This is a genomic window from Pseudomonas floridensis (genome assembly GCF_002087235.1).
Lineage (GTDB): Bacteria > Pseudomonadota > Gammaproteobacteria > Pseudomonadales > Pseudomonadaceae > Aquipseudomonas > Aquipseudomonas floridensis.
The window spans coordinates 1-56,834 of record NZ_MUIO01000079.1 but is presented as its reverse complement, the minus strand read 5'-3'; the positions used below and the strand labels follow the sequence as shown (position 1 = coordinate 56,834).

Here is a 56,834-nt window from a genome sequence, read left to right as displayed (position 1 = left end):
GGTGCAGGCCGGTCGGGTTGTTGGGATTGACTACCACCAGCACGTCGAGGCTGTCGAGAAAGTAATCCGCTTCATGCTCGCCGACTTCGCGCACCACAAAGCCACTCTTGCGCCAGGCGTGGGCGTGTTCGGCGTAGCACGGAGAGAGCACCCCGACCCGACCGGGGCTACGCACCCGTGGCAATGCCTGAATCGCCGCCTGCGAGCCGGGCACCGGCAACAGGTACGGGACGCCGTAGTAGGCGCAGGCCGCCGACTCCAGGCCGTCGTCGGTTTCGGGCAGACGTGCCCAGGCGCTTGCGGGAATGTCCGGGATGGGCCACGCCCACGGCGCGATGCCGGTGGACAGGTCCAGCCAGTGAGCGCGATCAATGCCGTAATGCTGCGCCGCGGCGCGCAACCGTCCGCCGTGCTCAAGCATAGAATTCAGTCCCGACGCACAGCACCAGCAGCCACAGCCAGACCCCGCGCTGCACCAACGCCCAGCCGCGATCGATAGAATCCGCATCGGCCGCTGCGCCCTCACCCAGTTGCGGACGCTGATGCAGTTCGCCGTGATAGATCGCCGGACCGCCCAGTTCGACGCCCAGCGCACCCGCACCCGCCGCCATCACCGGACCTGCGTTGGGGCTGTCCCAGGTGGGTCCCTGGGTGCGCCAGCAGCGCAATGCCAGCCGGGTTTTGCCCAGCAGCGCGTAAGTCAGTGCCACCAGACGCGCCGGAATGTAATTGAGCAGGTCGTCGATCTTCGCCGCCGCCCAGCCGAAACGCTCGAAGCGTTCGTTGCGATAGCCCCACATCGCGTCGAGCGTGTTGCTCAGGCGATAAAGCACGACGCCTGGAGCACCGGCCACCACGAACCAGAACAGCGCGGCAAACACCGCGTCGCTGCCGTTTTCCAGCACCGACTCGGTGGCCGCACGCGCAACCTCATTGGCATCCAGCTCGCTGGTCTGGCGACTGACCAGATAGCCGACCCGACGCCGCGCCTCGTCCAGGTCGTCGCTGCGCAAGGCCTGCGCCACCGGTTGCACGTGCTCGCCCAGGCTGCGCATGCCCAGCGCGCAGTACAGCGCCAGAATCTCCACCAGCCAGCCGATCAATGGCAGCCAGCTGAGCAGCGTGATCAGCAGCGTCAGCGGTATCACCGCGATGAACCAGGCCGTGACGCCGTGACTGCGCCAGCCGCGACCATCCCCGTTGAACCGCTGCTCGATGCGATTGGCAAAGCGCCCGAACGCCACCAGCGGATGGTAGCGTTTCGGCTCGCCGAGCAGCGCATCCAGCGCCACTCCGGCTACGCTCAACAGCGCCACACTCATTGACTCACTCCCCATTGATTCTCATACAGCAGTTCACTCAGCGGACGCGCCTGCGCCCAGCCTTCCAGCACCAGCATTGGCGCCGGGTAGAATTCTTTCACTGGCCCCAGGCAAAGGATCGCCAGTGGCTTGGCGCCATCGGGCATGCCGAGCAGTCCGGCCAGTGCATCCGGGTCGAACAGCGAGACCCAGCCCATGCCCAGCCCTTCGGCCCGCGACGCCAGCCACAGGTTCTGGATGGCGCAGGACAACGACGCCATGTCCATTTCCGGCAAGGTCCGGCGACCGAAAATATGCTGCTCGCGCCCTTCCATCAGCGCCGCTACCAGCACTTCGGCGCAATCGTTGATCCCTTCGACCTTCAGCTTCATGAACTCGTCGGTACGCTCGCCCAGCGCCACGGCCGTACGGATACGCTCCTCTTCCACCTGCGCCTGCATTTTGCTGCGCAGCTGCGGATCGCTGATACGAATGAAGCGCCAGGGCTGCATCAACCCCACACTGGGCGCCTGATGCGCAGCCTCAAGCAGACGGGCCAGCAGTTGCGGCGCAACACTGCCGCCGATGAAATGCCGCATGTCGCGGCGCTCGGCGATGGCGCGGTACACCGCCGCCCGCTCATCGTCGTTGAACGCGTGTTCGGTCATGGCTTGAACAGGGCCGCAATCGCCTGTGGGCAGGACGGAAAATAGAAATGGATGTAGGAGGCCGTCAACCGGCCCTTACGATAAACCGCCTCGGCACCGCGTCCGCCATTGGGGCTGACACCGCGGGCAATCGGCTCCAGCTCGGTGCTGGTCAGCGAATGGTGGTAGGTATGGCCGCGCAACTCGCCTTCAGGCATGTCGACCGCTTGCAGAGCGAGCGCCGCCAGACGCTTCTGCATGGCGGCTTCACCGGGCAGCAAGCCGACCAGTTCTGCGCGTACGCCCTCGACGTCGGTCAAGGCATCCAGCAGATACAACATGCCGCCGCACTCGGCCAACAAGGGTTTGCCAGCCGCATGGTGAGCGTTGATGTCCGCCAGCATGGTGGTATTGGCTGAAAGCTCGACGTGGTGCAGTTCCGGGTAGCCGCCTGGCAGATAGAGGCTGTCAGCCTCAGGCAGATGGCTGTCGCGGATCGGCGAGAAGAACGTCAGTTCGGCACCCATGTCGCGCAGCAAATCAAGACTGGCACCGTAGGTAAAGGCAAAGGCTTCGTCACGGGCCACGGCAATGCGCACGCCATCGAGCGACCGTTCGATCTGCACCGGGTCCGACGCTGTGAAGGTCACCGCAGGCGGCAACGCGACTTCGCAAGTGGTGGCCAGCGCTGCTGCCGCCATGTCCAGACGCAGATCCAGGTCGTTGAGTTCGTCGGCCTGCACCAGGCCAAGATGACGGCTGGGCAACTCGAAACCGGTTTCCCGCGACAGCGCCCCGTACCAGCGCAGGCCTTCGGTCAGGCTGTTTTCCAGCAACTGCGCATGCCGCACCGTGCCGACACGGTTGGCCAGCACACCGGCAAACGGCAGGTCCGGCTGATAGCGTGCCAGCCCCAGCGCCAGCGCGCCGAAGGTCTGGGCCATGGCTGTGCCGTCGATCACGCCGAGCACCGGCACACCGAAGTGCCGCGCCAGATCGGCGCTGGACGGTGTACCGTCGAACAGCCCCATCACGCCTTCGATCAGGATCAGGTCCGCCTCGCCAGCAGCTTCCCATAACAGACGACGGCTTTCGTCAGCGCCGATCATCCACAGGTCAAGCTGATACACCGGCGCCCCGCTCGCCCGCTCCAGAATCATCGGATCGAGAAAATCGGGGCCGCACTTGAAGACCCGGACCTTGCGACCCTGGTTACGGTGCAGGCGCGCCAGCGCAGCGGTGACGGTGGTCTTGCCCTGGCCTGACGCAGGCGCAGCGATCAATACTGCCGGACAATCCCTGGGGGTTCTCATGAAAGGTTACTCATAACTCGATACCTTTTTGTGCCCGAATTCCGGACTGGAATGCGTGTTTGACCACGCCGACATCCGAAACGGTGTCGGCCAGGTCGATCAATTCGGGTTTGGCACCACGGCCGGTCACCACCACATGCTGCATCGGCGGGCGGGCCTGCAGGTCGCTCAGGACCTGCTCAAGATCGAGATAACCGTGCTTGAGGGCAATGTTCAATTCGTCGAGCACCACCAGGCCGATGCCCGGATCGCGCAGCATTTCAAGACTCACGGCCCAAGCGGATTCGGCGGCAGCGATGTCGCGCTGGCGATCCTGGGTTTCCCAGGTAAACCCTTCGCCCATCACGTGATACCGCACCTGCTCGGGAAAACGCCGGAAAAACAATTCTTCGCCGGTGCTGTTGCGGCCTTTGATGAACTGCACAACTCCACACTGCATGCCATGCCCCATGGCGCGCGCAAGCATGCCGAACGCCGAGCTGCTCTTGCCCTTGCCGTTGCCGGTCAGCACCAGCAGCAGCCCGCATTCATTGGGGGAGCTGGCGATGCGCTCGTCCATCACGGCTTTCTTGCGCTGCATGCGCGCCAGATGGCGTTCGTCGCGTTCGGGGGATTCGTTCATCTCGGCTCTCCGCAATAGGGGACGCGAAAGGCAGACGGAAGGACAGCACTGAACAGCACGGCAACGCCCTGCACAGAACATCACCCTCCGTGATGCCATTGACTGATTCAGGCCGGTCTCCGGGCTCATGAGCGGGTCACCCCGACTGCGCGCCTTCCCGTGTTGAAACACAGTGGCGTCGTGCACAGCCTTGACTCATTTACCGTTGCGGGGGCAGCGCCGGGATCGGATCGCATGACCCACACCGGCTTCCCTGTTTCACCCTGCCAATCGGGAGGATTGCAGAGCACCTGAAACGAACCGCGAAGGGTAGAGGGTTGGGGATGGAGCGTCAATCGACACTGCAGCGCAACGGCGTACAGGCCATTCACTTGCACGGAGGTGCCCAATACCTGTGTGCGATTGAACCTCGGCCGCCGAGGCGTCTCTACCCCTTACTGGACCAAGCCTTTATCGATGGAGATGCACCATGTTCAAACTCAGACCTCATTACGCCGTATTGCTTCTGGTGGCTGGTGGCCTGGCGGCCTGCGGCGAGTCATCGACCCTGCAGGTCTCGGACGGAACGGGGCCATCTCCGAAGCTGCCGGAACCCAACAAAACACTGATCCCCACGGTCAACATCGCACCGGCCGTGGGCTGGGAAAAAGACGCCAGACCGGTGGCGGCAGCGGGCACCCAGGTCGGGGCCTTCGCCGAGCACCTGGATCACCCGCGCTGGTTGTACGTGCTGCCCAACGGCGACGTACTGGTCGCGGAAACCAATTCGCCGGCCAAACCGGATGACTCCAAGGGCATTCGCGGCTGGGTCATGGAGAAGGTCATGGGCCGCGCCGGTGCGGGCGTGCCGAGCGCCAACCGCATCACCCTGCTGCGCGACACCAACAATGACGGTGTCGCGGAAACCCGTACGGTGTTCCTGCAGAACCTCAATTCGCCGTTCGGCATGACGCTGGTCGGCAATAAGCTCTACGTCGCCGACACCGACCGCCTGATCAGTTTCCCGTACGAAAACGGCCAGACCTCGATCAGTGCGCAACCGACCAAGGTCGTCGATCTGCCGGGCGGCACGCTGAACCACCACTGGACCAAGAACGTCATCGCCAGCAAGGACGGCAGCAAGCTGTATGTGACCGTCGGCTCCAACAGCAACGTGGCCGAAAACGGCATGGACAAGGAAGAAGGCCGTGCCGCGATCTGGGAAGTGGACGCGGCCACCGGCAACCATCGCATCTTTGCTTCAGGCCTGCGCAATCCCAATGGCATGGACTGGGAGCCGACCACCGGCAAGTTGTGGACCGCCGTCAACGAGCGTGACGAGATCGGCAGCGATCTGGTGCCCGACTACGTGACATCGGTACAGGACGGCGGCTTCTACGGCTGGCCTTATAGCTACTATGGCCAACACGTGGACGAGCGCGTCAAGCCACAGAATCCGGCGCTGGTCGCCAAGGCTATCAAACCGGACTATGCCGTCGGGCCGCACACAGCTTCGCTGGGCCTGGTCTTCGCCGACGGCAAAACGCTGGCCGCACCGTTCAACGAAGGTCTGTTCATCGGCCAACACGGCTCCTGGAATCGCAAACCGCACAGTGGCTACAAGGTGGTGTTCGTGCCGTTCAGCAACGGCAAGCCGAACGGCGCCCCGGTCGATGTGTTGACCGGCTTCCTGAACAGTGACGAAAAAGCCATGGGTCGCCCGGTCGGCGTCGTCAATGACCATCGCGGGGGTTTACTGGTGGCGGATGACGTGGGCAACAAGATCTGGCGGGTGACGTCCGCGAAGGCGGCTCAGTAGCTCAAGATCAACATTTCGAAAGGCGCTCTCATGCAGATGGGAGCGCCCGGACTGGAACCGGCAAGTGATCAGGCATCACGATGGGTCACATGTGCGGGTATGTAGAGATTACGGACGATTCTGCGCCAGATTCGAAGGCTGGATCACGCGCTTGGCGTTGAGATAGGCTTTCTGCCAATACGGCTTGTCGAGGCTGTCCAGCTTGACCGTGCCGCCGGTGGCTGGAGCATGCACGAAGCGTCCCTCGCCGACGTAGATACCGGCATGCGACACCTGCGAGCCACCCGACGTGGCGAAGAACACCAGATCCCCCGATTGCAGCTGCTCACGACGCACATCGGGTGCGCCCATCACCACCATGTCGCGGGTCGAGCGTGGCAGCGAGATACCCGCCGCGTCACGATAGACGTAGCCAATCAGACCACTGCAATCAAAACCCGAGTCCGGCGTGTTACCGCCCCAGCGATAGGGCGTGCCGACCAGCCCCAATGCGCGAAACAGCACATCTTCGGCAGCCTGGGAAAGAATCTGGGGAGGCGCGGTGACCACCGGGCGATAGACGACCCGGGGCTGAGCGGGGGGCGGCGGTGCGCCGGCGCAGGCACCGAGCAACGCAGCAACAGAGATGACTATCAGGCGCAAAGCAATCGACATAACCACAACAACCTGATCCGGATGCGGCTTACGCTGCCGAGAAGCTCAAAAACGCAAACAGGCCATCGGCCTGTCTGCGTTTTTCATTTTTCATTTCTTGGGGCGTTTTGGTGCGATCTTGACTGTAGTCGAAGTCATTGCCGTTGTCTGTGTGGCAACCGCTGGCGTCTTCACAGCTACGGCACCGGGTGCCATGGCCAGCGGACGCTTGGCTTCGATGAAGGTCTTATTCCAGTAAGCATCATCAAGACTGTCAATGCGTACACCGCCACTGCGACGGCTGCTGGAATGGATGAACTGATCGTTACCGGCGTAGATCGCCGCATGACTGACGCGGCCACGACCGCGGGTGCTGAAGAACAGCACATCACCAGGCTTGAGGTTCTGACGCGAGACGACAGGTGCATCGACGTTGATCATTTCGCGAGTGGAGCGCGGCAGGTTCATGCCGGCCTCTTCACGAAACAGAAAACCGATGAAACCGCTGCAATCGAAACCCGACGTGGTGGAGGTGCCGCCAAACCGGTAACGCGTACCGATCAGAGACTTGCCACGTTCGAGGATGCTTTCGGCCAGAACCGGCAATTTGTAGGATGTGTTATCAGAAAACTGAGCCAGCTCGTCTTCAGTGGCCATTTCGTCCTGCAGGGCTACGGCGTCGGCGCGATGCGCTGCGGACTGTGCGGTAACCGTGTTCTGGTAACGAGGCTTTGGCTGAACCTGATCCTGCTGCGCAACCGGCAAATTGGCCGAGCAACCGAACAGAAATGTAACGAGTGCGAGGGGCACGAGGGGTGCGAAGCGAACAACTTGCATGGGCACGACCGTGGCTGAACTGTTAAGAAGGCGAGACTATGCCCGCTATCAAAACGATTTGCAAATTCAATCGAACTAAATGTGACTTATCAGTTTTTCCATGACATGTACGGCGCGGGACTTCAAAAACACGTCCATCTGCGCACTGTGATCCGTCGGTTGCGGATTGATTTCAGCCGTAAAACCCCCGGAAACACGGGTGCGAATCACCGGCTCATGGATATAGGGGAAGCTTGCGGTGGTGCCGATACTCAGCACTGCATCATAGCCTTTAGCCAGTTGTTCATACAGTGTTTCAAGGGCGAGCTCGGGGAGCATTTCCTGAAAAAGAACGACAGACGGTCGCAAAACGCCATTACAGATTGAACACAAAGGTGGCAAAGAACGTCCAAGGTGCTCGCTCAACCCTGTGTCTTCGGCGCCGCACGACTGACAGAACAGCGGCGTCAGTTGACCGTGGATCTCGATCAGCCGCTCGGGCGGACTGCCTGCCGCGCGGTGATAGCCATCGACGTTCTGAGTCAGCACCCAGCACTCGGGTTTGATGCGTTGCAACTGTGCGATGGCGTAGTGCGCCGAATTCGGCTGGCCGCCGAGGCATGCCTTGCCCAACTGGGCGATGTACTTCCAGCACAGCTCGGGATCACGACGCAGCATCGGGCCGGACAAAGCCACTTCTATAGGCAGGCCATCATCGGTCTTGCCATTGTAGAGTCCGCCAACGCCACGATAGGTCGGCAGACCCGAGTCAGCCGAGAGACCCGCGCCGGTGATCACCAGAATCCGCTGTGCATGGCGCAGGGCAGCCGCCGTCTGCATCAGCAGCGCCTCGTCTACCACCCGAGCGTCTCTTTAAGGAAAGGAATGGTCAGCTTGCGTTTCTCCTGCAGGGACGCCTGATCCAGACGCTCCAGCAGCTCGAACAGCGCGCTCATGCTGCGCGTGCCACGGGTGAGGATGAAATGGCCGACTTCGTCGGTCAGGTGCAAGCCACGTCGGGATGCACGCAGTTGCAGGGCACGCAATTTGTCTTCATCGGACAGGCCGCGCATCTGGAACACCAACGCCATGGTCAGGCGCGACTTGAGGTCCGGCAGTTTGACCGGCAGCTCACGGGGCGACTTGGACGCAGCGATCAGCAAACGCCGGCCACTGTCACGCAGACGGTTGAACAGATGAAACAGGGCTTCTTCCCACTCCGGCTTACCCACGACGGCCTGCAAGTCATCCAGGCAAACCAGCTCGTACTGTTCGAGATGGTCGAACAGCTCGACCCCTTCATCGATAACCTCGCCCAACGGCAGGTACACCGCAGGCTCGCCCATCTGCTCGAAACGCAGGCAGGCCGCCTGCAACAGATGCGTGCGCCCTACGCCGTCCTTGCCCCACAGATAAATGAGGCTTTCGGTCCATCCGGCGTCGGCTTCGCACAGCCGCTCGACATAGCCGAGTGCAGCGGCATTGGCGCCTGGATAGTAATTGACGAAAGTGGCGTCATCACGCAGACGCACACTCAGGGGCAGCTGAATCGGTTTCATGCTGACGAACGGTTCATGCGAACCGCCAAGGGCCTCTGTGTAAAGTGCGCAAAGTTTATACCCGTGACGCTGGTCGCACAATGCGACAGACCCCAAGCAAAATCAAAGGTTTGCGTCTGGCCGGGTAAAGCAGGGAAGCAGGCGGGACATTTGGCGGCACTTCACGGACCACGCCGATACCCGTGAAGTGCTGCCGCGCGACCAGACCGAAAAGCGCTTATAAATCAGGATCTTCAGCACCCGCGTAGATCTCCGAATCCTTGTAGACGTCATGAACGTGACGCACCAGCACCATGATGACCGCCGCCACCGGCAGCGCCAACAGGATGCCGGTAAAGCCGAACAGTTCGCCACCGGCCAGGATCGCGAAGATCACCGCCACCGGGTGCAAACCGATGCGGTCACCTACCAGCAAGGGGGTGAGCACCATGCCTTCCAGCGCCTGACCGATCATGAACACCGCAACGATGCCCAACATCGGATACAGGTCGCCACCGAACTGAAACAGGCCGGCAATCAGCGCCGCGCCAATGCCGATCACGAAACCCATGTAAGGCACGATGGCCGCCAGACCTGCGATCACGCCGATCAACAATCCCAATTCGAGCCCGACCAACATCAGGCCGGCCGCATAGATCACACCCAGACCGACCATGACCAGCAACTGGCCGCGAATGAAAGCACCCAGTACCTCGTGACACTCGCCTGCCAGCTTGACGATCAGCCCTTCACGCTGACGAGGCAACAGGCCGCGAATCTTGCCCATCATCACATCCCAGTCGCGCAGCAGGTAGAAACACACCACCGGGATCAGTACCAGATTGGTCAGCCAGCCGATCAGCGCCAGCCCTGACGCGGTGGCCTGGGAAAGGACGATGGAAACGATATCGCCCGCCTGCCCCATGTGCTCGGAGATTGCTGCTTTGATCTTGTCGAACTTCCAGAAACCATCAGACAGCCCGAACTTGGCCTGCACCCACGGCAGCGCAGAATGCTGCAGCCAGTCGAGCATCTGCGGCGCCAGCTCGTACAGACGATACAACTGCTTGGCCAGCATCGGCACCAGTACCAGCAACAACGCCATCAACACCAGCGTGAACAGGCCGAACACGGCCACCACGCTGAGCGTTCGGGACAGACCCGCACGTTCCAGACGATCCACCAGCGGATCGCCCATATACGCCAGCAACAGCGCCACCAGAAACGGGGTAAGGATCGTGTGCAGCAACACCACGAATGCAACCAGCAGGGCCAGCCCGCCGATCCAGAACCAACGTCGCGTATCAGTCATCAATGCCTCTCAACCCAGTGGAAAATGCGCTTGCCGAGTTACCAGCGGAAATACAGTTGCGGCGCGGACGCCGGAACGATCATGGGTGCAGAACCGGGCGCGGGCGTAGAGCCCGGCACCGGAACAGGTGCCGATGCATCGACCGGCGCGGTTGGCGCGGGCTGAGCAGCCGCAGCCGCTTCGCTGGCCGGGACTTCCTGAAGTTTAGCCAGCGCCATCTGCGAACGAAGCTGATCGGCGTTGCCGTTGACCTCGAACGTCACGCGATCGCCTTCGACCAGCGTCACACGCACGCCGAACGGATCGAGTAGTTGCAGTAACTGGGCATAACGCTCGAAGGTCATCCCCTGAACCTGCATCAGCAGACCGGTCGAAGCACCCGGCTTGGCGACGAAGCGCGGCGCCAGACGCTGACTCACCGCCAGCAACACCGCATCGGCCAGCGCCTCAGGACTGACACCGGTCGCGGTGCCCTGCTCGCGCTGCTCGCCCAGCCACAGGTTCCATTTGCCTTGCCACTGACCGGTGTCTTCCCTGGCGTGCACGGCCAGGATCGCGTCGGCGCCGTAGCGATCGGAAGCTTCCTTTAAAGGCGCGGCATCGGTGCCTTCGAGGGTCTTGGCCGTGCCGATGCCCTGCTCGCTCAAGTCAGCCAGCGGCAGACGCAACGGCAAGCCGCGATGCTGCGCGGCACGACGCAGAGGTTCGGCGGACGCCTGGCCGTCGCCGACCAGATTGGAGCCCTCGACCGAATCATTCAGCCACCAGCCCAGAATCGACGGACGATTGCTGCCCCAGATCGGCAGACCGGCCTGACGCAGTGCGCGGTCGGTGGTGGCCGGATCGAAATCGACCAGCAAGGACTCGGGCGGACCGGCCTCGTAACCGTACTGACTGATGACCTGCTGCGGGTCCTTGCGCAACGCTGCCAGCGCAGAACCTTGCGCAGCCTTGGCATCGCCGGTCAGACGCAGCACCAGTGTTTCGAGCGCCGCCTGGGTGGCGCGGGTGCGCTCATCGGGCGACTGGCCGTTGACCGGCTCACGCACCTGATAAAGATTGTTCACTGTTTCGGCAAGGGTCGGCAGGCTGAACAGGGACAGGCAGCCGACTAAAAGAATTCTGGAAAAACGCATGGACAGTTCCCGAACGGAAAAAAGTAAAAAACAGCAGTCTCGGAAGGCGGATTCAGGGGCAGCACGAACGGTGAGACACCAGTTGGCCACTCTTCATTCAACGCCCGCCTAAAGTACACCCTAAACACATGGAGTCGAACGTGCCCGGAGCAAGGCTGTGCGGTTTATTTAGTAGAACCTGCTCCTACCGTCGGCGCAAGGATGGCCCCCCGAGGGCAAGCCTGATAAAATCGCGCGCCTTCGCAGACCGGCAATCGCGATGGCCCACCCTAGCATTGCGCACCCCGCGTGTTGCTGAACGGGCCCCTGCGCAGCGGTCGATACCTCCGAATCCCCCCTAAAGGCCTGGATTTTTTATGAGCAAGCAACCCTCCCTGAGCTACAAAGACGCCGGTGTAGACATCGACGCCGGTGAAGCATTGGTCGAACGCATCAAGAGCGTGGCCAAGCGCACCAAGCGTCCGGAAGTCATGGGCGGCCTGGGAGGTTTCGGCGCCCTCTGCGAAATCCCTGCTGGTTACAAGCAACCGGTTCTGGTCTCCGGCACCGACGGCGTCGGCACCAAGCTGCGTCTGGCGCTGAACCTGAACAAGCACGACAGCATCGGCATCGACCTGGTTGCCATGTGCGTCAACGATCTGGTGGTCTGCGGTGCCGAGCCGCTGTTCTTCCTGGACTACTACGCCACTGGCAAACTGAACGTCGACACCGCCGCCCAGGTCGTGACCGGCATCGGCGCTGGCTGCGAACTGGCCGGTTGCTCGCTGGTCGGCGGCGAAACCGCTGAAATGCCCGGCATGTATGAAGGCGAAGACTACGACCTGGCCGGTTTCTGCGTCGGCGTGGTCGAGAAAGCCGACATCATCGACGGCTCCAAAGTTGCCGCCGGTGACGCCCTGTTGGCCCTGCCATCGTCGGGCCCGCACTCCAACGGTTACTCGCTGATCCGCAAGATCATCGAAGTCGCCGGTGCCGACATCGAAAACATCCAGCTCGACGGCAAGCCACTGACCGAACTGCTGATGGCGCCGACCCGCATCTACGTCAAGCCATTGCTCAAGCTCATCAAGGAAACCGGTGCCGTCAAGGCCATGGCCCACATCACCGGTGGTGGCCTGCTGGACAACATCCCGCGTGTTCTGCCACAAGGCGCCCAGGCGGTGGTCGACGTCGCCAGTTGGCAGCGTCCGGCCGTGTTCGACTGGCTGCAGCAGCAAGGCAACGTTGAAGAAAACGAAATGCACCGCGTGCTGAACTGCGGCGTGGGCATGGTCATCTGCGTGGCGCAGGAGCACGTCGAAACCGCACTGAACGTTCTGCGCGAAGCGGGCGAGCAGCCATGGGTGATCGGCCAGATCGCCACCGCAGCCGAAGGTGCAGCGCAAGTCGAGCTGAAAAACCTCAAGGCGCATTGATGTCAGCCACCTGCGATGTCGTGGTGCTGCTTTCCGGCACCGGTGGCAACCTGCAAGCGATGATCGACAGTTTCAAGGACGGGGCCAGCCCCGTCCGTATCCGCGCTGTCATCTCCAACCGTGACGATGCCTTCGGCCTGCAACGCGCCCGGGACGCGGGCATCGAAGCCTGCGTTCTGGATCACAAGGGCTACGAAGGTCGCGAAGCCTTCGATGCCGCGCTGATCGAATTGATCGATACCTTTCAGCCCAGGCTGGTGGTACTGGCCGGGTTCATGCGCATTCTCAGCGCTGGCTTCGTGCGTCACTACCAGGGCCGCCTGCTCAACATCCACCCTTCCCTGCTGCCGCGCTACAAAGGTTTGCACACGCATCAGCGTGCACTGGAAGCCGGTGATACCGAACATGGCTGCAGTGTGCACTTCGTCACCGAGGAACTCGATGGCGGACCACTGGTCGTACAGGCAGTGATTTCGGTACAGTTGAACGACACACCCGCCACGCTCGCGCAACGGGTGCACGTCCAGGAGCACCGTATCTACCCGCTGGCAATACGCTGGTTCGCCGAAGGCCGATTGAGCCTGGGCGAAGAAGGCGCATTACTGGATGGCCAGGCACTCCCGGCCACCGGCCATTTGATTCGACACTAGGAGATATTATGCGTCGCGCTCTGCTCTTCGCTTTCGCTCTGCTTGCCTTGCCTGCTGCACAGGCCGCAGACCTTCAACCCTTCTCCGCCAGCTACACCGCCGACTGGAAGCAACTGCCCATGAGCGGCACGGCCGAACGCAGTCTGGAAGCCGGTCCCAACGGCACCTGGACCCTGAACTTCAAGGCATCGATGATGATCGCCAGCCTGAGCGAAGTCAGTACGCTGAAAGTCGACAAGGAAACTCTGCTGCCACAGACCTACACCTTTGAACGCAGTGGTCTGGGCAAGTCGAAAAAGGTCGATCTGGCTTTCGACTGGAACACCAAGTTCGTGACCGGCACCGACCGTGGCGACGCGATCAAACTGCCGCTCAATCGTGGCATTCTCGACAAATCCACCTATCAGCTCGCGCTGCAGCACGATGTTGCCGCTGGCAAGAAGAGCATGAGCTATCAGGTGGTCGATGGCGACGAAGTCGACACTTATGACTTCCGTGTACTGGGTTCAGAGAAAGTCGATACCAAGGCCGGCCAGGTCGATGCCATCAAGGTCGAGCGCGTGCGCGACCCGACGCAAAGCAAGCGCATTACCGTGCTGTGGTTCGCCAAGGACTGGGATTACCTGCTGGTTCGCCTGCAACAGGTCGAAACCGACGGCAAGGAATACAACATCATGCTGCAGGACGGTACGGTGAACGGCAAGGCTGTCAAAGGCAGCTGATCGACCCGACTGCTGCAACAAGGAGCCCCGCTTGATGCGGGGCTTTTTCTTGGCTGGCCGTCAGGGCCGTGGCTGAGAAACGAAGCATTGAGGCTGCCTGCCCGCACCATCAGACAACGTCATTTATGGCAGTTGTACCACCCGCCAAGGCACATGAAAAATCCTTCATTTAACCGTCGATCAGCTGAAGACCCCATATTTAGAGGCCTTGCGACTGATGATCATTTTCTGAGCGGACGGGAACCTGAACAGGCTATTTACTTAGCCAGCTAACAGATTCTATAAAAGAGGCCTGCGACACATCGCCGCAGTATCCAGAGGCCTGACCCTTTCAGGCCATCAAGTCAGGAGCTGATTACTATGACTGTCAGAGTTACTGAACGCGACGACGCCCACCTCTCTCACGAAGCCGTTGCCGACGGCATCCAGATCTGGGACGTGCACCAACAGGACCAATTGGTCGGCATGTTTCACGTAGAATCCGACGCCTACCGTTATAAGGAAGAGCTCGAAGCGCTGGAAAGCCAGCAGAACCATTGATCGCACTTTCAGAATCGTAAAAACAAAACCCGCTCATCGCGGGTTTTGTCTTTCCAGCCGATGCTTACCACATCAGGTCGTCAGGCACCTGATACGCCGCGTACGGATCGTCCGCATCCGGCGCTTCGGTCGGGGTGTTGAGCAGCACGATACGGCGCGGATCGCGCTCCTGAATCTTCAGCGCCGCCTCACGCGGGATGATCTCGTAACCGCCGCCATGATGGACGATGGCCAACGAACCGCTGCTGAGCTTGTTACGCATCAGCGTGTTGACCGAGATGCGCTTGACCTTCTTGTCGTCGACGAAGTTGTAATAGTCCTCGGTGGTCAGCTTGGGCAGACGCGAAGCTTCGATCAACTGCTTGACCTGAGCGGTACGGGCTTTCTGCTCGATCTTTTCCTGCTGCTGACGGTTGAGTTCCTGATCACGCTTGACCTTCTCGGCCAGCGCTTCCTGAGCCGCACGCTTCTGCGAATCATCGACCTGAGCCTGGCCCTTATGCACCAGACGCTGCTCTTTCTGCTTTTCCTTGCTGACCTGCTTGGCCTGCTTCTGGTTGACCAGGCCTGCCTTGAGCAACTGGTCGCGAAGTGAAATACCCGCCATCTCTTTTCTCTCTCTTAAGCAACCACTCAGCCGCAGCGGGGTGCGCTTTTTTCCTGACGTTTGGCTTCGCCCCACAGAGCGTCCATTTCTTCGAGACTGCAGTCCTCGATGGGGCGCTCAGCGTGGCGCAAGGCCTGTTCAATGAATCGGAAGCGTCTGTCGAACTTGCTGTTGGCCGAGCGTAACGCAGTTTCCGGATCGACCTTGAGGTGTCGGGCCAGATTCACCACACCGAACAACAGATCGCCGATTTCCTCGGCAATGCCCTCGGCATCATTATCGACCATTGCCTCGAGCACTTCATCGAGTTCTTCGCGAACCTTGTCAACCACCGGCAACGCCGCAGGCCAGTCGAAGCCGACCTGCGATGCACGTTTTTGCAGCTTGGTGGCACGACTCAAGGCAGGCAAGGCTGCGGGAACGTCATCCAGCAAGGACAACTGTTCAGGCGCTGACGATTTTTCGGCACGCTCCTGAGCCTTGATTTCGTCCCAGCGGCGATTGACCTCCTCGTCGCTCAGACGCGGCGTTTCCAGCGGGGCATACAGCTCACCGGTCGGAAACACATGGGGATGGCGGCGCAGCAGCTTGCGCACGATGCCGTCCACCACGCCATCGAATTCGAAGCGCCCTTCTTCCCTGGCCAGATGTGCATAAAAGACCACCTGAAACAGCAGGTCCCCCAGTTCGCCCTTGAGCTGGTCGAAATCGCCCTGCTCGATGGCATCGGCGACTTCATAAGCCTCTTCCAGGGTATGCGGCACGATGGTGGCGTATGTCTGCTTCAGATCCCACGGGCAACCGTATTGCGGATCACGCAACCAGGCCATCAGGTGCAGCAAGTCTTCAAGTGTGTGCATTGGCAACTCTCTTTACCGCTCGGACTCCGCGCCCGGCCTGTTCAGGGCCGGGCTGCTGTGGTCAGCCGCCCTGAGGGCGGCGCGCGGTGGCGTCATGAACGAGTACCCTGACTCAGGGCGTCCGGTTACGCCGTGTTTCAATGATGTTCGGCAACTGGGAAATACGCCCCAGCAACCGCCCCAGCGCGTCCAGCCCCGGAATCTCGATGGTCAGCGACATCAGCGCGGTGTTGTCTTCCTTGTTGGAGCGGGTGTTGACCGCCAGCACGTTGATCCGTTCGTTGAGCAACACTTGCGTCACGTCACGCAACAGACCGGAGCGGTCGTAGGCGCGGATGATGATGTCCACCGGGTAGGTGAGCACCGGCACCGGCCCCCAACTGACCTGAATGATACGCTCCGGTTCGCGGCCGGCCAGTTGCAGCACCGAGGCGCAGTCCTGACGGTGAATGCTCACGCCGCGGCCTTGAGTGATGTAACCGACGATGGCATCGCCCGGCAACGGCTGGCAGCAGCCAGCCATTTGCGTCATCAGGTTGCCCACGCCCTGGATCTGAATATCGCCGCGCTTGCCCGGTTTGTAGCCTGTGGCCTTGCGCGGAATCAGCTCCAGCTGTTCGTTCATGCGGTCCGGTTCGACCTGCTGCTGAGCCAGGTTGACCAGTTGCGCCAGACGCAGATCACCGGCACCCAGCGCGGCGAACATGTCGTCGGCGGTCTTGTGATTGGCCTTGTCGGCCAGCTTGTCGAAATCGACCTGCGGCAATGCCAGACGCGCCAGCTCGCGTTCGAGCAGGGTTCGACCGGCGGCCACGTTCTGGTCGCGGGCCTGCAATTTGAACCAGTGGACGATCTTGGCCCGCGCACGCGAGGTGGTGATGTAACCCAGGTTCGAGTTCAGCCAGTCGCGGCTCGGCGTGCCGTGCTTGCTGGTGATGATCTCGACCTGCTCACCGGTCTGCAGGCTGTAGTTGAGCGGCACGATGCGGCCATTGATCTTCGCGCCACGGCAGTTATGGCCGATCTCGGTGTGAACGCGGTAGGCGAAGTCCAGCGGCGTCGCGCCTTTGGGCAGGTCGATTGCATGACCGTCCGGCGTGAACACATAGACACGGTCCGGCTCGATATCGACCCGCAATTGCTCGGCCAGCCCACCGATGTCGCCCAGTTCTTCGTGCCATTCCAGCACCTGACGCAACCAGGAGATCTTCTCTTCGTAGTGGTTGGAACCGGATTTGACGTCGGTGCCCTTATAGCGCCAGTGCGCGCAGACACCCAGCTCCGCCTCTTCGTGCATGGCGTGAGTGCGGATCTGCACTTCCAGCACCTTGCCTTCAGGACCGATGACCGCAGTGTGCAGCGAGCGATAACCGTTTTCCTTGGGGTTGGCGATGTAGTCGTCGAACTCCTTGGGGATATGCCGCCACAGGGTGTGCACGATCCCCAGCGCGGTGTAGCAATCGCGCATTTCCGGAACCAGCACACGCACCGCGCGTACGTCGTAGATCTGGCTGAACGCCAGGCCCTTGCGCTGCATTTTGCGCCAGATGGAATAGATGTGTTTGGCACGGCCACTGATGTCGGCGGTAACGCCGGTGGCCAGCAGTTCGTTCTCCAGCTGGGACATCACGTCGCTGATGAACCGCTCGCGGTCCAGCCGACGCTCGTGCAACAGCTTGGCGATCTGCTTGTATTGCTCAGGCTCCAGGTAACGGAAAGACAGGTCTTCCAGTTCCCACTTGATGTGCCCGATGCCGAGGCGATGGGCCAGCGGCGCGTAGATGTCGAAGACTTCCCGTGCGACACGGTTGCGCTTCTCGTCGGCGGCGTTCTTCACCGCACGAATGGCGCAAGTCCGCTCGGCCAGCTTGATCAGCGCGACACGCACGTCATCGACCATCGCCACCAGCATCTTGCGCAGGTTCTCGACCTGCGCCTGACTGCCCAGCACCAGCGACTGGCGCGGGCTGAGGCTGGCACTGATTGCAGCCATGCGCAGAACGCCGTCGATCAGTTTGGCGACCGTCGCGCCAAAGCGCTGCTCGACATCCGGCAACGGAATCACGCCTTCGCGCACGCCACGGTAAATGACCGCTGCTACCAGCGAGTCCTGATCCAGCTTGAGGTCAGCCAGAATCTCCGCGATTTCCAGACCGGTCTGGAAACTGGAGGTGCCGTCTGCCCAGTGATTCTTCAGCGCCTTGTCGTTCCGCTCGGCTTGCCGGGCGAACTCACAGGCCTGTTTCATGACTTCCCGGTCCAGGACCAGGTCGACGCTGACGATATGATCGAGCCATGCGTCGAGGTTGATGCTGCCGTCTGTGTTTATCGGCTGGTGCGCTCTCACCTGTACCATGCTGCTTACCTTCCCTACGGCGCGATGAATAGCGCCATCAGTCGCCAGCCTTCTGAGCGAATGCCACTTGCCGGGCAAGCAAGGACCGGCATTCGCGGGCCAGTCGGATTAAATGAGATTCCCTGTCAGCAGCTGACTCGATCCAATGAACCGCCGCTCACTTACTCATTTCAAATAAAGCCATCGCCTCGACATGCGCCGTCTGAGGAAACATATCGAGAATTCCGGCACGTTTCAGTCGGTAGCCCTGATTGACCAGTTCGACCGTGTCGCGAGCCAAAGTTGCCGGGTTGCAGGACACATAGAGCAACCGTCGGGCGCCTGATTTCCTGATCTGGCGTACCACTTCGAATGCACCGTCACGCGGTGGGTCCAAGAGTACCGCAGAAAACCCCTCGGCGGCCCAATCGGCGTTCGTCAGCGGCTGCGAAAGATCCGCCTGAAAAAACCGCACATTGTGCAGATCATTACTCACTGCGTTGGCGGCTGCACGTTCGACCATGGTCGCAACGCCCTCGACCGCCACCACGTCTCTGGCTTTGCCGGCCAGCGGCAAGGCAAAATTGCCGAGCCCGCAGAACAGGTCCAGGACCCGTTCATCGGCCGCAGGCGCCAGCCAATCCAGTGCCTGCTCGATCATCGCGGTATTGACCGCCGCGTTGACCTGAATGAAATCTCCCGGTCGCCAGTCAAGTTGCAGGTTCCACGGTTCAAGGCGATAACCCAACTCATCACCTGAGTTCGCCGGTTGCGGATCGCCTTCGCCGTGCAGCCACAGCTGCGCGTCGTGCTCTGCGCAAAACGCCTGCAGGATCGCCAGGTCCGCGTCGGCCAGCGGCGCGGTATGGCGCAGCAGCACGGCAATCGCCGAGCCGCTGAACAGCTCGACATGCCCCAGCGCCTGCGGTTTGCTCAAGCTCTGCAACATGGCCGGCAACTGCGTCATGATCGGCTGCAAGGCTTGTACCAGCACCGGGCATTCTTCGATGCTGACGATGTCCTGACTGGCGGTGGCGCGGAAACCGACCTCCAGCCGTTTGGCCTTCATGTCCCAGCGCACGGCGACCCGCGCACGTCTGCGGTAGGCCAGTTCGGAGCTGCTCAAAGGCGCGGCCCATTCCTGCGGCGTGACGTTGGCCACACGCAGCAATTGCTCGGCGAGCATGCGCTGTTTCAGGGCAAGCTGTTCGTCATGAGGCACATGCTGGACACTGCAACCGCCGCATCGCCCGAAGTGCTTGCACAGCGGTGCACGGCGCATCTCGCTGGCGGCAAATACACGCTCGGTACGCGCTTCGACCACCTTGCCACGCGCGTTGAGCACTCGCGCCTCGACCTCTTCGCCCGCCAGACTGCCAGCGACGAACCAGGTCTTGCCTTCAAGAAACGCAATGCCGCGCCCGTCATCCGCCAGACGCTCAATGGTCAGACGCTGCTTTTTACCCACCGGGACCTGCACGGTCTTGACGCCACCAGCGGGCTGGAAGCGCAGTCCTCTCTCATGCTTGGCCATCAGTTAGGCGCGTCGTAGACGCCAGTCGACAGGTAACGGTCGCCTCGGTCACAGATGATTGCCACGATCACGGCGTTTTCGACTTCACGGGAGATGCGCAGCATGCCCGCCACCGAACCGCCGGATGACACGCCGCAGAAAATACCTTCCTCACGCGCCAGCCGACGCATGGTGTCTTCGGCTTCGGTCTGGCCCATGTCGATGATGCGATCGACACGGTCGGCCTGATAGATCTTCGGCAGGTACTCATAAGGCCAGCGGCGGATACCGGGAATGGACGCACCTTCCATCGGTTGCAGACCGACGATCTGCACCTCGGGATTCTGCTCCTTGAGGTAGCGCGACGTGCCCATGATGGTGCCGGTGGTGCCCATCGAACTGACGAAATGAGTGATGGTTCCGCCCGTCTGTTGCCAGATTTCCGGACCGGTGGAGGTGTAATGCGCTTCAGGATTGTCGCCGTTGGCGAACTGGTCCAGCACCTTGCCGCGCCCTTCGGCCTGCATGCGTTCGGCCAGATCGCGAGCACCTTCCATGCCTTCTTCCTTGCTGACCAGAATCAGCTCGGCACCATAGGCGGTCATCGCAGCCTTGCGCTCGGCGCTGGAATTGTCCGGCATGATGAGGATCATGCGGTATCCCTTGATCGCCGCGGCCATCGCCAGGGCGATACCGGTGTTGCCGGATGTGGCTTCGATCAGGGTGTCACCGGCGTGGATCTGGCCACGAAGCTCGGCACGGGTGATCATCGACAGCGCGGGACGGTCTTTCACCGAGCCAGCCGGGTTGTTACCTTCAAGCTTCAACAAGAGGGTATTGCTGGTATTACCCGCCATGCGTTGCAGACGCACCAGCGGGGTGTTGCCGACGCAATCGGCAATGGTTTGATACTGCAGGGTCATGGCGTATTCGCAATCCAGACTGCGGGGGCGCCTATCATAACGGCAAACGCCCAAAGCCCATATCACGCAAAGTGCGCGACCTATAACCAAACGCTATAACGCGCTCGGTATTGTGCCTGACGCCCGGGCACTTAACGTCGCCATGCCGGGCACGCGGGTTTCGACAACCCCACACTAATATGCCCAGGCTGCCGGTAAATGGCTAAACTCATCCCCTTGTGCCGATAGGGCCAGGCAACTGCTGCCTGATATCGACGGACTGATACCGGTAGCTGGAGAACGAGCGTGCTGAACAAGCTGGGCATAAAAGGTCGTGTATTGTTATTGACCATTCTGCCCGCCAGTCTGATGGCGGCGGTACTGGGCGGCTATTTCACCTGGATGCAGCTTTACGAACTGCAGAGCCAGTTATTGCAGCGTGGCGAAATGATCGTGCAGGACCTGGCGCCGCTGTCGGCCAATGCGCTGGGGCGCAAGGACAAGATCCTGCTGACCCGCATCGCGACCCAGACCCTGGAACAGGCCGATGTGCGCGCCGTGTCGTTTCTGGACACCGACCGCAGCGTGCTGGCCCACGCCGGTCCGACCATGATCAGCCCCTCGCCCATTGGCAGCAGCACTCAGTTGCTCAATTCGTCCGGCAACGACGCCACGCGCTACCTGCTGCCGGTCTTTGGCCATCAGCGTCATCTGACCAGCCCGATCATACCCGCCGAAGCCGACACGCTGCTGGGCTGGGTGGAACTCGAAATCTCTCACAACGGCACGCTGCTGCGAGGTTACCGCAGCCTGTTCGCCAGCCTGTTGCTGATCGCCAGCGGCCTGGCTTTCACGGCCATTCTGGCGGTGCGCATGAGCCGCACCATCAACGGTCCGCTGAGCCAGATCAAACAGGCGGTCTCGCAACTCAAGGATGGCAATCTGGAAACACGCCTGCCGCCGCTCGGCAGCCGCGAGCTGGACGAACTCGCATCCGGCATCAACCGCATGGCCGCCACCCTGCAGAATGCGCAGGAAGAACTGCAACTGAGCATCGATCAGGCGACCGAGGACGTCAGGCAGAATCTGGAAACCATCGAAATCCAGAACATCGAACTGGATATGGCGCGCAAGGAGGCTCTCGAAGCCAGCCGCATCAAATCCGAATTCCTGGCCAACATGAGCCACGAAATCCGCACACCGCTCAACGGAATACTCGGTTTCACCCATTTGTTGCAGAAAAGCGAACTCACGCCGCGCCAGTACGATTATCTGGGCACCATCGAAAAATCCGCCGACAACCTGCTGAGCATCATCAACGAGATTCTCGATTTCTCGAAAATCGAGGCCGGCAAGCTGGTGCTGGACAACATTCCGTTCAACCTGCGTGATCTGCTGCAGGACACCCTGACCATCCTCGCTCCGGCGGCCCACGCCAAACAGCTGGAACTGGTCAGCCTCGTCTACCGCGACACGCCGCTGGCCCTGTCCGGCGACCCGCTACGGTTACGGCAGATCCTGACCAACCTGGTCAGCAACGCGATCAAGTTCACCCGTCAGGGCACCATTGTCGCGCGCGCCATGCTTGAAGACGAAACCGAAGAACACGCCCAGTTGCGCATCAGCGTACAGGACACCGGTGTCGGCCTGTCCAGTCAGGACGTGCGGGCACTGTTTCAGGCGTTCAGCCAGGCCGACAACTCCATTTCGCGCCAACCGGGCGGCACCGGGCTTGGGCTGGTGATTTCCAAGCGCCTCATCGAGCAGATGGGCGGTGAAATCGGTGTCGACAGCACCCCCGGCGAAGGCTCCGAATTCTGGATCAGCCTCAACCTGCCCAAGGCCCGCGAAGACAAGGAAGAGACAGCCAACCAGGCACTTCAGGGCCTGCGCGCAGCGGTGCTTGAACATCACGATCTGGCGCGTCAGGCGCTGGAACACCAGTTGGAAGACTGTGGTTTGCAGACGGTGGTGTTCACCAACCTGGAAAACCTGCTCAACGGCGTGACCGCCGCGCACGAGACGCCGCACGCCATCGATCTGGTGGTGCTGGGCGTCACGGCGCTGGAGATTTCCCCGGAACGCTTGCGCCAGCACATCTGGGACCTGGAAAACCTCAACTGCAAGGTCATGGTGCTGTGCCCGACCACCGAGCACGCGCTGTTCCAGATGTCGGTACACGATGTGTATACCCAGTTGCAGGCCAAACCGGCGTGTACCCGTAAGTTGCAGAAAGCGCTGTCCGAGCTGATCGCACCGCGTGCGGTTCGCGCCGACGTCAGCCTGCCGCTGTCGAGTCGCGCGCCTCGTGTGCTGTGCGTGGACGACAACCCGGCCAACCTGTTGCTGGTGCAGACCCTGCTCGAAGACATGGGTGCAGAGGTCATGGCGGTCGATGGTGGTTATGCCGCCGTCAGCGCGGTGCAACAGGAAGCCTTCGACCTGGTGCTGATGGACGTGCAGATGCCCGGCATGGACGGCTGCCAGGCCACCGAAGCGATCCGTGCCTGGGAAACCGAACGCAATCAGACCTCGCTGCCAATCGTGGCGCTCACTGCCCACGCCATGGCCAACGAAAAACGCTCACTGCTGCAGAGTGGCATGGACGACTACCTGACCAAGCCGATCAGCGAACGCCAGTTGGCACAGGTGGTCCTAAAGTGGACCGGGCTGGCGCTGCGCAACCCGGTTCCGGAACGCCAGACCGAATCCTCCGACGCGCATGTCGGCCCGCTGGTGCTGGACCACGACGAAGGTCTGCGGCTGGCTGCGGGCAAGCCGGATCTGGCCGCGGACATGCTGGCCATGCTGCTCGCCTCGCTGGACGCCGACCGCGAAGCGATTCGTCTGGCGCGGGCCAGCGAAGACATTCAAGGCCTCATCGAACGCGTGCACCGCCTGCATGGCGCGACGCGTTACTGCGGCGTCCCGCAATTGCGCGCTGCCTGCCAGCGCGCAGAAACCCTGCTCAAACAAGACGCGCCGCACACCGAAGACGCGCTGGATGACCTCGACAAGGCCATCACCCGACTGGCGGCAGAGGCGCGGGTAACAGCGTGACCGTCATGGGCTGATCGAGCGCCTGCGTACGCGCTGGAATTTCTGCGTGATCAGCCATTCGAAAAAGGACTCACTCATGCGTGTACTGATCTATAGCAGCCAGGAATACGACCGCGCCAGCTTCCTCGCCGAACGCCTGCCGCAGACCCTGGAACTGAGTTTTCAGCCTGCTCGGCTGACCCTCGAAACCGCCGCTCTGGCCGATGGCTTCGAGGTGGTCTGTGCGTTCATCAACGATGACCTCGGTGCGCCAGTGCTCGAACGACTGGCGGCCGGCGGCACTCGGCTGATTGCGCTGCGCTCGGCCGGTTACAACCATGTCGACCTGCCTGCTGCCTTGCGTCTGGGCCTGAGCGTCGTGCGGGTACCGGCGTATTCGCCGCACGCCGTGGCCGAGCACGCGGTGGCGCTGATTCTGTCGCTCAACCGGCACTTGCACCGCGCCTGCAATCGCACCCGCGATGGCGACTTCAGCCTGCACGGCCTGACCGGTTTCGATCTGGTTGGCAAGACTGTCGGAGTGGTGGGCACCGGCCAGATCGGCGCGACGTTCGCAAAAATCATGGCCGGATTCGGCTGCACACTGCTGGCACACGACCCCTTTCCCAACCCTGAACTGCAAGCGCTGGGTGCCCGGTACCTGAGCCTGCCGGACCTGCTGGCCCAGGCGCAGATCATCAGCCTGCATTGCCCGCTCACCGAGCAGACCCGTTACCTGATCAACGAACAATCGCTGGCGACCCTGCAACCCGGCGCCATGCTGATCAACACCGGACGCGGTGCGCTGGTGGAGACCGCCGCGCTGATCGACGCCCTCAAGACCGGGCAACTGGGGTATCTGGGGCTCGATGTGTATGAAGAAGAAGCCCAGCTGTTTTTCACCGACCGTTCGGACCTGCCGTTGCAGGATGACGTGCTGGCGCGTTTGCTGACCTTTCCCAACGTCATCGTCACCGCGCATCAAGCGTTTTTGACCAAAGAAGCGTTGGGTGCGATTGCCCGCACCACGCTGGACAACATCGTCGCCTGGTCGGCCGGTACGCCGCAGAACCGGGTAGAGGGTTAACCTCACGCCGCTGCGTGTTAGGATGCGCGCAATTTTGGAGGACCCATGGTCGAACACGATTTCCGCTACAGCATGCTCAATCCGCAACACACGCTGACCGAATGCCGCACTCTGGGGCCTGGTCGTTATCAGGTCACCGGCAATGGCGGCTCGATCCACAACAACGACCAGTTGCTGGTGACCATCAAGGGCAGCAAGAGTCTTTACATGCGTCTGTCGGTCGAGAAAGTCCGGCATTTGATCAACCCGCCTGGCCAGTGGGTCGCCGTCGCTCACGGGCCGGTGTTCGACGAGCTGGCGATCCACCAGTGGCAGGTCCACTGCGACAGCTGCAACGCCGAATTGAATTTCGAATTCATGGTCGAGAGCAAGCTGGGCGTCAAGGCGCAGAAACCTGCCGCCACCGCACGCATCGCTGAACTGGGCTGGAAAACCGAAGGCGAGAAGCACTTCTGCAAGAAGTGCCAGGGGCAAGCGGCATGAAACAGCGGTTGTTACTCGTGTTGATCGGTGGGGCGCTGGTGACCGGCTGCGCCTCTGACCCGCAGACCATCCATCACGATCAGAGCTACGTCATGGAATGGATCGGCGAACGTCCGCTGATCGACAACAGCCGTCTGACCATGACCTTGGGCGCCGACGGTCGAGCCTATGGCAACGCCGGCTGCAACCACTGGTTTGCGCCTTACACCCTGCGCGACGGCACCATCAGCTTCGGGGCCTTGGGCAGGACCCGCAAACTGTGCGCTCCGGCACTGATGGAACAGGAAGAACGCTTCCTCAAGTCCATGTCCAGCGTCCAGCGCTGGGACATTTCGCCCATCCAGCAACTGCGCCTGTGGCCGGCTGAAGGCAAGCCCTTGCGGTTCTGGCTGGAAGAAAGCTGATACGTTCGCAGGAGCTTGCTTGCTTGCAAAGAGGCCGACACGACTGTCCACGTTCGGGTCGGCTGAACCAGCGCTATCGCAAGCAAGCTCACACCCACGGTGTTTTGTATTCGTTCAGCCAGCCGTGTGGGCCGGGACGACCAACCAGCATGAGAACCCATCGGCAGCCGCCATCAGCCTTCCCCACGCAGCGCCTTGAGTTTCTGCATCACGGTCGCGGCTGACTGTTCACCGAGCAGTTGTTCACGCATCTTGCCCTTGTCGTCGATGATATAGGTCACCGGCAGCGCTTCGGAGGGCGGCAAGTCGTAGTGCTCGGCCGGATCCTGCGCCAGCACGGTGAACTTGATGCCCATCGCGTTCGCGGCATTTTTCAACTCGTCGCCCTGCAGGTTGTCGAAATTGACGCCCAGCACAGTGACCTTCTTGTCCTTCAACTGCTCGGACAAGCTGTTGAATTCCGGAATCTCCACGCGGCACGGCCCGCACCACTCGGCCCAGTAGTTGACCACCAGCCAGTGACCGTCGATCCGGTCGCTCGACACCTTCTGGCCGTTCTGGTCCGCGCCCAGATCCACGCCACACCCGCTGAGCAGCAAACTGCCGATAAGCGTCACCGCTGCTGCCAATCGCCTGACCATCTGTGTTTCCTTATTCGACTCTGAAGACCGGTTACTTATGACCCTGAATGCGACTATTGACCGCTCGATATGTCGAACAGTGCCGTCGCGTGGGTAGAATACGCGTCACTCCCTGCTGGATGCGACCTGCAAATGACCGATCTGACGCTGTATCACAACCCGCGCTGCACCAAATCCCGCGGCGCGCTGGAACTGCTTCAGGCCCGCGGCCTGAGTCCTGACATTGTCCTGTATCTGGAAACACCACCGGATGCGGACCAGCTACGCCAATTGCTGGCCAGGCTGGGCTTCGGCGCGCGGCAACTGCTGCGCACTGGCGAGGACGATTACAAGCAACTGAATCTGGCCGATCCGAGCCTGAGCGACGAGCAACTGATCGCGGCCATGGCCGCACACCCGAAACTGATCGAGCGCCCGATTCTGGTCGCTGGCGACAAGGCTGTCATCGGCCGCCCACCCGAGAACATTCTGGAGCTATTGCCGTGAGCACGCCCTACATTCTGGTTCTGTACTACAGCCGTAACGGCTCCACCAGCGAAATGGCTCGCCAGATTGCCCGCGGCATCGAGCTGGGCGGCATGGAAGCGCGTCTGCGTACCGTGCCGGCGATTTCCGCCGACTGCGAAGCGACTGCGCCGAGTATCCCGGAAAACGGCGCGCTGTATGCGACTCTCGATGACCTCAAGCACTGCTCCGGCTTGGCTCTGGGCAGCCCGACCCGCTTTGGCAACATGGCCGCGCCGCTCAAGTACTTCCTCGATGGCACCAGCAACCTGTGGCTGACCGGCGCGCTGGTCGGCAAGCCTGCCAGCGTATTCACCTCCACTGCCAGCCTGCATGGCGGCCAGGAAACCACGCTGATGTCGATGCTGCTGCCGCTGCTGCACCACGGCATGTTGGTCATGGGCCTGCCGTACAGCGAATCGGCTTTGCTGGAAACCACAGGCGGCGGCACGCCTTACGGCGCGAGTCATCACGCCGGTGCCGATGGCAAACGTCCGCTGGACCGTCACGAAACCGACCTGTGCCGCGCACTGGGCCAGCGTCTGGCAAACACCGCGCTGCAACTGGACGCACCGCGTGGCTAAAACGCCCAGGCCGCTGCCAGCCAGGGAATGGCTGGCGCCACGGGTGCGTTTCAGTCGGGCGGCCAGCCTGATTTGCTTTCTGGGCATGATCGCCCTGCTGACTATTTATTACTTGCTGTTCGCCGACCTGCACGGTGCCCGACCGGGCGTGATTCTGGCCATCGAACTGCTGCCGCTGTTGATCCTGACTCCCGGCATGCTGACCGGCAGCCCGCGTGGTCATTCGTGGACATGCTTTGTCATCAACCTGTATTTCATCAAGGGCGCACTGGCGGCCTTTGACCCGAACCGCTGGCTGTTCGGAATGCTGGAGATGGCCGTCAGCGTAGCCGTCTTCATCAGCACGTTGCTCTACGTACGCTGGCGCTTTCAGCTAAATCGCAAACTTGCAGCCCCCGGGCAGGTCTGAACCCTCGACCTGCCTTTTGACTGTCCTTTGGAGAACCGATGCACGATTACAAATGGCTGAACGCGTATTGCCTGAACCGTTTCGGCTCCGCCAAAGCTCTGGAAGCCTACCTGCCCACCCCCAAGACACCCAAACAGCTGCAAGCCATCAGCGCCGACCGTTACCTCTCGACGCTGGCGCTGCGCGTGTTTCGCGCCGGCCTGAAGCACAGCCTGGTGGACTCCAAATGGCCAGCGTTCGAAGAAGTGTTCTTCCGTTTCGATCCGGAAAAGGTCGTGTTGATGGGCGCCGACCATCTGGAGCGCCTGATGCAGGACGCCCGGATCATCCGCCATCTGGGCAAACTCAAAAGCGTGCCGCGTAACGCGCAGCTGATTCTGGACATCGAGCAGGAGCACGGCAGCTTTGGTCAGTTCATCGCGCAATGGCCGGTGGATAACATTACCGGGCTGTGGCAGTACCTGGCCAAACATGGCAATCAGATGGGCGGGCTGTCCGCGCCACGCTTCCTGCGCATGGTCGGCAAGGACACGTTCATCCCCACCAATGATGTGGTAGCGGCGCTGAACGCGCAGGACATCGTCGACCGGGTGCCTACCAGCAAGCGCGATCAGGCCATCGTGCAGGATGTCTTCAATCAGTGGCACGCCGAAAGTGGCAGACCGATGTGCCAGCTATCAGCCATGCTGGCATTCACGGTCAACCACTGATCACGCTCAGATATTGACCACATTGACGAACCGCGAAGCGGCGGTTTCGTCGATGCGCAGGTTGGTGAAGTCGAACAGGTTGCGGTCGGCCAGTTGTGAAGGCTGCACGTTCTGCAGGGCGCGGAAGATGCTTTCGGTGCGGCCGGGCGTCTTGCGCTCCCAGTCCTGGAGCATTTCCTTGACCACCTGACGCTGCAGGTTTTCCTGCGAACCACACAGGTTGCACGGAATGATCGGAAAACCCTTGAAGTCCGAATAGGCCTGAATGTCCTTCTCGTGGCAGTACGCCAGCGGGCGGATCACTACGTTACGGCCATCGTCGGCACGCAGTTTGGGCGGCATCGCCTTGAGCGAACCGTTGAAGAACATGTTGAGGAAGAAGGTCTCGACGATGTCATCCCGATGATGCCCCAGCGCCATCTTGGTTGCACCGATTTCGTCGGCGAACGTATACAGCGTGCCGCGACGCAGGCGTGAGCACAGCGAACAGGTGGTCTTGCCTTCGGGCACCAGTTCCTTGACCACCGAGTAAGTGTCCTTCTCGACGATGTGGTACTCGACCCCCAGTTCTTTCAGGTAGGCCGGCAACACATGTTCGGGAAAGCCCGGCTGCTTCTGGTCCATGTTGACCGCCACGATGTCGAACTTCACCGGCGCGACTTTCTGCAAGTGCATCAGCACATCGAGCATGGTGTAGCTGTCCTTGCCGCCGGACAGGCAGACCATGACCTTGTCACCCTCTTCAATCATGTTGAAGTCGGCAACCGCTTCGCCGGCCAGCCGACGCAGGCGTTTCTGCAGTTTGTTCTGATTGACTGAAAGGGTGCCCATGTACTGGTGGTATCCGCTGACGATGACAGTGAGAAAAGGCGGCCATTTTACGCAAAACCGCCCGCAGGTTAAACAACACGCGTAAGCCTTGAGAACAGCGCCACTGGCTATTAACAGGTCACACCCCATCGCCAAACGCTCTAAGCATTCGGTTATATCAACGGGCGGGGTTTCTATACTGGTTCATGAAGTCGTATCCGAAAGAAAGGAGTACGCACATGATCCATCATGTCTGGGGACTGTTCACGCACCCCGATCAGGAATGGAAACAGATCCGTGGCGAGGAAGAATCCATCGGCCACATGTACCTTACGCATACGCTGATTCTGGCAGCGATCCCGGTGGTTTCAGCTTATATAGGCACCACTCAGGTGGGCTGGGTGATCGGCGAGCGACCGCCGGTCATGCTCACCCACGGCAGCGCAGTCTGGATGGCGCTGATGTCGTACATTTCCATGCTGGCAGGCGTGGCGGTCATGGGCAGCTTCATTCACTGGATGGCGCGCACTTACAACGCGACGCCCACTCTCGCCCAATGCATTGCATTCGCCACCTACACCGCAACGCCCCTGTTCTTTGGCGGTCTGGCAGCGCTTTATCCACACCTGTGGCTCGGCATGGTGGCCGGGACCGCGGCGGTCTGTTACACGGTCTATCTGTTGTACGTTGGCCTGCCGACGTTCATGAATCTGCCTTCCGAAGAAGGCTTCATGTTCTCCAGTTCCGTACTGGCAGTCGGTCTGGTGGTGCTGGTTGCAATCATGGCTTTTACCGTCGTGCTGTGGGGCATTGGAATAGGTCCGGAATACACTAATTGAGCAGGAGCTGAGCGGGTCCGCCCTTCGCGGACCCGTCTATGTAAATGACCACCGGGCGGCTGGTGTTTTCAGCGCGCCCCCACATTACGGCATACTTGGCGCACTGGAGAGCCACAAAGCATGCCCGAGCAACTCAATTCCCGCGTCGAAACCTGTTATCAACAAGCCGAAGCCTTCTTCAAACGCACGTTCAAACGACCGGTCGTCAGCTTCAAGCTGCGCGGTCAGAAAGCCGGCGTCGCCCATTTGCACGAAAACCTGCTGCGTTTCAATCCACAGCTGTATCAGGAAAATGCCGAAGACTTTCTGCGCCAGACCGTGCCGCACGAAGTCGCGCACCTGATCGCTCATCAACTGTTCGGTGGCAGCATTCAGCCCCACGGAGAAGAGTGGCAACTGATCATGCGCGGCGTGTATGAGCTGCCACCCAACCGCTGCCACACCTACGCTGTCAAACGTCGCAGCGTGACCCGTTACATCTACCGCTGTCCTTGCGCTGGAAGCGACTTCCCGTTCTCGGCCCAACGCCACAACATGGTCAGCAAGGGTCGACGCTACTTATGCAGGCGCTGCCGACAGACACTGGTGTTCAGTGGCGAGACGCGCACCGAATAAACGTCAAGAATCGCAGGCATAAAAAAACCCATCCGAAGATGGGTTTTTTCATTTCATGGCCTGATGGTCAGTCAGACGGTGCTGGCTTGATTACACAGTCTTGCCAGTGTTCACCGCGTTGGCTGGCGTCGGGCCTTCAGCAACGCCCAGATCGTCTTCAGGACGGGTTTCCAGGATGGCGGAGCCACCGGAAGCCAGCTCGGACTGCAGCTTGTCGGTGTCCAGCTCGCCGACCCACTTGGCAACCACGACGGTAGCAACGGCGTTACCGACCAGGTTGGTCAGAGCACGGGCTTCGGACATGAAGCGGTCGATACCCAGGATCAGCGCCAGACCGGCAACCGGCAGGTGACCGACCGCAGACAGGGTAGCCGCCAGCACGATGAAGCCGCTACCGGTCACGCCCGCAGCACCTTTGGACGACAGCAGCAACACCAGCAGCAGGGTGATCTGGTGCGTGATGTCCATGTGGGTGTTGGTCGCCTGAGCGATGAACACGGCAGCCATGGTCAGGTAGATCGATGTACCGTCCAGGTTGAACGAGTAACCGGTAGGGATCACCAGACCGACGACGGACTTCTGGGCACCCAGACGCTCCATCTTGATCAGCATGCGAGGCAGAGCCGATTCCGACGAGGAAGTACCCAGTACGATCAACAGCTCTTCACGGATGTAGCGGACCAGCTTGAAGACGCTGAAGCCGTGAGCGCGGCAAATGGCGCCCAGTACCAGCACCACGAACAGCACGCAGGTAACGTAGAAGCAGATCATCAACTGGCCCAACTGCACCAGCGAGCTCACGCCGTAGGCACCGATGGTAAAGGCCATGGCACCGAACGCACCGATCGGCGCCAGCTTCATGATCATGTTGATGATGTTGAACATCACGTGGGCGAAGCGATCGATGAAGTCCAGCACCGGCTTGCCATAGGCACCCAGGCGATGCAGGGCGAAACCGAAGAGCACCGAGAACATCAGCACTTGCAGGATGTCACCGTTGGCGAACGCGCCGACGATGGTGTTTGGAATCACGTTGAGGATAAAGCCAATGATGCTCTGGTCTTTACTGGCCGTGACGTAAGCCGCGATTTTGGAGGCGTCCAGGGTGCTGACGTCGATGTTCATGCCGGCACCCGGCTGAACCACGTTCACGACGATCAGGCCGATCAACAGGGCGATGGTCGAAACGATTTCGAAATACAGCAGTGCGTAACCACCGGTCTTGCCGACCGACTTCATGTTCTGCATGCCGGCGATGCCGCTGACAACCGTACAGAAAATGATGGGGGCGATAACCATCTTGATCAGCTTGATGAACCCGTCCCCCAGCGGCTTCAAGGCCTTGCCGGTGTCGGGGTAGAAATGGCCGATCAGGATACCGATAACAATCGCTACGATTACCTGAAAATAGAGGGATTTGTAGATGGGCTGACGAGTCGTCATTGCAGTTATCCTCAAGGGCATCGTCGGCATCGTTACCTGATGCACGCGAGCCTATAAAGCGCTAACCCTCCTGCACTGGAGGGATTTGTTTTGTCGAGCTGCGCGGGGCAGACCTCTGCCGGTTAGATAGCAATAGGCGTGCCATAGAGGCCAAATGACATCAAGGCCCCGGTTTACAAGGCCGTGGGGCTAACGATAGACGGAAACCGGAAAAACAGGTGGCGGTTTTCCGCCGTATCGAGCCGAAAAACCGGCCGCAGTGGCGGGTATCCGCCTCCCCGATGTTTCGTAACGACGAAACGACTCACCCGTGCGCGGTCCGGTCGGGCACCCTTCCCGGCTCGCTACCCGCGACGACAATATGCAACACTGCCCGCGCCTGACGCCCCGTGTTTTCAACTGCCCCACACCGGCCACCATGACCAAACCCGTAACGCTCCAGGATGTCGCCAACCATGCAGGCCTTTCAAAGGCTGCGGTGTCACGCTATCTCAACAACAGCATCAGCCTGCCAGCCGAAACCGCTCAGCGTATCGACAAGGCACTGAAAGCCCTGGACTACCGTGGCAACAGTCTGGCGCGACGCTTGAGCAAAGGTGGCAGTGAAACCATTGGGCTGGTGTTGCCCGACATCGCCAACCCGTTCTTTGCCGAGTTGGCCGACGCTGCCGAAGAGGAGGCATCCGCCAACGGCTACAACCTGGTGCTGTGCGTGACACGTAATTTGCTCGAACGTGAAAGCACTTTCGTTCGCTGGCTGGACTCGCGCAGCGTCGATGGCTTGCTTCTGGTAAGCAACCGTCCGGACGATGGCACTCTGGCCGGGCAACTGGCTGATTATCGAAACATCATTCTGCTCGATGAAGACGTCCCCGGCACTGCCCAACCCAAAGTGTTTGCCGACAACCACGAGGGCGGACGTCTGGCGACGGATTATCTGATCCGCCACGGCCATCGGCGCATCGCGCATGTATCCGGTCCGCCTGCGCTGATGAGTGTACGCGAGCGCTATGCAGGTTATCGCCAGGCGCTGGCGGCGGCAGGTATCGCAGAAACACCCGAATATCTGCGTTTCGGCGATTACAGCCGGGAATACGGCCGCGTCGCCACCCAACAGCTCCTTGAACTGGCCAGCCCGCCACAAGCCATTTTCGCCGCCAGCGACTTCATCGCCCTGGGCGTGCTCGACACCCTGCGTGCACGCAACATCGGTGTGCCTGACGCCATGTCGCTGGTGGGGTTCGATGACGCGGTGTATGCCAGCCTGTTGACCCCGCCGTTGTGCACGATCCGCCAGTCCTCACGAGAACTGGGTCGCCGTGGCGTCGCCCTGCTGCTGCAACGGATGACCGACGGTGCCTGCACAGCCAGTGTCGAACGTGTGCCGGTGGAACTGATCTGCCGAGGCACGGTAGCGATGCACATCGATTGATCATGGGGCATCAAGTAACACCGCGCATTCATGCGGTGCACGCCGACCAGGCGGCGCACACCTCAGATTTTGGCGGATAACGCCGCGTGGCAAGGCCTGCGGCGGGACTGGCGATGACTGGCACACATTCTGCTTCAACCCTCTCGGGAAGCTGAGGGTAAATACTGTTTGCCCTTTTTCAAGACTTTTTAGTAAACCGGTTTACCGATCCGTTTTCTGCGTTGGAAAGCGGGCAAGGAGGATGGCAATGCTGCGTTCAAGCAAGCGTTTCACCCTGACCCTGGGCATCGTCCTGGCTCTGGCGTTTTCAACCTTCAGCCAGGCACAAAGCGGCAAACGTCTGGCACTGGTTCAGGTCAATCAGCAAGCACTGTATTTCACCCAGATCACTCAAGGCGCTCAAACCGCCGCCAAGGCCGCCGGGGCGGAACTGGTGGTGTTCAACGCCAACGACAATCCCTCCGCCCAGAATGACGCCATCGAGGCATACATTCAGGACAGGTTCGATGCGATTCTGGTCTGCGCCATCGACGTCAACGGCATCAAACCGGCCGTCACCGCCGCCAGCCAGGCCGGCATACCGGTGGTCGCAATCGATGCCGTGATCAATGGCGACAACGCCGTGCAGGTCGGGGTGGATAACCGCGAAGCGGCGCGCCAGATCGGCGAGTACACCGGCCAGTACATCAATCGCGAACTCGCGGGCAAAGCCAGCATCGGCGTGGTTGGCGCGCTCGGCTCCTACGTGCAGAACCTGCGCCTGGACGGCTTTCGCGAAGGTCTGGCCAAAAGCGCCAGCCAAGCGAAGATCGTCAATACCGTCGATGGCAACAATGTGCAGGACACCGCCCAGGCCGCCGCCGAAAACCTGCTGACCGCCAACCCCGACCTGCAGATCATCTATGCCACCGGCGAGCCCGCCCTGATTGGCTCGGTCGCGGCAAGCGTGTCGCAAGGTGCCGGTGAACGGGTGAAGATCTTCGGCTGGGACCTGTCTTCCCAGGCCGTGCAAGGCCTGGATGACGGGTCCGTCGCCGTGGTCGTGCAACAGAATACCCAGGCCATGGGCAAGACCGCGGTGGAATCGGCTCTGGCGCTGTTGTCCGGGAAAACCGTGGCGCGCGAGCAGAGCATCCCCGTCACGCTGGTGACCAAAGCCAACCTGGACGCGTATCGCGCCGAATTCAAATAAGGGGCTCAGTATGCTTACGCCTGACGCAGTGCCTCGAGTGCAGATGACTGGCATCACCAAACATTACGGCTCGATCGCCTCGCTGCGCGGCGTCGACCTGCTATTGCAGCCCGGCGAAGTGTTGGGCCTGGTGGGCGACAACGGTGCCGGCAAGTCGACTCTGACCAAGATTCTTTCCGGGGCCGAACTGCCCACGAGCGGCCGCATCGCCATCGATGGCGAAGACGTCAGCTTCAGCGGTCCGGCCGATGCGCAGCGCTGCCATATCCAGATGGTCTATCAGGACCTGTCGCTGTGCGACACGGTGGATGTGGCCGGTAATCTGTTCATGGGTCGCGAGCCGATGCGTCGGGTGCTGGGCGTGCCGTTGCTCGACGAGAAACGCATGCACCTGGAAGCACGGCAGATTCTCGAAGCGCTGGGCATCACCATTCCGGACACCCGTGCGCAAGTCCGGCACCTGTCCGGCGGCCAGCGCCAGGCCGTTGCGATCGCCAGGGCCGCCGCGTTCGGGCCCAAGGTGCTGATCATGGATGAACCCACTGCGGCGCTCGCGGTGGCAGAAGTCGAAGCGGTGCTGGAGTTGATCCGCACCATCAGTCGCCAGGGGGTGAGCGTGATCCTGATCACGCACCGGCTGCAGGACCTGTTTCTGGTCTGCGACCGCCTCATGGTGATGTACGACGGCACCAACCTGGCAGAGCGACGGATTGCAGACACCGACCTCAACGAAGTCGTCGAACTCATCGTCGGGCACAAATTCAGCGCCCGTTCCGCCTGTGCCTGAGAGGACATGAACCCATGAACACACTCGACCTCACGCGCCAACGCATTTTGCATCAGTCGCCGCTCAAACGTCTGGCGCATGACTTTCCCGGCGTAGTCAGTATCGGTCTGTTTTTCGCCCTGTGCTTCGTGCTGTTCACCGTGGTGACGGACAACTTCCTGAGCAGCGCCAACCTGCTCAATGTCATCCGCCAGAACGCACCGTTGCTGATCGTTGCCGTGGCAATGACGCTGGTGGTCACCACAGGTGGCATTGATCTGTCGGTCGGCTCGACGCTGGCCCTGGTCGGTGCGCTCGCGGCGATGGCACTCAACGTCTGGCACCTGCCGTGGCCGGTGGTGCTGCTCGGCGGGCTGGGCGTTGGAGCACTCATCGGGGCCATGAACGGTTATTTCATTGCCTACGCGGGGATCCCGGCGTTCATCGTCACCCTGGCCACGCTGACGATCATTCGCGGTATGGCCATGCTGCTGACACAAGGCTATTCGATTCCCGTGCCCCGTGAAGAGACGCTGTTTCTGGCCCTGGGTCGCGGCTGGTTTCTCGGCGTGCCGCTAGCCGCCTGGCTGGCCTTGCTGGTGGCGCTTGGCGGCGCGTTGATGCTTGGCAAGATGCGCTTCGGGCGTTACCTCACCGGCATCGGCGCCAATGCCGAAAGCGTACGTCGCGCGGGCGTGAACCACCGCGGTGTGCTGCTGCGGGTGTACATGCTCAGCGGCATGGCGGCGGCACTCGCGGGCATGATTGTCACTGCACGGCTGGGCAGCGGTTCGTCCAACCAGGGTGAAGGTTTCGAACTGGAAGTGATCGCAGCCGTGGTGCTGGGCAGCACCAGCCTGTTCGGCGGTTTCGGCACCATCGTCGGCACCTTGCTCGGGGTGCTGACCATGGCCGCCATCAAGAACGGTCTGATCCTGGCGCACATTTCACCGTTCTACACGCAAATCGCCACCGGCCTGATCGTGCTGCTGGCCATCTGGCTGAATACGCGCATCCTGCGCACCGGTCGGCCACTCGGGAGGGCCGGAGCATGAGCCTGTTTCGTCACCCGTCACCGCTGCCGGTCGGCGTCGACAGCGGCCACGCCATGAGCGTGCTCGGCCCCATTCCCGTCGACCGTCTCGGCGTGACCCTGATGCACGAACACATCCTGCTGGATGCTTCGGGCAAGTGGGTTCCACCCAGTTGCTGCGGCGAACGCCATCTGGCCGAGCGCCCGGTGAGCATCGAGCTGCTGGGCGAGCTGTATATGAACCCGCTGGTCAGCCGTGACAACTGCCAGTTGTTCGATGTCGATCTGGCCTGCGAGGAGCTGTCGAAATACCGTGCGCTGGGCGGCGAAACCGTGGTCGATCCGACGAACCTGGGCATCGGCCGCGACCCGAAAGCCTTGCAGCGCATTGCCCGCACTACCGGCCTGAACATCATCATGGGCGCAGGGTTCTACCTCGAACCGTCGCACCCCAGGTACGTGCACGAGCAGTCGCTCGAGCAACTGACAGAGCAGATCATCCATGACGTGGGCGGCGGCGAAGAAAAACCTGAGGTGATCGCCGGGCTGATCGGTGAAATCGGCGTGTCTGCCGCCTTCACCCCGAACGAAGAAAAGTCATTGCGCGCAGCCGCCCGCGCCAGTGCCGCCACCGGTGTGCCGCTTTCGGTGCATTTGCCTGGCTGGGAGCGTCTGGGCCATCGGGTACTGGACATCGTCGAGGCAGAAGGCGCCGACCCGAGGCATACCGTGCTGTGCCACATGAACCCCAGCCACAGCGACCCCGCATACCAGCATGCACTGGCCGAGCGCGGCGCGTTTCTCGAATACGACATGATCGGCATGAGCTATTACTTCGCGGACGAGCACGCCCAGTCGCCCGGCGATGAGGAAAACGCCCGCGCCATCGTTGCGCTGCTCGAGCGCGGATTCGGCTCACGCGTGCTGTTGTCTCAGGATGTTTTTCTGAAAACCATGCTGACCCGCTACGGCGGACATGGCTACGGCTACCTGCTCAAACATTTCGTCCCGCGCCTGCGCCGTCACGGCGTCACCGGCGAGCAACTGGAAACCCTCTTGATCGATAACCCGCGCCGGGTGTTCCAGCGCGGCTTCTAGGTCCATTTTCACTGCAAAGGAATACTCACCATGAAAAAGTCCGTATTACTGGCTGGCGAATCCTGGGTCAGCACGTCGACCCACATCAAGGGCTTCGACCAGTTCGACAGTGTCACCGCCCACAACGGCGCCCGGCGCTTGCTGTCGGTCATGGCCGACAGCGATTATCAGATCACGCAAATGTGTGCCGATCAGGCGCAGACAGACTTTCCGGCCTCCGTCGAAGACCTGAACCGTTATGAAGCGGTCATCCTTTCCGACATCGGGGCCAATACGCTGCTGCTGCATCCCGACACCTGGCTGCGCGGCCGACGCACGCCCAACCGCCTCAAGGCCTTGCGTGATTACGTGCTGCAAGGTGGCGCGCTGATGATGGTCGGCGGTTACTTCAGCTTTCAGGGCATCAACGGTGGCGCACGCTATCGCGGCACGGCAGTGGAAGAAGTGCTGCCGGTGCGTTGCCTGCCTTACGACGATCGCGTTGAAGTGCCCGAAGGTTTTCTGCCGCAAATCAAGGGCGAGCACCCGATCCTGAGCGGCCTGGACGGCGAGTGGCCTTATCTGCTGGGTTACAACGAAGTGGAGTTGCACCCGCAAGCCCAATTGCTTGCCACCGTGGAAGGCACAAACCATCCGTTGCTCGCGGCCCGTGAAGTCGGTGCCGGGCGTACTCTGGCATGGACCAGCGACCTGTCCGAACACTGGCTGCCGGAAGCGTTTCTCGACTGGAACGGCTACCGTCAGTTCTGGATCAACAGCCTCGACTGGCTGACACGCAGCGCCTGACGGGAGCCTTCCATGCTTGATGACCCGATTGCCCTGACCCGCGCCCTGCTGGCGTTCGAGACACTCAACCCGCCAGGCGATGAAGAGGAATGCGCTGCGTTTCTTGCCGAGCAACTGACCCGCCAAGGTTTTGCCTGCCAGTTGCAGCGCTTTGGCGAGCGTCGTTTCAATCTGGTGGCCTGGCTGGAGGGCGAAGGGCCTGGCAAGCCGCTGGGCTTCACCGGCCACCTCGACACCGTGCCGCTGGGCAACGCTGGCTGGCGTTACTCACCGTTTGCCGGTGACATCGTCGACGGTCTGCTCTACGGACGCGGTGCCAGCGACATGAAAGCCGGCATCGCGGCATTCATCGTAGCGTGCCAGCGCAGTCGTGCCGCCATTCAGCGTGGTCCCGGCGTTCGTCTGTTGCTGACCGGCGGTGAAGAAACCGGCTGTGACGGCGCCAAGGCCATGTGCCACGACGCTCCTCATTTGCTGGGTGAGCTGGGCGCGCTGCTGGTGGGTGAACCGACCGCCAACCAGCCCGTGCTCGGGCACAAGGGCGCGCTATGGTTGCAGTGCGCCAGTCACGGTCGAACCGCACACGGAGCCATGCCGGAAGAAGGCGTCAATGCCATCTACCTGGCCGCCCGCAATATCGAGCGTGCGCAAACCTTCGAGGTGGGCCCTGCCCACCCGTTGATGCGCAACCCGACCTTGAACGTGGGCACCATCAGCGGCGGTCTGAACATCAATTCGGTGCCCGATTATGCCGCGTTCACCCTCGATCTGCGCACCGCGCCCAATCTGGACCATGACGAGATTCGCGAGCGACTGGCGGCGCACCTGGGCAGTGATGCGCACCTGAGCACGCTGATTGACTTGCCCGGTGTCTGCGCCGATCTCGACAATCCTTGGGTGCGACAGGTTTTTGCACGCTGCCAGGCATTGCATGAAGCGCCCTTGCAGGCGCAGGTCGTGCCTTACTTCACCGATGCCGCGGTGCTGCTGCCAGCCATTGGCTATCCGCCAACCCTGATTCTCGGCCCGGGAGAGCCGAGCATGGCACACAAGGTCGACGAGTATTGCGACGTGCAGAAGCTGCTGCAGTGCGTCGATCTGTATGCCGTGCTGATCCAAGACTGGGCCGACCGGCCACTCAGCCTTGCGCCAGAAAGTGAATCCTGAATGCCGCGCCGCCCAGCGGCGAGTCGTCCAGGGTCAGCTTCGCGCTGTAGCTTTCGATGATGTCCTTGACCACCGCCAGTCCGATGCCCTGCCCCGGATTCTGGCGGTCAAGGCGTTCGCCGCGCTCCAGTATCCGTGCGCGTTGATACTGCGGCACGCCGGGACCGTCGTCTTCGACGCACAGTTCGTCGCCCGATTCTGATTCGCTGAAACTGACGCGGACCTCGCTCAGGCACAGCCGATAAGCGTTCTCCAGCAGATTGCCGAGCATCTCCAGCAGTGCACCTTCTTCCATGTGCACCTGACACTGCTCGGGCAGGTCCAGCGTGACCTTGACCTGCTTGTCGCGGTACACCTTGTCCAGCGTGTTGCACAGGCTTTCGACCACTGGCCGCAGCATGACGTGATGCCGCACCAGCCCGCTCTTGCGCAGACTGGCACGTTGCAATTGATAGCCGATCTGCTGACTCATGCGTTCGATCTGCGATTGCAGCACGCGAGCCTGCTCGACATCCTCGGGACGCTTGGCGATGTTTTCGCTGACGCCCTGCAATACGGCCAACGGGGTTTTCAGGCTGTGGGCCAGATCGCCCAGCGAATCACGGTAGCGCGCCCGTTGCTCGCGCTCGCTGCGCAGCAGACGGTTGAGCGAGTCGGTCAAACGCAGCAGTTCGCTGGGGTGTTTTTCACTCAGGCTGTCGCGCACACCGGTCTCGACCTGATCGAGTTCCTGGCTCAACCCCCTGAGCGCACGCAGCCCCCAGGTCAGGCCACCCCATAACAGACCCAGCAGAACCAGCAAGGCGGTGCCAAAGCCGAAATAGAGTTTTTGCCGCAACCCGTTGATGGTTTCCTGATAACCGCGCAACGGTTGCACGGCGACAATACTGAAAGCGGCATTGCGCCCACCCAGCAGGCGAATCTCGACGTCGTAAACGAAGTACTCGTCGCCGTTGACTTCCTTGATCTTGGTGAATTGACTGCCCTGCCCGTCGTAGCTTGGGCGGTAATCGATGTCGATCGCTTCGGTGGACAACGAACGCCAGACCATCTGCCCCTGACGGTTATAGATGTAGCCCATCAGCCGGCTGCCCGGCAGGTTGAATTGCTCGCCGGGCAACAGGGACGGCATCAACAGGTGATCGTCCTCGACCCGCGCCGCCGAGATCATCGTGGTGACGTCCGACGCCAGCCGCTGTTCGATGGCGCCACGCAACGCCAGGCTGAAGGCACTCTGCAAGGCAGGCAGCATCAGCAGCATGAAAATGACCGCCAGGGTCGCAGCGCCCAGCATCAGGCGCAGGCGAAGCGAGCGAATCACGTACAGCGCTCAGTGAACAGGTAGCCCATGCCGCGCACGGTTTCGATGGGTTTGAACGCCAGGTTGCCGTCCAGCTTGCGGCGCAGACGGCCGACCAGCACCTCGATGACGTTCGGATCGCGTTCGTCATCGTCGGGGTACAACTGCTCCATCAGCCGTTCCTTGGGCACCACCTGTTGATGATGGAGCATCAGGTATTCGAGAATCCGGTATTCATAGGCGGTCAGCGCCAGCGGCTGCTCGGACAGCGCCGCCTGCTTGCGGTTGAGGTCCAGCAACAGCGGACCTGCGGTGATCGTGGACTGAATGAACCCGCTGGACCGGCGCAACAAGGCGTTGAGCCGCGCATCCAGCTCTTCGAACTGGAAGGGTTTGACCACGTAATCGTCAGCACCGGCGGCCAGCCCTTCGACCTTGTCCTGCCAGTTGCCACGTGCCGTCAGGATCAGGACAGGAAATGCCTTGCCCAGGGCACGCAACTGACGGATCAGGTCCAGCCCGCCGATGCCGGGCAGGCCAAGATCGATCACAGCCAGGTCATGATTGAACTGGGCCACCTGATACAACGCCTCTTCGGCATTGGCCACCGCTTCGACCACATGCCCCGCTTCGGTCAGACGGGTCCGCAAGTGATGTCGCAACAGCGCTTCATCCTCAACCACCAACAACTTCATGCAGCCCTCCCAGGCACAGCCCCGGCCTCAAGACATAGTCAAGACATCGAATGAAACGACATCGTCGCATCGGTACTCCACAGTCGGGCGCTGACGGGCACAGACTGTCTTACATCATAGCTGCCGAGCAAGAGCTCGCGGCTGACGGGCATACCATTGTGGGTGCCCGACACCGCGCCGTAAACCGGCGGCGACCACTGCGTCCCCATCGCCACGCTGTCCAGGCCTTGCCGGCCCAGTTCATGACTCCAGCCATGCGCCCAGCCACTGGACTCATCGAGCCTTTCGGTTTTACCGAGCTCGATGCGCGTCAGCTCAAGCCTGCCATCACCCGCTTGTGCCGCGGCACTGCCACCTAGAAAAGCCAACGCCAGGAAAAACTTGTTGAGGCTCAGCATAAGGACTCCTTTTGCGCTCGGGGACGCTGTCAAGGTACGAGCCAACAGTAATCGCGCCGCGCTGAACCCCGACTGAACGCTGCATGAACCTGCGCTGAACGGTGCGGAATCGGCTATCTTTGCCCTTCAACGCGACAACCCACCCAAGAAGGAGCTGAACATGCGTGTGTTGATGACAGTGATCATGATGGGCCTTGCGGGGCTTGCCCAGGCGGCAATCAAGACCGGGCAGGTCGATTACAAGAGTGCCGACGGCACTAAACTGGTGGGCTACTACGCTTATGACGACGCGATAAAAGGCCCGCGCCCTGGGGTTCTGGTGGTGCATGAATGGTGGGGGTTGAACGAGTACGCCAAGCGTCGCGCCCGTGACCTGGCCGCGTTGGGCTACAGCGCCATGGCCATCGACATGTACGGCGACGGCAAGAACACCGAGCACCCGAAAGATGCCATGGCGTTCATGCAGGCCGCACTGAAAGACAGTAACGCGGCTGACAAGCGTTTCGATGCCGGGCTCGAACAGTTGAAGAAACAGCCACAGACCGATCCTGCGAAAATCGCGGCCGTCGGCTACTGCTTCGGCGGCAAGATCGTGCTCGATGCGGCCCGTCGCGGCGAGCCGTTGCTGGGCGTGGTGAGCTTCCACGGCGCGCTGGTTACCAACACGCCGGCCAAACCGGGCATCAAAGTGCCCATGCTGGTGGAGCACGGTGCCAAGGACAGCATGGTTACACCGGAGAACGTTGCGGCGTTCAAGAAGGAAATGGACGACGCCAAGGCTGATTACAAATTCGTCAGCATCGACGGCGCCAAACACGGCTTCACCAACCCCGACGCCGACCGCCTGAGCCACGGCGAACACGGGGGTCCGGACATTGGCTACGACAAGGCCGCCGACCAGAGTTCATGGTCGGACATGCAAGTGTTCTTCAAGAAGATCTTTGGCTGAGTGAAGGCTGCCGACGCAGAGCATCGGCACGATCACATTGCAGCCTCACCCTGATCGTTCCCATGCTCCGCGTCCGGGCTTAGACGTAGCCGTAAATGTCGGGCTGCAAAGCCTGACTGATGACATACCTGCGCAGAGCCTGGGCACGATGGGTAAAGATCCAGCCCCAGTGGACTTGTCCATGTCGGCTTGCCCCGGCAGAATGCCGCCCATGACTGAACGCCCTCATCTCCCCGCCTGTTGCCCCGAACTGCTCCATCACTGGCCGCTGCCTAAGGCGGTGCCGGGGGCGGTGCTGATCAGTGGCCGTTTCGATCCGCTGAAGCTTGCCGATGGCGATTTTCAGCGCTGCGCCGTGCAGACACCGGCCAGCATTCAGCGCTCGGTCGCCAAGCGCCAGACCGAATTCCTTGCCGGACGCCTCTGCGCCAGGGATGCACTGCAGCGGCTTGATGCCCGCCAGCACATCCCCGACATCGGCGAAGACCGGGCACCGGTCTGGCCGCTGGATATCTGCGGCTCGATCACCCACAGCACCGGTTGGGCCGCAGCCGTGGTCGCGCACAAGCAACAGTGGCGCGGACTGGGGCTGGACACTGAAAACCTGTTGAGCCACGACCGCGCCTCACGGCTGGCCAAGGAAATCCTTACGCCCGATGAAATGGCCGCGATGGCCGAAGCGCCGGACGACCAGATCGCTTTGCGGGTAACCCTGACGTTCTCGATCAAGGAGGCGCTGTTCAAGGCGCTCTATCCCATCGTGCAGCAACGTTTCTACTTCGAAGACGCCGAGCTGCTGGAGTGGAACGCAGATGGAAGCGCCCGCATGCGCCTGTTGATCGACCTGTCCGGCGAATGGCACAAAGGCAAGGAGCTGGACGGTCAGTTCAGCGTGCAGGACGACCATCTGCTGAGCCTGATTGCCGTCCCGGCGTGATCAAACGGGCAGCGGGCAATGCTCGCACCGCCCGACCCACTCGACCTGATAACTCAGGCAACATGCCTTGCGTTGCCTGCGCGGCGCGGCAACGTCGGGCTGCACGCTGTAAGTCACCGTCTGAAACAGCGGATTGACCCGACCATCCGGACGTCTGCGTGTCGTCAACAACGCAAACCCGGCGCGCAATGACGCATCGCTGCATCCGGTCATTCGGGTCAGACAGGTCTCCAGCGTATCGCCGACGCTGCTCCACAGCACCTGGCTGGGCAGCCCGGCGTAACGACTCAAGGCAGTAATGAACGGTTGCAGGTTGTCGTCGAGCAGACTGGCGAAGCGCTGAAACGGATCGGACTGGACCTGCGGCGCAGTCTCACGCTCGGCCCCAAGCCGGATACCCACCGCAATACCGCGCTCGTCCAGCATCAGAGCGACATGCTCCAGTTGCAACGCGTGATGACGATTGTGCTGCAGGCTGGCCGCAAGCACCGGCGGGATAATCTGCATGAAGTAATACTTGGCCCATTGCGACACCAGCACCGGTCGATGGCTGGGCATCAATTCCGGGCCGTAGAGCTTCAACAACAGCGCGTCGAGTCGCTCGGCGCGCAGCAGATCGGGAAGCGCCACCTCTTCACGGGAAAGACGGGATTCAGGATTCGCAGAGTCGTGAGAATCAGGAGTCAAACGTCGCCAACCTCTTCTTCAATGACATTTTCCTGATGACTCGCAAGTGAGCAAACATCAGCCTTGAAGTGCCGAGCATCAACCCGGCAGCGGTTTTTCCGGCTTAAGAAAGGCGACCACCTCATCAATAACCGAGGGGTGGTCGATGAGGCGGTTGTGCCCTAGCCCTTCCGTAGTGAAAAGGCGTGCACCCGGCCATAGCTTTGCAAAGCGGGCGCCCTTTTCCCATGGAGTTTCACGATCATGCAAGTCGTGAATAATCAGCGCAGGCCTGTCAAACCCTGGCAGTTGCACAGCAGCATCGTATTCAGCGAATCGGCGACCTGTCAGCGCATGCAGGTAATCTTCGAACGGAGCGAAGGCCTGATGCGCAATTCCGGCGGCGTCAAATTGTTGAAGTGCGTTCTCTGCTGGCGCCACGAACGGCGCGATCAGCACGAAACGCTCCGGACACCATTCTTTCTCTTGAGCAAAGACGATAGCCGAGGCGCCCAGAGAGTGCCCGATCAAGGCTGCCGGTTTTCCAAAATGGCGACCGACGCCCTGAAGTATCTCGACAAACTGCGGCATGTGGCTGATTTTCCCGCCGCTCAATCCATGAGCAGGCTGATCAAAACCGACCACCGCGTACCCCATGGACCTCAGCACGGGGACCCAGTCAGCGAAGCGCAATGCGTAACTCGACCATCCATGAGAAAGCAACACATAGGGTTCGTGCGAAGGATCACCCCACTGATAGGTGGATATCTCGATCCCGTCCAGCATCAGCGTGTCAGTGCGCACCCCCGATGATAAGCCGAGGGCCGATGCGGCCTTTGCACGTCCAGCGGCCTGGGGTGTGATGAACCGTCGAGCAAGGTATCTTCCAGTGATGCCCGGTGAGACCCGACTGGCCAGCTTCAGCAAACGTCGCTGGGTCGTTATACGAAAATTGTGCCTGGGCTTTTTCATGGAGGTTCCTCATGCAGATCAGTAGACCTGCCGGGATTTAAACAGGCTATCTTGTCATTGACAAGATAGCCTGAAGGAAGCTTATATAACTTTTATTTTAGGTAGGGAGTTTCCATGCCGAAACCAGACACCACTCGCGCCTATCACCATGGAAACCTGGCTGCCGTTTTGCGCCAGGCGGCTTGGGATATTGTCGGAGAGTCGGGAGTGCGAGGCCTTTCCTTACGTGAGTGCGCACGACGAGCCAATGTTTCCCACTCGGCACCTGCCCATCATTTTGGGTCAATGGATAATCTGCTTTCCGAGATTGCTGCCGACGGCTACGAGCGCATGATTGAAATCATCAGCACCGTTCAGTTGGAACGGGCAGACCCGATGATGGGATGCGGGCTCGGATACGTGAAGTTTGCGACAACCTACCCCCATCATTTTCGGCTCATGCTGGGCAGCGATGGCGCAACCCGCACGTCACCCAGACTTCGGGAATCCAGCGAAGCCGCCCTTCAACTTCTTCGACAGTCAATTCGCACCGCCTGGGTACAGCAAAATGGTGCAGAACCTGACCCGACAGTGCTGGAACAACGCACTGTCCTGGCCTGGAGCGCGGCCCATGGTTACGCCTCGTTGGCGATAGACAGAAACCCCGCCGATATGTCTGCAACTCCGCCCGACGCCGTGTTCAAGCATCTGGCAACGGTTCTGCTCATACCTTGATTGTTAGCTACCCACGCACTCAAATCTGCTTCTGCCAGAAAAACGCATCGCTACGGCTCGATGAGTACGCTGCAACCTGCATGGCCCCTCATCGCGGGGCCTGCGTGCGGGGCCAGGACAGGCTGAAGCAGGCGCCACCCAATGTTGTGCTGCGGCCGATCAAGGCGCGTCCTTCGTGCCAGTTGATGATGCGCCGCACGATCGACAGGCCTAGCCCGTGCCCGCCCGAGGCGCGGGTGCGGCTGTCATCGATGCGCATGAAGGGCGTGAATATTTGCTCCCAGGCGTCTTCCGGCACGCCGGGGCCGTCGTCGTCCACGTCGATGCGGCAGCGTTGCGGGCCCAGCCGATAGCTGATGTACACCTGCGTCTCGGCGTGGCGCATCGCGTTGCTGACCAGATTCTGCAGCGCCCGGTGCAAGTAGCGTGGCTCGGCCTCGACCCACGCACTTTCACCCTCGGCTGCGGTGCTGCACTCGCCCCGCGCTACCCGCACATCCGCACGCAGCGGGGCCAGTTCAGCGATGACCTGATCGATCAGCGCGTCCAGATCGATGCGCTGGAAATTCAGCGTCGGCGCGCCCTGCTCCAGACGCGCATAGGTCAGCATTTCATCCACCAGCTTGTCGAGGTCCTGAATGTCGCTGTCCATGCCGCGCATGTACTTGAGGCGCGCCTCGGGGGTCGTGGCGTCGCTGATCATCTCCAGACCGAAGCGCAAACGCGCCACCGGCGTGCGCAATTCATGGGACACCGCCCGCACCAGTTCGCGCTGGATCATCAGCGAGCGCTGCAAATGCTCGGCCATGCTGTTGAAGGCCGCCGCCAGACGCCCCACCGAATCCGAACCCTCGGTCGGCACGCGGGTTTGCAGGCTGCCCTGCGCAATCAACGTGGCCGCCGCTTCCAGCGCCTGCACTCGGCGCTCCAGACGCCGCACCAGCAGATACACGACCAACCCGATGAAACACAGGCCCAGCAAGGCAATCATCACCAGCCATTGCAGCGGATAAGGGTTCATCTGATACAGCGGGCCGATTTCCAGCACCCAGTTGGTGTCGACGATCCCGGCCAGTACGCGGATCGAGTCGCCACCTTTGCCCAGCGCCATTACCGTATCGCCTTCATAAATGCGGCGGCGCTGGTCATCGTCCAGATCGGCCTGATCCAGCGCCAGCAGGTGCATGTCGAAACCGAACCCCTTGTCGACCCGCAACGCCTGCAAGCGCGCTGGCTGTTCATCGACCGGAAAGCGAACCAGTTCGTCGATCAACAGATAGATCGTCGCCCGCGCCAATTGCTCGGTGATCTGCTGCACTTCGCCGGTCAGCAGCAGGTGTTCGCGGTCACTCAACTGGCGATAGACCTTCGCCGCATGCGGACCGAGCTGTTCGACCACCACCTGCCCGCGCGCCAGACGGCTGCGAGCGCCACTGTCCAGGTGCGCCTGTTCGACGCTTTGCAGGCTCAGCGGAATACCCAGCAACCGCTCCCAGACCGCCAGCGCACGGCGGCGTTCGACATCGTCAAGCGCAATCAGGTTATCGGCCATTACCGTGAAGGTGCCGTGGGCCAGCCGTTCGCGGTACTGCTCGCCACGCGCTTGATTGAGCACATGCAGCGCCAGCATGCCGAGCAGCGCCACCAGCACCAGCACGCCGAGCATGCCGCCATACACCCGCAGAAAGATCGAATTCATGAAGGGTCAGCCGCTGAATACGTAGCCGTTCATGTCCTGCGCGGCTTCGGGCACGAACAGATAGCCCTTGCTGCGCACGGTCTTGATCAGACGCGGGTGGATGGGGTCGTCGCCGATCTTGGGCCGGATGCGCGAGATGCGCACGTCGATGGAACGGTCTTGCCCGTCGTAGCCCACGCCGCGCAGGGCGGTGAAGATTTCCTCGCGGGACAGGGTGCGTCCGGCGTTGGCCACCAGCAGCCATAACAGGTCGAACTCGGCACCGGTCAGTTCGATGCTCTGCTCACGCAGCCAGGCCTCGCGCAGTGCGTTGTCCACCACCAGCGGGCCGAATACCAGCCGACGCAGTTCGGCGGCAGGCACCTGCGGTGCTTCACTGCGGCGCAGCAGGGCATGAATGCGCGCCAACAGGACGCGTGGATGAACCGGTTTGCAGACGAAATCATCGGCGCCGGTGTCCAGCCCCTGAATGTGATCGGTGTCATCGGTGCGCGCCGTCAGCATCAGGATCGGCCCGTCATAACGGTCACGCACCCTGCGGCAGATACTGAAGCCGTCTTCACCGGGCAGCATCAGGTCGAGAATTACCAGATCCGGCTGTTCGTCGATGATGCGCTGCACTGCCAGTGCGCCATTGCCTTCAATGCTGACGTTCAGCCCGTTGTTCTGCAGGTAGTCGCAGGTCAGTTCTGCCAATCGCTGATCGTCCTCGACAATCAGCACCTGCCAGGTGTGTGGCTCCACAGACGGCTTCCTTTTGTTGTTATTGGAACGCGGATTAAGGCTTGGCAACGCTACGGGTATCTCCGGCGATTGTAGCAACCGCGCGGCAAAGCACACGACATGCCCGATCGCCCTTGCAGAGCGTTTTTTTTGTGATAGGGTTCGCGCCCGCAAAAATCCGCCGTGGCCCAACGACATCTGTAAAAATCAGTGACAAACGGTCCAACGCAGCAGCCATGCGGCCTACACGCGGTGTGGGTGATTCATACACAAAGTACTCACAACTTTATCCACAGGTCGTACGTTGCAATTGATGTCCGAAACGCATTATCTTGTAGCCCGACCTGCAGCGACACCCTACATGTAGGGTTTTCTGCGAAAACTCCAGCACAACTCAATCGAGAAATTCAAGCATTTTTCTTGCGTTTATGGGGTTGAACTTTAAGACGTATTCGGCGAACCAAACCGCTCGCGCTTACATCCAGGCGACCCGGTACACGTCTTGCAACATAGAACGCACATGCTTCAGCAGATTTTCAAGGGATTGGGCACATGACCCAGTCCCTTTTTGACTTCAAAACCCGGACGCGGTGAACCTGCGCTTCCACCTCCGTTTTGAAGTCATTGAGTCGCCCGTTTGGCGGCTCACTGTCACAGAACGGAACGGTGGGCAGCAATGCCCGAACAAACTTAAAGAACGTGGAGACACCCATGCAAACAGACACAACTCGCGAGAACTCGCCGACCACTGCGCCGTTGTCAGGCCAGGCCCAACAGGACCTGTCCGCCACCGCTCCTGGTCAACTGCGCGTGATCAAGCGTAACGGCACTGTCGTCGCCTACACCGATGACAAGATCACCGTTGCCATCACCAAGGCGTTTCTTGCAGTTGAGGGCGGCGCTGCCGCCGCCTCGTCGCGCATCCACGACACCGTTGCCCGTCTGACCGAACAGGTCACTGCGACCTTCAAGCGTCGCATGCCTTCGGGCGGCACCATCCACATCGAAGAAATTCAGGACCAGGTCGAACTGGCCCTGATGCGTGCCGGCGAGCAGAAAGTCGCTCGTGACTACGTCATCTACCGTGACTCGCGTGCCAAGGAACGCGCCGTTCGTGCACCGGAAGCCGAAGTTCAGGCTCATCCGTCGATCCGCATCACCCGCGCCGACGGTAGCTTCGCGCCGCTGGACATGGGTCGTCTGAACACCATCGTCACCGAAGCGTGCGAAGGTCTGGAAGAAGTCGACGCCGCGCTGATCCAGAACGAAACCCTAAAGAACCTGTACGACGGCGTTGCGCTGAAAGACGTCAACACTGCGCTGGTCATGACCGCCCGTACACTGGTCGAGCGTGAGCCGAACTATTCGTTCGTGACCGCCCGCCTGCTGATGGACACCCTGCGTGCCGAAGGCCTGAGCTTCCTGCAAGTGGCCGAGAGCGCCACTCACCACGAAATGGCCGACCTGTACGCCAAGGCACTGCCTGCTTACGTCGAGGCCGGTATCAAGTTCGAACTGCTCAACCCTGTGCTGGCCGAGTTCGACCTCGAGAAGCTGGGCAAGGCGATCAACCACGAGCGCGATCAGCAGTTCACATACCTGGGCCTGCAGACCCTTTACGACCGTTACTTCATCCACAAGGATGGCGTGCGTTTCGAACTGCCGCAGATCTTCTTCATGCGCGTGGCCATGGGCCTCGCCATCGAAGAGAAAGCCCGTGAAGACCGCGCCATCGAGTTCTACAACCTGCTGTCGTCCTTCGACTACATGTCGTCGACCCCGACGCTGTTCAACGCCGGCACCCTGCGTCCACAGCTGTCCAGCTGCTACCTGACCACCGTGCCGGATGACCTGTCGGGCATCTACCACGCGATCCACGACAACGCCATGCTGTCCAAATTCGCAGGCGGTCTGGGCAACGACTGGACGCCGGTTCGTGCGCTGGGCTCCTACATCAAGGGCACCAACGGCAAGTCGCAAGGCGTCGTGCCGTTCCTGAAAGTGGTCAACGACACCGCCGTTGCGGTCAACCAGGGCGGCAAGCGCAAGGGCGCTGTGTGTGCCTACCTGGAAACCTGGCACATGGACATCGAAGAGTTCATCGAGCTGCGCAAGAACACCGGTGATGACCGTCGTCGTACCCACGACATGAACACCGCCAACTGGATCCCTGACCTGTTCATGAAGCGCGTCTTCGACGATGGCCCGTGGACCCTGTTCTCGCCTTCCGAAGTACCGGACCTGCACGACCTGACCGGCAAAGCCTTCCAGGAACGTTACGAGTACTACGAAGCACTGACCGAGTACCCAGGCAAGATCAAGCTGTTCAAGACCATCCAGGCCAAGGATCTGTGGCGCAAGATGCTCTCGATGCTGTTCGAAACCGGCCACCCGTGGCTGACCTTCAAGGATCCGTGCAACCTGCGCAGCCCGCAGCAGCACGTGGGCGTGGTTCACAGCTCGAACCTGTGCACCGAGATCACACTGAACACCAACAAGGACGAGATCGCAGTCTGCAACCTGGGCTCGATCAACCTGCCCAATCACATCTTCAACGGCAAACTGGACACCGACAAGCTCAAGCGCACCGTCGACGTCGCCGTGCGCATGCTCGATAACGTGATCGACATCAACTACTACTCCGTGCCGCAGGCCAAGAACTCCAACCTGCGCCACCGTCCGGTCGGCCTGGGCATCATGGGCTTCCAGGACGCGCTGTACCTGCAACACATCCCGTACGGTTCCGATGCTGCGGTGCAGTTCGCCGACACGTCGATGGAAGCGGTCAGCTACTACGCCATCCAGGCCTCCTGCGACCTGGCCGATGAGCGTGGCGCGTACGAGACGTTCCAGGGTTCGCTGTGGTCCAAGGGCATCCTGCCGCTGGACTCGCAACAGATCCTGATTGAGCAGCGCGGCGAGAAGTACATCGATGTCGACCTGAAGGAAACCCTGGACTGGGCGCCGGTTCGTGCCCGCGTACAGAAAGGTATCCGCAACTCGAACATCATGGCCATCGCACCGACCGCCACCATCGCCAACATCACCGGCGTGTCGCAGTCGATCGAACCGACCTACCAGAACCTGTACGTGAAATCGAACCTGTCGGGCGAATTCACCGTAATCAACCCGTACCTGGTTCGCGACCTCAAGGCACGCGATCTGTGGGACTCGGTCATGATCAACGACCTGAAGTACTACGACGGTTCGGTACAGCAGATCGAGCGCATCCCGCAGGAGCTCAAAGAGCTTTATGCGACCGCCTTCGAAGTGGACACCAAGTGGATCGTCGACGCGGCAAGCCGTCGTCAGAAGTGGATCGACCAGGCTCAGTCGCTGAACCTGTACATCGCTGGCGCATCGGGCAAGAAGCTGGACGTGACCTACCGCATGGCCTGGTACCGTGGTCTGAAAACCACTTACTACCTCCGTGCCCTGGCGGCGACCAGCACCGAGAAGTCGACCGTCAACACCGGCAAGCTCAACGCCGTATCGAGCGGCGGTCACGGCCCGGACGACTCGGCCATCACCGCCCCACGCCCGACCGAAGCCGCACCGGCAGGTCCTGCACCGGTTCCAAAGGCGTGCGCCATTGACGAGCCGGATTGCGAGGCTTGCCAATAAGGCTGAGCATCTGAGTCCTGTACGGCAGTAAACAAAAAGCCCCTTTTCAGGGGCTTTTTGTTGTGTGGCTGAAATCGGTTTGATCGTGCAGATGCGCGTTGTCGGTCTCTGTCAGAGTGTCGATCATCGTGGAAGCCAAGCCCCCCTGTCCGGTCGTTGTTTGCTGTTGCAAAGGTTTCTGATCACCTGGCCTCCAACATGCCTCATTTTTTGGCTAAACTTACGGTTCTACAAAATCAGAGTTTCAATCATGCCGTCGCTCTCGGTTCAGGCAAAAAAAGCTCACTTTGCAAAAGTACGCCGATCCAATTATGCAGCCAGCTTGCGCTTGGAAGGCTACGACAGCACGCCACTCGATGTCGAACGCCCTCTTCCAACCCGAGAAGAGCTGTTAAAAACCTACCTTAACAAACAGGCCTGATGCTCGATAAATACGGGGCTGGTCAGGGGAGCTGCGCACGGTAGACCTATCCAAAGGCGACACCCGTTTTTGCACGACGACTCGCATTGAGCCTGAAGCTACAAAACTATTTGCGTCTCTTGCCAAAGCACACTGGTTTCAAGAGCTGGAACGGGATGAGCTTGTGAAAGCCAGCGCCGAGGCATTCGGTGACCTCAATGTCATTCACCCTTTCAGGGAAGAAAACGGCAGAGCTCAACGAGTTCTGTTTGAACATCTCATCATGAACGTTGGCTACGACATTAGCTGGTGGGCAGTCGAGGCCGAGGAGTGGACGCAAGCGAATATCGATGCCGTACATTGCGAATACGGCGCGCTTATCCATGTATTCGAACGCTGCATTGGAAAACCTATCTCGCCTGAGAACTGAACCGCTCGTCGATTCCATCATAAATTCGCCGCTAGAATCAGCACCGAGAAAGACCGCAAATCATCCCCTCGAACACCTCATCACGCCAAGAAGCCCGGCAGCCGCCACGCCCAGAAAATCTCCCGGTTATGAACCGGTGAAAACCTGCCTAATGTGCGACAACGCACCGCTGTTGCCCAAAACCCACCGGCACTATATGCTGCGTTTCTAAATGTAAAAAACACTAGATAAGGGATTCAAGCGAGTTTCCTGCAGCCTTCAGCCTCGCGTAAACCGATGCTGAAGCCGACGAGAAAAAAGCGTGAATCACCCACCGAAATCTACGTTCGGTTCAACAAGTGTCGGGCAAAATCTGTATAATCCCGCGCTCGCTTCAGGGTACTCGAATGACAATTTGCACCAGCAAAATTGCATCACCTCAAAGCAACCCAGATCACTCGCTTTGCTCGCCTGTAGGGCATTGCCACGGCAGCAAACCGAGCGGACGACCGACACGTTCATAACCGGTCAATCGCAGCATCAAAGACAGCCTCAATTTCAGTACCTGCGTTTTCGACCCGACGACGTGGGCACTTCACACCTTAAAATCTAACCAAGATCGCTACGGCGGTCCTCAAGCGGGAGCCTCATCACCATGCTGAGCTGGGACGAATTCGATAAAGAAGACGGCGAAGTAGTTGCCAAAGCGGCCAACGCCGGTCACGCCAACGAAGCCAACATGGACCGCCTCGACAGCGCCGGTGGCGCAGCGGCCCAGGAAGCACGTGCCGTTACCGCCAACGACTCCGCAGCCCTGATCCGCGCCAAGAAAGCGCTGGACGCACTGGACGTCGCCGAAGGCCTGGCCGAACTCGAAGGCGCCAGCGCTCGCGTTGCCGTTGACGAAAAGATGATGATCAACTGCCGCGCCGACCTGAACCAGCTCGTACCCTTCAAGTACGACTGGGCCTGGCAGAAGTATCTGGACGGTTGCGCAAACCACTGGATGCCGCAAGAAGTCAACATGACCGCCGACATCGCCCTCTGGAAAAACCCGGAAGGTCTGACCGACGACGAGCGTCGTATCGTCATGCGCAACCTGGGCTTCTTCTCCACCGCCGACTCGCTGGTTGCCAACAACCTGGTCCTGGCCGTTTACCGCCTGATCACCAACCCGGAGTGCCGCCAGTACATTCTGCGCCAGGCCTTTGAGGAAGCGATCCACACCCACGCTTACCAGTACTGCATCGAATCGCTGGCCATGGATGAAGGCGAGATCTTCAACATGTACCACGAGATTCCATCGGTCGCGAAGAAAGCCGCCTGGGGCCTGAAGTACACCCGTTCGATCTCCGATCCGAAGTTCGAAACCGGCACCGTCGAAACCGACAAGGAACTGCTGCGCAACCTGATCGCCTACTACTGCGTTCTGGAAGGCATCTTCTTCTACTGCGGCTTCACCCAGATCCTGTCCATGGGCCGTCGCAACAAAATGACCGGCGTCGCCGAGCAGTTCCAGTACATCCTGCGCGACGAATCCATGCACCTGAACTTCGGCATCGATGTGATCAACCAGATCAAAATCGAAAACCCGCACCTGTGGGATGCCGAGATGAAAGAAGAAGCCACGCAGATGATCCTGCAAGGCACCCAACTGGAAATCGAATACGCCCGTGACACCATGCCACGCGGCGTACTGGGCATGAACGCAGCGATGATGGAGGACTACCTCAAGTTCATCGCCAACCGTCGCCTGAGCCAGATCGGTCTGAAGGAAGAGTACCCAGGCACCACCAACCCGTTCCCATGGATGAGCGAGATCATGGACTTGAAGAAAGAGAAGAACTTCTTCGAGACGAGAGTTATTGAGTATCAGACAGGTGGGGCGTTGAGCTGGGATTGATTCTAGACAGGCAGCTCGTTAACAAAAAGGTCGCCAATAGGCGACCTTTTTTATGGAAAAAACTTAAATAAATTTTGCTCTCAAGGCTAATAGTGATAGTCATCCGCCTCACTCATTTCGTACAGTCACAGGAGATTTTTCCTACAAGGACGACGAAATGGCGATCCCCGCGGTTGAAAAAAAAGCAATTGAACGAGCTCTGAGAAAATTCGACACAGAATTCAGACTTCAGCCTGGGTGGGCCGCATGGGATTCCAACGGATCACACAAATTTGCCATCCTAGTAGAAGGCAAATCGTATCCTGCAAAAGAAATTGTATCGCTAGCGACAGATATGGCGGTTAAAGATTTCACCCGAGGTATGCCGACGAACGGCTATCTTCGAGCCCGTGGGTTTAAGGTCATAGATTTACGGAGCGCACCAAAACCTGAGTTCGTAAAAGGCGAGATATATGATAGGCGATCTGAAATTCATGATCCCTTTGGAGGTAGCTCTCAAAGCGGAATAGCACCTTCAGATAAGTCACCTGCCATTTTCTTATTTACGGGGTCGTCGGGCGAACAGTATGGTTATGTGGATGAGATGGACGAAAGCGGAGTTTACTCATACACAGGAGAGGGCCAGGTTGGCCACATGACTTTAACTCGGGGAAACCTAGCAATTCGCGAGCATGCCGCGACTGGTCGAGCGATCCATCTTTTTAAAACTCTTGAAAAAAGAAAAGGACAGAAATATATAGGAGAGTTTGTATGCGCGGATCTTTCCTGGGCTGAGGGTCCAGATAAAAATGGAGAGACTAGAAAAATCATTAGATTCAATCTAGTTCCCGCATCACATCTTTTAGAGCATGAAGAAGCCGCACCAGATAAATTAATACCAGACAACCAAAGCTTCGAATTCGAAGCTTCGCGAGCGCGCGCCTACGAAGCAACAATAGCAAACTTCAACAAAGATAAGCTGCAAACCATACGCACCCTATATAGTCGGAGTAAAGATGTTAAAGCTTATGTCCTAAAGCGCGCAGAAGGGTTATGCGAAAGTTGTGGAACCCCGGCCCCTTTTGTGACTAAAGCAGGACAAGCTTATTTGGAACCCCATCATGTAAACCGGTTATCTGACGGAGGCCTAGATCATCCAAAATTCGTGGCCGCCGTTTGCCCAACATGTCATAAAGAAATTCATTACGGTGCCTTAGGCGAAAAGAAAAACGAAGCACTGAAACAGGTAATTATCAATAAGGAATCAATCGCAGACCGCAAATTAAAGAACCTTAAACAAAGCGATTAATTAGAAAATCATCAAACTTTTAAAATCAGAGGCTTCTTACACTCATTTCTCAGCAAATCTGACAGCCGATCCTTTATGATGCTTTTATAATACTCACCGGTGCCTAAGAAACACCCAACGTAGAAACAGTGACTTCAGCATTAACTCTGAATTTTTCCGTTCCACCGAACGGAAATTTAGAAATGCCGAGCCGCTCCGTTGGGATTTCTTGAGCCCGCTCTACGTTGGTCTTTAGCACTATTCCAAGTCCTTCGTAGAGGTTCAGCATGTTCAGTGACAGACTCAAGGTACAAGCTCATCAACTTGACGCGGTGACGTCCGCGCATATCCCCACCCTCTTCCACCGCCACAACCGCCCGCTTCAAGCCCTCCTACTCAAACACCAGCCTTGGTTCAGCGCCCGCGATCTGGGTCGTCTTATCGGCTGGCCGTTGAACGTATGCGATCCATAAACC

55 protein-coding genes, 2 pseudogenes and 1 riboswitch (1 of these 58 running past the window's edge) are annotated in these 56,834 nt (G+C 60.3%); of the genes and pseudogenes, 31 read left to right on the top strand and 26 right to left on the bottom strand.

Annotated features, from left to right (window positions below; genetic code table 11):
• The 5 genes in view from cobD to cobO are tightly spaced (at most 10 nt apart) and all read right to left on the bottom strand, a layout consistent with a single transcriptional unit that may run on beyond the window.
• Window positions 1–421, bottom strand: partial view of a threonine-phosphate decarboxylase CobD gene (cobD, locus tag BZK31_RS19765; protein WP_083184680.1) — the 5' end (the start) only. Its footprint begins 593 nt before the window's first position; 421 of the gene's 1,014 nt are visible here — the first part of the coding sequence; its start codon is at window positions 419–421; the stop codon falls past the left edge of the window.
• A complete protein-coding gene (gene cbiB, locus BZK31_RS19760; protein ID WP_083184678.1) occupies window positions 414–1,322 on the bottom strand; it encodes an adenosylcobinamide-phosphate synthase CbiB in 909 nt (302 codons plus the stop codon). The genes cobD and cbiB overlap by 8 nt, the downstream gene beginning before the upstream one ends.
• Entirely contained in the window at window positions 1,319–1,969 is a 651-nt protein-coding gene (gene bluB / locus BZK31_RS19755) for a 5,6-dimethylbenzimidazole synthase (protein WP_083184677.1), read from the bottom strand. The genes cbiB and bluB overlap by 4 nt, the downstream gene beginning before the upstream one ends.
• Window positions 1,966–3,261, bottom strand: coding sequence for a cobyrinic acid a,c-diamide synthase CobB (locus BZK31_RS19750; protein ID WP_083184675.1), 1,296 nt, complete (start codon window positions 3,259–3,261; stop codon window positions 1,966–1,968). The genes bluB and BZK31_RS19750 overlap by 4 nt, the downstream gene beginning before the upstream one ends.
• A 10-nt stretch (window positions 3,262–3,271) precedes the next feature.
• Window positions 3,272–3,883 (bottom strand): cob(I)yrinic acid a,c-diamide adenosyltransferase, encoded by a 612-nt coding sequence (cobO, locus tag BZK31_RS19745; RefSeq protein ID WP_083184673.1) that lies wholly within the window; start codon window positions 3,881–3,883, stop codon window positions 3,272–3,274.
• Between the two features lie 93 nt (window positions 3,884–3,976).
• A riboswitch (cobalamin riboswitch) is annotated at window positions 3,977–4,192 on the bottom strand.
• A gap of 160 nt (window positions 4,193–4,352) precedes the next feature.
• Here cobO and BZK31_RS19740 point away from each other — a divergent pair.
• Window positions 4,353–5,681, top strand: a complete 1,329-nt coding sequence (locus BZK31_RS19740; protein WP_083184671.1) for a PQQ-dependent sugar dehydrogenase — start codon at window positions 4,353–4,355, stop codon at window positions 5,679–5,681.
• 108 nt (window positions 5,682–5,789) lie between these two features.
• On the opposite strand, the gene BZK31_RS19735 is transcribed toward BZK31_RS19740, so the two are convergent.
• The 6 genes from BZK31_RS19735 to BZK31_RS19710 form a co-directional block, all read right to left on the bottom strand.
• Window positions 5,790–6,335, bottom strand: a complete 546-nt coding sequence (locus tag BZK31_RS19735; RefSeq protein WP_083184669.1) for a C40 family peptidase — start codon at window positions 6,333–6,335, stop codon at window positions 5,790–5,792.
• A gap of 90 nt (window positions 6,336–6,425) precedes the next feature.
• A complete protein-coding gene (locus BZK31_RS19730) occupies window positions 6,426–7,151 on the bottom strand; it encodes a C40 family peptidase (RefSeq protein ID WP_083184667.1) in 726 nt (241 codons plus the stop codon).
• A 75-nt stretch (window positions 7,152–7,226) separates the two neighbouring features.
• Window positions 7,227–7,991 carry an NAD-dependent deacylase gene (locus tag BZK31_RS19725; RefSeq protein WP_167378051.1) on the bottom strand — a complete coding sequence of 255 codons (765 nt, stop codon included), beginning with the start codon at window positions 7,989–7,991 and terminating at the stop codon, window positions 7,227–7,229.
• Window positions 7,985–8,689: a DnaA regulatory inactivator Hda gene (gene hda, locus BZK31_RS19720; RefSeq protein ID WP_083184665.1), complete on the bottom strand. Its 705-nt coding sequence runs from the start codon at window positions 8,687–8,689 to the stop codon at window positions 7,985–7,987. Before hda ends, BZK31_RS19725 begins: the two co-directional genes overlap by 7 nt.
• A 217-nt stretch (window positions 8,690–8,906) precedes the next feature.
• Window positions 8,907–9,980 carry an AI-2E family transporter gene (locus BZK31_RS19715; RefSeq protein ID WP_083184663.1) on the bottom strand — a complete coding sequence of 358 codons (1,074 nt, stop codon included), beginning with the start codon at window positions 9,978–9,980 and terminating at the stop codon, window positions 8,907–8,909.
• 38 nt (window positions 9,981–10,018) lie between these two features.
• Window positions 10,019–11,116, bottom strand: coding sequence for a DUF2066 domain-containing protein (locus tag BZK31_RS19710; protein ID WP_083184661.1), 1,098 nt, complete (start codon window positions 11,114–11,116; stop codon window positions 10,019–10,021).
• Between the two features lie 356 nt (window positions 11,117–11,472).
• Between BZK31_RS19710 and purM the strand changes: the two genes are divergently transcribed.
• The 4 genes from purM to BZK31_RS19685 all read left to right on the top strand — a co-directional run bounded on the left by purM (window position 11,473) and on the right by BZK31_RS19685 (window position 14,443).
• Entirely contained in the window at window positions 11,473–12,531 is a 1,059-nt protein-coding gene (gene purM / locus BZK31_RS19700; RefSeq protein WP_083184659.1) for a phosphoribosylformylglycinamidine cyclo-ligase, read from the top strand.
• Entirely contained in the window at window positions 12,531–13,181 is a 651-nt protein-coding gene (gene purN, locus BZK31_RS19695) for a phosphoribosylglycinamide formyltransferase (RefSeq protein WP_083184657.1), read from the top strand. Before purM ends, purN begins: the two co-directional genes overlap by 1 nt.
• An 8-nt stretch (window positions 13,182–13,189) precedes the next feature.
• Complete coding sequence (locus BZK31_RS19690; protein WP_083184656.1) at window positions 13,190–13,903, top strand: DUF3108 domain-containing protein; 714 nt, start codon at window positions 13,190–13,192, stop codon at window positions 13,901–13,903.
• A gap of 360 nt (window positions 13,904–14,263) precedes the next feature.
• Window positions 14,264–14,443 (top strand): hypothetical protein, encoded by a 180-nt coding sequence (locus tag BZK31_RS19685; RefSeq protein WP_083184654.1) that lies wholly within the window; start codon window positions 14,264–14,266, stop codon window positions 14,441–14,443.
• A 64-nt stretch (window positions 14,444–14,507) separates the two neighbouring features.
• Here BZK31_RS19685 and BZK31_RS19680 read toward each other — a convergent pair whose 3' ends face one another.
• The 5 genes from BZK31_RS19680 to cysM all read right to left on the bottom strand — a co-directional run bounded on the left by BZK31_RS19680 (window position 14,508) and on the right by cysM (window position 20,681).
• Window positions 14,508–15,050 carry a DUF2058 domain-containing protein gene (locus tag BZK31_RS19680; protein ID WP_083184652.1) on the bottom strand — a complete coding sequence of 181 codons (543 nt, stop codon included), beginning with the start codon at window positions 15,048–15,050 and terminating at the stop codon, window positions 14,508–14,510.
• Between the two features lie 26 nt (window positions 15,051–15,076).
• A complete protein-coding gene (mazG, locus tag BZK31_RS19675) occupies window positions 15,077–15,910 on the bottom strand; it encodes a nucleoside triphosphate pyrophosphohydrolase (protein ID WP_083184651.1) in 834 nt (277 codons plus the stop codon).
• Window positions 15,911–16,022: 112 nt separating this feature from the next.
• Entirely contained in the window at window positions 16,023–18,266 is a 2,244-nt protein-coding gene (relA, locus tag BZK31_RS19670) for a GTP diphosphokinase (protein ID WP_083184649.1), read from the bottom strand.
• Window positions 18,267–18,423: 157 nt separating this feature from the next.
• Window positions 18,424–19,779, bottom strand: coding sequence for a 23S rRNA (uracil(1939)-C(5))-methyltransferase RlmD (gene rlmD / locus BZK31_RS19665; protein WP_083184648.1), 1,356 nt, complete (start codon window positions 19,777–19,779; stop codon window positions 18,424–18,426).
• Window positions 19,779–20,681: a cysteine synthase CysM gene (gene cysM, locus BZK31_RS19660; protein WP_083184646.1), complete on the bottom strand. Its 903-nt coding sequence runs from the start codon at window positions 20,679–20,681 to the stop codon at window positions 19,779–19,781. The genes rlmD and cysM overlap by 1 nt, the downstream gene beginning before the upstream one ends.
• 285 nt (window positions 20,682–20,966) lie before the next feature.
• On the opposite strand from cysM, the gene BZK31_RS19655 reads away from it, so the two are divergent.
• The 4 genes from BZK31_RS19655 to BZK31_RS19640 all read left to right on the top strand — a co-directional run bounded on the left by BZK31_RS19655 (window position 20,967) and on the right by BZK31_RS19640 (window position 25,673).
• The gene (locus tag BZK31_RS19655; RefSeq protein WP_083184644.1) at window positions 20,967–23,720 is read left to right on the top strand and encodes a response regulator; all 2,754 of its coding nucleotides are present in this window, start codon (window positions 20,967–20,969) and stop codon (window positions 23,718–23,720) included.
• A gap of 76 nt (window positions 23,721–23,796) precedes the next feature.
• Window positions 23,797–24,786 carry a 2-hydroxyacid dehydrogenase gene (locus tag BZK31_RS19650; RefSeq protein WP_083184642.1) on the top strand — a complete coding sequence of 330 codons (990 nt, stop codon included), beginning with the start codon at window positions 23,797–23,799 and terminating at the stop codon, window positions 24,784–24,786.
• Window positions 24,787–24,831: 45 nt separating this feature from the next.
• A complete protein-coding gene (locus tag BZK31_RS19645; RefSeq protein ID WP_083184640.1) occupies window positions 24,832–25,269 on the top strand; it encodes a hypothetical protein in 438 nt (145 codons plus the stop codon).
• Window positions 25,266–25,673, top strand: coding sequence for an META domain-containing protein (locus tag BZK31_RS19640; protein WP_083184638.1), 408 nt, complete (start codon window positions 25,266–25,268; stop codon window positions 25,671–25,673). Before BZK31_RS19645 ends, BZK31_RS19640 begins: the two co-directional genes overlap by 4 nt.
• 173 nt (window positions 25,674–25,846) lie before the next feature.
• On the opposite strand, the gene BZK31_RS19635 is transcribed toward BZK31_RS19640, so the two are convergent.
• Entirely contained in the window at window positions 25,847–26,314 is a 468-nt protein-coding gene (locus BZK31_RS19635) for a TlpA disulfide reductase family protein (RefSeq protein ID WP_083184636.1), read from the bottom strand.
• A 132-nt stretch (window positions 26,315–26,446) separates the two neighbouring features.
• Here BZK31_RS19635 and arsC point away from each other — a divergent pair, with 132 nt between their 5' ends.
• From arsC to BZK31_RS19615, 4 genes are read left to right on the top strand one after another with little or no spacing between them, the layout of a single operon-like run.
• Window positions 26,447–26,800 (top strand): arsenate reductase (glutaredoxin), encoded by a 354-nt coding sequence (arsC, locus tag BZK31_RS19630; protein WP_083184634.1) that lies wholly within the window; start codon window positions 26,447–26,449, stop codon window positions 26,798–26,800.
• Window positions 26,797–27,402, top strand: a complete 606-nt coding sequence (gene wrbA, locus BZK31_RS19625) for an NAD(P)H:quinone oxidoreductase (protein WP_083184632.1) — start codon at window positions 26,797–26,799, stop codon at window positions 27,400–27,402. The genes arsC and wrbA overlap by 4 nt, the downstream gene beginning before the upstream one ends.
• Window positions 27,395–27,811, top strand: coding sequence for a DUF2069 domain-containing protein (locus BZK31_RS19620; RefSeq protein ID WP_083184630.1), 417 nt, complete (start codon window positions 27,395–27,397; stop codon window positions 27,809–27,811). Before wrbA ends, BZK31_RS19620 begins: the two co-directional genes overlap by 8 nt.
• Before the next feature lie 38 nt (window positions 27,812–27,849).
• Entirely contained in the window at window positions 27,850–28,521 is a 672-nt protein-coding gene (locus BZK31_RS19615) for a DNA-3-methyladenine glycosylase I (protein WP_083184628.1), read from the top strand.
• A gap of 6 nt (window positions 28,522–28,527) precedes the next feature.
• Here BZK31_RS19615 and ttcA read toward each other — a convergent pair whose 3' ends face one another.
• Window positions 28,528–29,352 carry a tRNA 2-thiocytidine(32) synthetase TtcA gene (ttcA, locus tag BZK31_RS19610; protein ID WP_083184626.1) on the bottom strand — a complete coding sequence of 275 codons (825 nt, stop codon included), beginning with the start codon at window positions 29,350–29,352 and terminating at the stop codon, window positions 28,528–28,530.
• A gap of 218 nt (window positions 29,353–29,570) precedes the next feature.
• On the opposite strand from ttcA, the gene BZK31_RS19605 reads away from it, so the two are divergent.
• The gene (locus BZK31_RS19605) at window positions 29,571–30,170 is read left to right on the top strand and encodes a Yip1 family protein (RefSeq protein ID WP_083184624.1); all 600 of its coding nucleotides are present in this window, start codon (window positions 29,571–29,573) and stop codon (window positions 30,168–30,170) included.
• 120 nt (window positions 30,171–30,290) lie between these two features.
• Window positions 30,291–30,785 carry a SprT family zinc-dependent metalloprotease gene (locus tag BZK31_RS19600; RefSeq protein WP_083184622.1) on the top strand — a complete coding sequence of 165 codons (495 nt, stop codon included), beginning with the start codon at window positions 30,291–30,293 and terminating at the stop codon, window positions 30,783–30,785.
• A gap of 90 nt (window positions 30,786–30,875) precedes the next feature.
• Here the strand turns inward: BZK31_RS19600 and BZK31_RS19595 are convergent, their stop codons facing one another.
• Window positions 30,876–32,228, bottom strand: a complete 1,353-nt coding sequence (locus tag BZK31_RS19595) for a dicarboxylate/amino acid:cation symporter (RefSeq protein ID WP_083184620.1) — start codon at window positions 32,226–32,228, stop codon at window positions 30,876–30,878.
• 418 nt (window positions 32,229–32,646) lie between these two features.
• Between BZK31_RS19595 and BZK31_RS19590 the strand changes: the two genes are divergently transcribed.
• From BZK31_RS19590 to BZK31_RS19560, 7 genes and pseudogenes are all read left to right on the top strand, one after another.
• Window positions 32,647–33,660, top strand: a complete 1,014-nt coding sequence (locus BZK31_RS19590; protein WP_083184804.1) for a LacI family DNA-binding transcriptional regulator — start codon at window positions 32,647–32,649, stop codon at window positions 33,658–33,660.
• Window positions 33,661–33,907: 247 nt separating this feature from the next.
• The gene (locus tag BZK31_RS19585) at window positions 33,908–34,852 is read left to right on the top strand and encodes a substrate-binding domain-containing protein (protein WP_083184618.1); all 945 of its coding nucleotides are present in this window, start codon (window positions 33,908–33,910) and stop codon (window positions 34,850–34,852) included.
• Window positions 34,853–34,862: 10 nt separating this feature from the next.
• Entirely contained in the window at window positions 34,863–35,639 is a 777-nt protein-coding gene (locus BZK31_RS19580; RefSeq protein WP_083184617.1) for an ATP-binding cassette domain-containing protein, read from the top strand.
• A gap of 14 nt (window positions 35,640–35,653) precedes the next feature.
• The gene (locus tag BZK31_RS19575) at window positions 35,654–36,673 is read left to right on the top strand and encodes an ABC transporter permease (protein ID WP_083184615.1); all 1,020 of its coding nucleotides are present in this window, start codon (window positions 35,654–35,656) and stop codon (window positions 36,671–36,673) included.
• Window positions 36,670–37,772: pseudogene (locus tag BZK31_RS19570) on the top strand (phosphotriesterase family protein); the annotation flags it as partial. The gene BZK31_RS19575 and the pseudogene BZK31_RS19570, both read left to right, overlap by 4 nt.
• A gap of 7 nt (window positions 37,773–37,779) precedes the next feature.
• The gene (locus tag BZK31_RS19565; protein ID WP_083184611.1) at window positions 37,780–38,535 is read left to right on the top strand and encodes a glutamine amidotransferase; all 756 of its coding nucleotides are present in this window, start codon (window positions 37,780–37,782) and stop codon (window positions 38,533–38,535) included.
• 12 nt (window positions 38,536–38,547) lie between these two features.
• Window positions 38,548–39,702, top strand: coding sequence for a M20 family metallopeptidase (locus tag BZK31_RS19560; protein WP_083184610.1), 1,155 nt, complete (start codon window positions 38,548–38,550; stop codon window positions 39,700–39,702).
• Here BZK31_RS19560 and BZK31_RS19555 read toward each other — a convergent pair.
• The 3 genes from BZK31_RS19555 to BZK31_RS19545 are packed head-to-tail and all read right to left on the bottom strand — an operon-like array spanning window position 39,674 to window position 42,095.
• Window positions 39,674–41,023: an ATP-binding protein gene (locus BZK31_RS19555; protein ID WP_083184608.1), complete on the bottom strand. Its 1,350-nt coding sequence runs from the start codon at window positions 41,021–41,023 to the stop codon at window positions 39,674–39,676. The two genes, BZK31_RS19560 and BZK31_RS19555, sit on opposite strands and share 29 nt — an antisense overlap.
• On the bottom strand, window positions 41,020–41,697 hold the full coding sequence (locus BZK31_RS19550) for a response regulator (RefSeq protein ID WP_083184606.1): 678 nt from the start codon (window positions 41,695–41,697) through the stop codon (window positions 41,020–41,022). The genes BZK31_RS19555 and BZK31_RS19550 overlap by 4 nt, the downstream gene beginning before the upstream one ends.
• Before the next feature lie 38 nt (window positions 41,698–41,735).
• The gene (locus BZK31_RS19545; protein WP_083184605.1) at window positions 41,736–42,095 is read right to left on the bottom strand and encodes a hypothetical protein; all 360 of its coding nucleotides are present in this window, start codon (window positions 42,093–42,095) and stop codon (window positions 41,736–41,738) included.
• Between the two features lie 160 nt (window positions 42,096–42,255).
• Between BZK31_RS19545 and BZK31_RS19540 the strand changes: the two genes are divergently transcribed.
• Window positions 42,256–43,044: a dienelactone hydrolase family protein gene (locus tag BZK31_RS19540; protein ID WP_083184603.1), complete on the top strand. Its 789-nt coding sequence runs from the start codon at window positions 42,256–42,258 to the stop codon at window positions 43,042–43,044.
• A gap of 211 nt (window positions 43,045–43,255) precedes the next feature.
• Entirely contained in the window at window positions 43,256–43,981 is a 726-nt protein-coding gene (locus BZK31_RS19535; RefSeq protein ID WP_208617214.1) for a 4'-phosphopantetheinyl transferase family protein, read from the top strand.
• Here the strand turns inward: BZK31_RS19535 and fhuF are convergent, their stop codons facing one another.
• Both fhuF and BZK31_RS19525 read right to left on the bottom strand, forming a co-directional pair.
• Window positions 43,982–44,668 carry a siderophore-iron reductase FhuF gene (gene fhuF, locus BZK31_RS19530; protein ID WP_244182708.1) on the bottom strand — a complete coding sequence of 229 codons (687 nt, stop codon included), beginning with the start codon at window positions 44,666–44,668 and terminating at the stop codon, window positions 43,982–43,984.
• 78 nt (window positions 44,669–44,746) lie between these two features.
• Window positions 44,747–45,619: an alpha/beta hydrolase gene (locus BZK31_RS19525; RefSeq protein WP_083184600.1), complete on the bottom strand. Its 873-nt coding sequence runs from the start codon at window positions 45,617–45,619 to the stop codon at window positions 44,747–44,749.
• A gap of 114 nt (window positions 45,620–45,733) precedes the next feature.
• Here BZK31_RS19525 and BZK31_RS19520 point away from each other — a divergent pair, with 114 nt between their 5' ends.
• Window positions 45,734–46,333: a TetR/AcrR family transcriptional regulator gene (locus BZK31_RS19520; RefSeq protein WP_083184598.1), complete on the top strand. Its 600-nt coding sequence runs from the start codon at window positions 45,734–45,736 to the stop codon at window positions 46,331–46,333.
• 88 nt (window positions 46,334–46,421) lie between these two features.
• Here the strand turns inward: BZK31_RS19520 and BZK31_RS19515 are convergent, their stop codons facing one another.
• Both BZK31_RS19515 and BZK31_RS19510 read right to left on the bottom strand, forming a co-directional pair.
• Complete coding sequence (locus tag BZK31_RS19515) at window positions 46,422–48,032, bottom strand: ATP-binding protein (protein WP_083184595.1); 1,611 nt, start codon at window positions 48,030–48,032, stop codon at window positions 46,422–46,424.
• 6 nt (window positions 48,033–48,038) lie between these two features.
• The gene (locus BZK31_RS19510) at window positions 48,039–48,776 is read right to left on the bottom strand and encodes a response regulator (protein ID WP_083184593.1); all 738 of its coding nucleotides are present in this window, start codon (window positions 48,774–48,776) and stop codon (window positions 48,039–48,041) included.
• A gap of 690 nt (window positions 48,777–49,466) precedes the next feature.
• Here BZK31_RS19510 and BZK31_RS19505 point away from each other — a divergent pair.
• From BZK31_RS19505 to BZK31_RS30145, 6 genes and pseudogenes are all read left to right on the top strand, one after another.
• Window positions 49,467–52,379, top strand: a complete 2,913-nt coding sequence (locus tag BZK31_RS19505) for a ribonucleoside-diphosphate reductase subunit alpha (protein ID WP_083184591.1) — start codon at window positions 49,467–49,469, stop codon at window positions 52,377–52,379.
• A 250-nt stretch (window positions 52,380–52,629) separates the two neighbouring features.
• A complete protein-coding gene (locus tag BZK31_RS29075; protein ID WP_087881681.1) occupies window positions 52,630–52,800 on the top strand; it encodes a YhfG family protein in 171 nt (56 codons plus the stop codon).
• 10 nt (window positions 52,801–52,810) lie between these two features.
• Complete coding sequence (locus tag BZK31_RS19500) at window positions 52,811–53,209, top strand: Fic/DOC family protein (RefSeq protein ID WP_341865299.1); 399 nt, start codon at window positions 52,811–52,813, stop codon at window positions 53,207–53,209.
• 634 nt (window positions 53,210–53,843) lie between these two features.
• Entirely contained in the window at window positions 53,844–55,091 is a 1,248-nt protein-coding gene (locus BZK31_RS19495) for a ribonucleotide-diphosphate reductase subunit beta (protein ID WP_004887325.1), read from the top strand.
• 157 nt (window positions 55,092–55,248) lie between these two features.
• Window positions 55,249–56,379, top strand: a complete 1,131-nt coding sequence (locus tag BZK31_RS19490; protein WP_083184588.1) for an HNH endonuclease — start codon at window positions 55,249–55,251, stop codon at window positions 56,377–56,379.
• 266 nt (window positions 56,380–56,645) lie between these two features.
• Window positions 56,646–56,816, top strand: a pseudogene (locus BZK31_RS30145) (phage antirepressor protein); the annotation flags it as partial.
• Between the last annotated feature and the right edge of the window lie 18 nt (window positions 56,817–56,834).

Coding starts and splice junctions, on each gene's coding strand:
- cbiB (WP_083184678.1), bottom strand. CDS start 1,322: ATGAGTGTGGCGCTGTTGAGCGTAGCCGGAGTGGCGCTGGATGCGCTG.
- bluB (WP_083184677.1), bottom strand. CDS start 1,969: ATGACCGAACACGCGTTCAACGACGATGAGCGGGCGGCGGTGTACCGC.
- BZK31_RS19750 (WP_083184675.1), bottom strand. CDS start 3,261: ATGAGAACCCCCAGGGATTGTCCGGCAGTATTGATCGCTGCGCCTGCG.
- cobO (WP_083184673.1), bottom strand. CDS start 3,883: ATGAACGAATCCCCCGAACGCGACGAACGCCATCTGGCGCGCATGCAG.
- BZK31_RS19740 (WP_083184671.1), top strand. CDS start 4,353: ATGTTCAAACTCAGACCTCATTACGCCGTATTGCTTCTGGTGGCTGGT.
- BZK31_RS19735 (WP_083184669.1), bottom strand. CDS start 6,335: ATGTCGATTGCTTTGCGCCTGATAGTCATCTCTGTTGCTGCGTTGCTC.
- BZK31_RS19730 (WP_083184667.1), bottom strand. CDS start 7,151: ATGCAAGTTGTTCGCTTCGCACCCCTCGTGCCCCTCGCACTCGTTACA.
- hda (WP_083184665.1), bottom strand. CDS start 8,689: ATGAAACCGATTCAGCTGCCCCTGAGTGTGCGTCTGCGTGATGACGCC.
- BZK31_RS19715 (WP_083184663.1), bottom strand. CDS start 9,980: ATGACTGATACGCGACGTTGGTTCTGGATCGGCGGGCTGGCCCTGCTG.
- BZK31_RS19710 (WP_083184661.1), bottom strand. CDS start 11,116: ATGCGTTTTTCCAGAATTCTTTTAGTCGGCTGCCTGTCCCTGTTCAGC.
- purM (WP_083184659.1), top strand. CDS start 11,473: ATGAGCAAGCAACCCTCCCTGAGCTACAAAGACGCCGGTGTAGACATC.
- purN (WP_083184657.1), top strand. CDS start 12,531: ATGTCAGCCACCTGCGATGTCGTGGTGCTGCTTTCCGGCACCGGTGGC.
- BZK31_RS19690 (WP_083184656.1), top strand. CDS start 13,190: ATGCGTCGCGCTCTGCTCTTCGCTTTCGCTCTGCTTGCCTTGCCTGCT.
- BZK31_RS19685 (WP_083184654.1), top strand. CDS start 14,264: ATGACTGTCAGAGTTACTGAACGCGACGACGCCCACCTCTCTCACGAA.
- BZK31_RS19680 (WP_083184652.1), bottom strand. CDS start 15,050: ATGGCGGGTATTTCACTTCGCGACCAGTTGCTCAAGGCAGGCCTGGTC.
- mazG (WP_083184651.1), bottom strand. CDS start 15,910: ATGCACACACTTGAAGACTTGCTGCACCTGATGGCCTGGTTGCGTGAT.
- relA (WP_083184649.1), bottom strand. CDS start 18,266: ATGGTACAGGTGAGAGCGCACCAGCCGATAAACACAGACGGCAGCATC.
- rlmD (WP_083184648.1), bottom strand. CDS start 19,779: ATGGCCAAGCATGAGAGAGGACTGCGCTTCCAGCCCGCTGGTGGCGTC.
- cysM (WP_083184646.1), bottom strand. CDS start 20,681: ATGACCCTGCAGTATCAAACCATTGCCGATTGCGTCGGCAACACCCCG.
- BZK31_RS19650 (WP_083184642.1), top strand. CDS start 23,797: ATGCGTGTACTGATCTATAGCAGCCAGGAATACGACCGCGCCAGCTTC.
- BZK31_RS19645 (WP_083184640.1), top strand. CDS start 24,832: ATGGTCGAACACGATTTCCGCTACAGCATGCTCAATCCGCAACACACG.
- BZK31_RS19640 (WP_083184638.1), top strand. CDS start 25,266: ATGAAACAGCGGTTGTTACTCGTGTTGATCGGTGGGGCGCTGGTGACC.
- BZK31_RS19635 (WP_083184636.1), bottom strand. CDS start 26,314: ATGGTCAGGCGATTGGCAGCAGCGGTGACGCTTATCGGCAGTTTGCTG.
- arsC (WP_083184634.1), top strand. CDS start 26,447: ATGACCGATCTGACGCTGTATCACAACCCGCGCTGCACCAAATCCCGC.
- BZK31_RS19615 (WP_083184628.1), top strand. CDS start 27,850: ATGCACGATTACAAATGGCTGAACGCGTATTGCCTGAACCGTTTCGGC.
- ttcA (WP_083184626.1), bottom strand. CDS start 29,352: ATGGGCACCCTTTCAGTCAATCAGAACAAACTGCAGAAACGCCTGCGT.
- BZK31_RS19605 (WP_083184624.1), top strand. CDS start 29,571: ATGATCCATCATGTCTGGGGACTGTTCACGCACCCCGATCAGGAATGG.
- BZK31_RS19600 (WP_083184622.1), top strand. CDS start 30,291: ATGCCCGAGCAACTCAATTCCCGCGTCGAAACCTGTTATCAACAAGCC.
- BZK31_RS19595 (WP_083184620.1), bottom strand. CDS start 32,228: ATGACGACTCGTCAGCCCATCTACAAATCCCTCTATTTTCAGGTAATC.
- BZK31_RS19590 (WP_083184804.1), top strand. CDS start 32,647: ATGACCAAACCCGTAACGCTCCAGGATGTCGCCAACCATGCAGGCCTT.
- BZK31_RS19585 (WP_083184618.1), top strand. CDS start 33,908: ATGCTGCGTTCAAGCAAGCGTTTCACCCTGACCCTGGGCATCGTCCTG.
- BZK31_RS19580 (WP_083184617.1), top strand. CDS start 34,863: ATGCTTACGCCTGACGCAGTGCCTCGAGTGCAGATGACTGGCATCACC.
- BZK31_RS19575 (WP_083184615.1), top strand. CDS start 35,654: ATGAACACACTCGACCTCACGCGCCAACGCATTTTGCATCAGTCGCCG.
- BZK31_RS19565 (WP_083184611.1), top strand. CDS start 37,780: ATGAAAAAGTCCGTATTACTGGCTGGCGAATCCTGGGTCAGCACGTCG.
- BZK31_RS19560 (WP_083184610.1), top strand. CDS start 38,548: ATGCTTGATGACCCGATTGCCCTGACCCGCGCCCTGCTGGCGTTCGAG.
- BZK31_RS19550 (WP_083184606.1), bottom strand. CDS start 41,697: ATGAAGTTGTTGGTGGTTGAGGATGAAGCGCTGTTGCGACATCACTTG.
- BZK31_RS19545 (WP_083184605.1), bottom strand. CDS start 42,095: ATGCTGAGCCTCAACAAGTTTTTCCTGGCGTTGGCTTTTCTAGGTGGC.
- BZK31_RS19540 (WP_083184603.1), top strand. CDS start 42,256: ATGCGTGTGTTGATGACAGTGATCATGATGGGCCTTGCGGGGCTTGCC.
- BZK31_RS19535 (WP_208617214.1), top strand. CDS start 43,256: ATGACTGAACGCCCTCATCTCCCCGCCTGTTGCCCCGAACTGCTCCAT.
- BZK31_RS19525 (WP_083184600.1), bottom strand. CDS start 45,619: ATGAAAAAGCCCAGGCACAATTTTCGTATAACGACCCAGCGACGTTTG.
- BZK31_RS19520 (WP_083184598.1), top strand. CDS start 45,734: ATGCCGAAACCAGACACCACTCGCGCCTATCACCATGGAAACCTGGCT.
- BZK31_RS19515 (WP_083184595.1), bottom strand. CDS start 48,032: ATGAATTCGATCTTTCTGCGGGTGTATGGCGGCATGCTCGGCGTGCTG.
- BZK31_RS19505 (WP_083184591.1), top strand. CDS start 49,467: ATGCAAACAGACACAACTCGCGAGAACTCGCCGACCACTGCGCCGTTG.
- BZK31_RS29075 (WP_087881681.1), top strand. CDS start 52,630: ATGCCGTCGCTCTCGGTTCAGGCAAAAAAAGCTCACTTTGCAAAAGTA.
- BZK31_RS19495 (WP_004887325.1), top strand. CDS start 53,844: ATGCTGAGCTGGGACGAATTCGATAAAGAAGACGGCGAAGTAGTTGCC.
- BZK31_RS19490 (WP_083184588.1), top strand. CDS start 55,249: ATGGCGATCCCCGCGGTTGAAAAAAAAGCAATTGAACGAGCTCTGAGA.